Below are 55,301 nucleotides of genomic sequence, written 5' to 3' on the forward strand. Positions count from 1 at the left end.
GGTGAAGGTCCGAGGCCAGTGCTCATGCGATGCGGGGGAGCATCGGGGTACTGCGCGCTGCGGCTCGGGGGCGGGAGATGCGTACGCGCCGTACGCGCCGCCAAGCTCAGGCTGTCAGCAGGGGTGGGTTGTCAGGCGGAGGCCTGACGGGCCCGGTTGCGGGCGGCACGGCGCTTCATCGCGCGACGCTCGTCCTCGCTGAGACCACCCCAGACGCCGCTGTCCTGACCGGACTCGAGCGCCCACTGCAGGCAGCTCTCGATCACCGGGCAACGACGGCAGACGGCCTTGGCTTCCTCGATCTGCAGCAGCGCAGGACCGGTGTTGCCGATGGGGAAGAAGAGCTCGGGGTCTTCCTCGCGGCAAACGGCGTTGTGACGCCAGTCCATGGCTGCTACCTCTCATGGTATGTAAATGCGATTGCTTGTGAATGTGAACGCTTTCACGAATCCCTCAACAAGGGAAGGGCCGAGCGCCAGGTTCGCTGGCGTGGTCCTTGGGTTTGAAGAGGGGTTCCGGTGATCTGTGGAGGCCGGTGTTGCGGGCCGTCCCGATCGCCATGTAGAGACTCGCAAACCTCGGCGGCGGATACAACCCCTTCCGAAAAGTTTTTTTTGATTCTTCGGTGTCGACTAGGTCACAGCCGTACTTCCATGGGGTGGATCCTGGTCTAAACGTTCGACTGAAAGGACTTTGGCCCTTTCTGCTCACACAATCACACGCAGTGCACGGCGTACGCCTGTGAACGTCACGCTGGTTCGCAGCCCCAGGTGGTCACCGTCCATCTGGAGGGGCAGTGGCACCTTCGAATGCAAGGTGAAGCGTGTCAGATCGTGCCGGGAGACCGCATGCCTGCCACGGGGTCCGCGCTCCGGGGACGAAGTGAGCAACTGGGTGCCATACCGGGCAACCGCGGCGGTGGACATCCGGCTCAGACCGAAGAGATCGAGGCCCGTATCGAACGAGGCCTTAGGTGACGCGTAGATCGGGCGATTGCCGAGAAACGTCCACGGCGAGGTGTTCGAGACTATGGAGAGCACCAGATCGGTGACCGGCTCCTCGCCCGGATGCTCCAGGGTGATCACACCGTGCCGCCGGTGCGGGTCGCCGAGCAGTTGACGGACCACCTGGCGCATGTACAGCGCGTGGGTCGACTTCCTGCCGCGTTCCCGCTGCTGCTCCACCCGGCCGACCACACCGGCGTCGAAGCCCAGCCCCGCGTTGAAGGTGAACCAGCGGGCCGGCACGGCCTCGTCCTCCGAGCCCGGCGTGCCCGAGGTCAGACCCAGGCCGACGGTGCGCTCGCGGCCCTCGCGCAGTGCGTCCAGCAGGACGCCGGTGGCCTCCACGGGCTGGTTGGGCAGGCCCAGGGCACGGGCGAAGACATTGGTGGAGCCGCCGGGGACCACGGCGAGACCGGGCAGGTGCTCCGGGTCGGGCCCCGCGTGCAGCAGACCGTTGACGACCTCGTTGACCGTGCCGTCCCCACCGAGGGCCACCACCATGTCGATGTCGTCGCTCTCCGCGGCCTGCCGGCCCAGGTCGCGCGCGTGTCCGCGGTACTCGGTGGTGACCGCCTCCAGCTTCATCTCGCTGGCGAGCGCGTGGATCAGCACATCGCGCGTGCGCGCACTGGTGGTGGTTGCCGCCGGGTTGACCACGAGAAGTGCACGCATGACGTGCAGGGTACCTACTGAGTGGTACCGGGCCCAGACCGAGGCGGGGGCGGAAGGAGAGACGGGGCGTGAACCTCGGCACGGGGCGCGCACGGCGAGGGCTACCCTTCAGGGGTGAGCAGTGAGCAGACCCCCACCACCGCCCCGGACGCCACCGGCCCCCGCCCGCGCCGTCTGACGTACGCCGCGGCGCTGGCCGCCCTGGAAGGACTCGCGCTGGTGGCCGGCGGAGTGTGGATGTCGGTCCTCGCCCTCACCGGCGAACCGGACGACCGCCGCCAGGCCGTCACCGGCGGGGCGACACTGATCGTGCTCGCGCTGCTCCCGCTGCTCGCCGCGCGGGGACTGTTCGCCCGGCGGAGCTGGAGCCGCGGCCCCGCCGTCATCACACAGATCATCGCGCTGCCGGTGGCCTACAACCTGCTGGTGTCCGACGGTGTGGCCATCCCCGCCGGGATCGCGCTCGCCGTCGTGGCCGTCACCGCGCTCGTCCTGCTGATCAACCCCGAGACGACCCGGGCCCTCGGCATCCGGGGGCCCGGGAACGCCGAGTAGCAGCGTCCCGGCGGCCACGCCGGGTCACTCCTCCACGAGCAGCTTCTCCCGCAGCTGAGCCAGGGTGCGGGCCAGCAGCCGGGAGACGTGCATCTGCGAGATGCCGACCTCCTGGGCGATCTGCGACTGGGTCATGTTGCCGAAGAAGCGCAGCAGCAGGATCCGCTTCTCGCGCGGTGGCAGGTCCTCCAGCAGCGGCTTGAGCGACTCCCGGTACTCCACGCCCTCCAGCGCCTCGTCCTCGGCGCCGAGGGTGTCGGCGACCGCCGGGGACTCGTCGTCGGTGTCGGGGACGTCCAGGGACAGCGTGGAGTACGCGTTCGCGGACTCCAGACCCTCCAGGACCTCCTCCTCGGAGATGGCCAGCTTCTCGGCCAGCTCGTGCACCGTGGGGGAGCGGCCGTGCAGCTGGGACAGCTCCGCCGTGGCCGTGGTGAGGGCCAGCCGCAGCTCCTGCAGCCGGCGCGGCACCCGCACCGCCCAGCCCTTGTCGCGGAAGTGCCGCTTGATCTCGCCGACGACCGTCGGGGTCGCGTACGTCGAGAACTCCACGCCCCGGTCGGGGTCGAAGCGGTCGACCGACTTGATCAGCCCGATGGTGGCGACCTGGGTGAGGTCGTCCAGCGGCTCCCCGCGGTTGCGGAAGCGGCGCGCGAGGTGCTCGACGAGCGGCAGATGCATGCGCACCAGGCGGTTGCGCAGCTCCGCGTACTCGGGAGTGCCGTCCTGCAGCGTGCGGAGCTCGAGGAACATGGCGCGCGCCCCGCTGCGGTCCCGCGGATCGTGGTGCGCGTGCCCGCCCTGGGTGCCCGGAGCACCGGGGGTGCTCCGCGCGCCCCGGGCGGCGGGCGCCCGGGGCGCCTCGTCCTCGGAGTGTCGCTCGTGCTCGCTCATCGTCCCGCCCGTCGCCCTTCCCCGAGCGCTCGCCTCTTCCCCCGCCGCCGGGTTGGCCCTGGCGGGGGCGCCCCCTCGGCCCGGAGCGGCCCCGGCCGGCCCGGCCGCGGGCGCGGGTCGCGCGGCACCGCCGGGCTGCCCGCCGCCCGGGGTGACGGCCTTTGTGGAGTCGTCCTCCGGGTGCGGCCGGGCCTGCTCGGGGATGCCGTCGATGCCCTCCGGCACGCGCTCGTCCGGCAGCTCCCGTGTGCCGCGTTCTTCGTCCCGCACCGGCCCGTCCTCGCTCCTCACGCCGGCCCGGGTCCCGCGCCGCGCTGTTTGTAGAGGCTGATCGACACGGTCTTGTCCTCGTCCACGGCGGAGGAGACCTTGCCCGCGAGCGCGGACAGCACGGTCCAGGCGAAGGTGTCCCGCGAAGGGGCGTGACCGTCCGTGGTCGGCGCCGAGACGGTCACCTCGAGTGAGTCGTCGACGAGCCGGAAGACACAGCTGAGCACCGAACCCGGCACGGCCTGCTGGAGCAGGATCGCGCAGGCCTCGTCGACCGCGATGCGCAGGTCCTCGATCTCGTCGAGGGTGAAGTCCAAACGGGCCGCGAGGCCGGCCGTGGCCGTACGCAGCACCGACAGGTAGGCCCCCGCGGCCGGCAGCCGGACTTCCACGAAGTCCTGGGTCGCGGGCTCGCCTGCGATCTGGGACACCCTCACCTCCAAGGTGGTACAAGCGTTTCAGGGCCTGGTTCGCCCCCGGGTAACGCGCTACGTGGTTCAGCGGTGACGCTATCGCGCTCTCGACGGTCCTGTCCCCGGGACCCCGACCCGCATGCCGTCACTCATAGTAAAACTATGAATACGCTCCGTGGCTAGGGGTCTGCGGCTCCCAAATGGGAAGAGCGTGCGCCGCATTGACGTACCCAGACGTCAGACGGTCGAACCGTCCGGCACCGGGGTCACGCCGGGTCACACGAGTACGTGGTCGACGAAGCACCAGCGCCAGTCCTCGCCGGGCTCGTGGGTCCGCATCACGGGGTGGCCGGTCTCGTTGTGGTGCTCCGTGGCGTGCCGTTTCGGCGAGGAGTCGCAGCACCCGACGTGACCGCAGGTGAGGCAGAGGCGCAGCTGCACCGGATCGGTGCCGTCCCGCAGACACTCCGGACACGTCTCACCGAGCGGGACGGGTTCCGGGTGCGGCAGCGCGTCGGCGTGCGTGCACTGTTTCATGATTGCCAGATTACGACGCCCGCGCGGAAGACCGCGCGGAAAAACGAGGGTGGGCCGGACATGGATGTGATGCCGCTGCTGTTGCTGGTGGCGGGCAGTGCCGCGATCGCCGCGGCCGCCCGGCGTACGTCGGTGCCGCCGCCGCTGCTGCTGGTCGCCGCCGGGCTGGCGGTCAGCTACGTCCCCGGCGTGCCCGAGTACACGCTCGACCCGCACATCGTCCTGCCGCTCATCCTGCCCCCGCTGCTGCACACGGCGGCCACCGACAGCTCCTACCTCGACCTCCGGGCGCAACTGCGTCCGGTGGCGCTGCTGTCGGTGGGGTACGTACTGTTCGCGACGTTCGCCGTCGGCTGGGTCCTGTACCTGATCGTGCCGGGCCTGCCGTTGACCGCGGCGCTGGTGTTCGGCGCCGTGGTGGCCCCGCCGGACGCGGTCGCGGCGACGGCGGTGGCACGCCGGGTGGGGCTGCCGTCCCGGATCACCACCATCCTCCAGGGCGAGTCCCTGCTGAACGACGCCACCGCGATCACCGCGTTCCGGGTGGCCGTGGCGGCCGCGGTCGGCGAGGGCGCGACCTGGGCCGGGGGAGTCGGCGAGTTCCTGCTCGCGGCGGTCGGCGGCCTGGTGGTCGGCCTGGTGCTGATGGCGCCGCTGCACTGGCTGCGCACCCATGTGAAGGAGGCGCTGCCGCAGAACACGCTCTCCCTGCTGATCCCGTTCGTCGCGTACGCCGCCGCAGAGCAGGTGCACGCCTCCGGCGTCATCGCCGTGGTGGTCGTCGCCCTCTACCTGGGGCACCGCGCGTGGGAGGTCGATTTCGCCACCCGCCTCCAGGAGGACGCGGTGTGGAAGATGGTCGCGTTCGTCCTGGAGTCCGCGGTGTTCGCGCTGATCGGACTGCAGCTGCCCGTCGTCCTGAGAGAACTCGGCGAGTACGAGGGCATCGACGCCGCCTGGTACGCGGTCGCCGTCTTCGCGGTGGTCGTCGTCATGCGGTTCGTCTGGGTGTACCCGGCGACCTGGCTGCCGCCGATGCTGTCGGCCAAGATCAGGGAACGCGAGGGCAGACCCGGCTGGAAGGCGCCGTTCGTCATCGCGTGGGCCGGGATGCGAGGCGTGGTCTCGCTGGCCATCGCCTTCTCGATCCCGGTCACCGCCGAGGGCGAGGACTTCCCGCAGCGCAACCTGCTGCTCTTCCTGACCTTCACCACCGTCATCGGCACCCTGGTCGTGCAAGGGCTGACGCTGCCCCCGCTGATCCGGGTGCTCAAGCTCCCCGGACGCGACGTACAGGCCGAGACCCTGGCCGAGGCCAACGCCCAGGCGCAGGCCTCCCGGGTCGCCGAGCAGCGCCTGGACGAGCTGCTGGCCGACGAGCGCAACACCCTGCCCGCGCCGCTCGCCGAGCGTCTGCGCACCGTCCTGGAGCGCCGCCGCAACGCCGTCTGGGAACGGCTCGGGCAGGCCAACCCGGTCACCGGGGAGTCGGTGGACGACACCTACCGGCGGCTGTCACGGGAGATGATCGGCGCGGAGCGCGAGATGTTCGTCCGGCTGCGCGACGGCCGCTACATCGACGACGAGATGCTGCGCACGCTGCTGCGCCGGCTGGACCTGGAGGAGGCGGCGGCGTTCCGGGAGGCGACCTGACCGCTCACGGGAAGGGCCGGCCGGTGATCACCGCGGCGACCTCGCTCCCGCGCGGGAACGCGTTCTCCTCCGCCAGGGAGACAAGGGCGTAAAGCAACTTGGCGACATAGAGACGTTCGACCGGGATGCCGTGGCGGTGCTCGAAGTCCTCGGCGAACGCTTCGAGTTCCGGGGTGGCGCGGGCGTAGCCACCGAAGTGGAAGCGGTCGTCGAGGCTCCAGTCGCCGCGCGGGCCGCCGAACGCCTCGCTCTGCAGGACCCGTATGTCCTCGGCCAGGAAGCCGCCCTTGAGTACGGGTATGCCCAGCGCGCGCGTCCCGCCGCCGAGCCCGGCGGCCAGTCCGGCCAGCGTGCCACCGGTGCCGCAGGCCACCGCCACCACGTCCGCCCGGCCGGCCAGCTCCTCTCCGAGCGCCCGGCAGCCGCGCACGGCGACGGGGTTGCTGCCGCCCTCGGGCACGACGTACGCGTCCCCGGCGCCCGCCGCGCGCAGCACGGCCGCCAGGGTTCGCGGCTCGGCCTTGCGGCGGTACGTCGACCGGTCGACGAAGTGCAGTCGCATCCCGTCGGCCGCGCACCGGGCCAGCGAGGGATTGAGCGGGCGGTCGGCGAGTTCCTGCCCGCGCACCACGCCCACCGTGCGCAGGCCGAGCAGCCGGCCGGCGGCGGCCGTGGCCCGCAGATGGTTGGAGTACGCGCCGCCGAAGGTGAGCACGGTCCGCCCGGCCGCCTCGTCGAGGTTCGGCGCGAGCTTGCGCCACTTGTTGCCGACCAGTTCGGGGTGGATCAGGTCGTCCCGCTTCAGCAGCAGCCGCACCCCGTGCCGCTCGAACCGCCCGTCCGCGACCTCACGCAGCGGGGAGGGCAGCCGTGGGCGCAGGCCCGCGAGGGAGTCGCGGGGGCCGGAGGTGTCGGAACCGGTCACAGGGCCATTGTCGCCCGCGGCTTCTCACGGCTTCGGCGGCGGTCGCGGAACAGGTCGATCAGGGAGGGACCGCCCCGCAGACACCACAGCGCGATCACCGGGTCGCAGATGGCGCAGCCCAGGGACGACGTGTGGGCGAACGGGATGATGGGGTTGCCCTTGAGATGGTGGACGACGTCCCACGCGGTGTGCAGCAGCCAGCCGACGCCGATGAACGTCCAGGAGTCCAGGCCGCGGAACGCCACACAGGTGACCAGCGCCGTGAAGGCGAACTCCCAGCCGCCCAGCCCGCCGCCGCTGAGGTAGGCGGCGCCCGCACCGGCGACCATGAGGGCGTTCAGGCGCCGCCGGTGCGGTTCACGGACGAGGGACATCAGCAGGGCGTAGAGGACACCGATGCCGACCGGGGCGACGTACTGCATGGCGAGACCTTTTCCTGGGACCGTCAGGGACGGTTCACCACGCTAGGAGCGGGCCGTCGCGGGCCCCAGGAGAGCGAGCGACACGTTCCGACGGGTTGTCGCCAGGCAGGCCGTGCGCCATCGCGCCCGCTCGTCAGTTCAGCCGGTCGCCGATCCGTTTCCTCATCGAGCTCATCGTGAACCCGCGCGGGTCCACCTTCCCCGGCTGCCACTCCTTGTGCCCGATCACCGACCGCTCGTTCCAGCCGTGGTGGCGGCACACGGCCGCCGCGGCTCTCTCGATGGCCTCCAGCTGGGCCGACGGCCAGGGGTCCTCGCCGTCGCCGAGGTTCTCGCACTCGAAGCCGTAGAAGTGCCGGTTGCCGTCGGTGTTCGCCTCGTTGTCCTTCGGCAGCCCTCTCTCGGCGATCACCGCGCGGAGCACGTCGTCGTCGCCGAGCCCGGCGTGGTTGGCCCTGCCGTAGCCGACGAGGTGGACCCGGCCGTCCTTGGTGATGACGCCGTGGCACAGGGGCCCGGGCAGACCCGCGTAACCCTTGCGGCAGATGTCGACCGTACGGGCGCTGCCCTTGGTCACCGTGTGGTGGATCATCACGCCGTGGACCGGGCCCCAGGGGCCCTTGTGGTTGCGGTTGTGGTCGCGCCAGTCACCGACCTCGACGACCGTGAGTCCTTCCGCCTTCAGAGCGCGCAGGAACGCGCTCGCGGACATGGGTGGGGCCATGACCGCCCTCCTTCGTGCCGGGCGACGGCCGCCCTTCGCAACCGCTCGCTACCGGGCCTATACCTGAAAGGAGCGAGTTCAACTACTCGTTCGCCTCCTGTACGAGCCGATCCGGACAATTTCCCTCCGGTACGACACCATCGGACGGGTGCCCATGTGTGCCCAGCCCTCCCAAGATCCAACCCCGCTCGATCGGGTAATGGCGTGCGCACGCTGCGTGAGGAAGGCTTGATCGCGCAATGCCATGCCCGGCACGGCCGGGTGCGGTATCACCATTGGGGAGGGCAATTCTCTATGTCGGTAGGCGAAGAGGTCCGTCCGGAGCAGGCCGGGCAGCAGCAGAGCCTCGGTACGGCGGCCGCGCGGAACCTGGCCACCACGACCAAGTCCGTGCCGCAGATGCAGGAGATCAGCTCACGCTGGCTGCCGCGCATGCTGCCCTGGGTCGATGTGCAGGGCGGTACATACCGTGTCAACAGGCGGCTGACATACGCCGTGGGTGATGGCCGGATGACGTTCGTGAAGACCGGCGACCGCGTCGAGATCATCCCCGCGGAACTGGGCGAGCTCCCGGTGCTGCGGTCGTACGAGGACGAGGAGGTGCTGACCGAGCTGGCCGCCCGCTGCCGGCAGCGGGAGATCGGGGCCGGTCAGGTCATCGCCTCCTTCGGCAGCCCGGCCGACGAGGTGTACCTGCTGGCGCACGGCAGGGTGGAGCGGGTCGGCACCGGCCCCTACGGCGAGGACGAGTCCCTCGGAGTCCTCGCCGACGGCGCCTACTTCGGCGAACAGGCGCTGCTGGGCGAGGACGCCGTCTGGGAGTACACCGCCCGCACCCTCACCGCCTGCACCGTGCTCGTGCTGCCGCGCGAGGCGGTCGAACAGGTCGCCGAGCGGTCGGACACCCTGCGCGAACACCTCCGTCGGCGGCTCACGGTCCCGGGGCAGCGCACCAACACATACGGCGAGAAGGAGATCGACCTCGCGGCCGGTCACAGCGGAGAGCCGGACATCCCGCACACCTTCGTCGACTACGAGGCCAGGCCTCGCGAGTACGAACTCAGCGTCGCCCAGACCGTGCTGCGCATCCACACCCGCGTGGCCGACCTCTACAACCAGCCCATGAACCAGACGGAACAGCAGCTCCGGCTGACCGTCGAGGCGCTGAAGGAGCGCCAGGAGCACGAACTCGTCAACAACCGCGACTTCGGCCTGCTCCACAACTGCGAGTACGACCAGCGGATCCAGCCCCACAACGGCGTGCCGAGCCCCGACGACATGGACGAACTGCTCAGCAGGCGGCGCGGAACCAGGCTGCTCCTCGCCCACCCGCGCGCGATCGCCGCGTTCGGCCGCGAGCTCAACAAGCGGGGACTCGTCCCCGAGACCATCGACATGGGCGGCAACCGCATCCCCACCTGGCGGGGAGTGCCGATCTTCCCGTGCAACAAGATCCCGGTGACCGAGGCCCGGACGACCTCCGTCATCGCCCTGCGCACCGGTGAGGAGGACCAGGGCGTCATCGGACTGCGGGCCGCCGGCATCCCCGACGAGATCGAGCCGAGTCTGTCCGTGCGGTTCATGGGCATCAACGAACAGGCCATCATCAAGTACCTGGTCACGGCCTACTATTCGGCCGCGGTCCTGGTACCGGACGCGCTCGGGATCCTGGAGAACGTCGAGATCGGCCGTTGGCGATGACCTGCGGCCTGCTCCCGCCCCGCACACCGTGTCCCCGCCCGTCCGGGCGGGTACACCTCGGAGGTATGCGCTCGACGGGCGCGGAAGCGCCATCCTTCCGCTCCTTCACCGAGTCGGTCCCAGGGGGAAGTCGATGACGGAGTCCATCACGGAGCCGAAGACGGGGCTTGCGGCGGAGAGCACGACCAGGATGCCGGCCGTGCCGGAGCAGCGGCCCGGTGACGGGCACGAGGCGACGATGCTGCTGGAGCGGGCGCGGGCCGCGGTCGACCCGGTGCTGCGGGCCGCCATCGGATCGCTGCCCGGCCCGATGCGCCGCATCGCGCTCCACCACTTCGGCTGGGAGCAGGCGGACGGCGCCCCGGCCGGGGGCGGTTCGGGCAAGGCGATCCGCCCCGCCCTGGTGCTCGCCGCGGCCTCCGCCCTGGGCGGGCCCGCGGCCCGGGCGGCTGCCGTACGGGCGGCGGCCGCCGTGGAACTGGTCCACAACTTCACGCTGCTGCACGACGACGTGATGGACCGGGACACCACCCGCCGCCACCGGCCCACCGCCTGGACGGTGTTCGGGGACGCCGACGCGATCCTCGCCGGGGACGCCCTCCAGGCGCTCGCCCTGCGGCTGCTCGCCGAGGACCCCCATCCGGCGGCCTCGGCGGCGGCGGCCCGGCTCGCGGACTGCGTGATCGAGCTGTGTGCGGGGCAGCACGCCGACACGGCCATGGAGCAGCGGGCCCCCGACGAGGTCACCCTCGCCGAGACGCTCGCCATGGCCGAGTCCAAGACCGGCGCGCTGCTCGGCTGTGCCTGCGCGATCGGGGCGCTGTACGCGGACGTCGGGGACGCGGACGTGGCGGCACTGGACGGGTTCGGCCGGGAGGCGGGGCTGGCCTTCCAGCTCATCGACGACGTCATCGGCATATGGGGCGATCCACGTCGCACCGGCAAGCCGGCCGGCGCGGATCTGGCCGCCCGCAAGAAGTCGCTGCCGGTGGTCGCCGCGCTCACCTCCGGCACCCCGGAGGCAGCGCGACTCGCCGCCGTGTACGCGACCCCGCATCACAAGGAGGACGACCTGGAGGAGATCGCGCTGGCCGTGGAACGGGCGGGCGGCCGGGACTGGGCGCAGACCCAGGCGGCCGACCGGATGGCCCGGGCGATGCAGGAGGTGGCCCGTGCGGTGCCCGACCCGGAGGCGGCGGGCGGGTTGCTGGCTCTGGCCGAGTTCGTGACACGGCGCACCACCTGACGGCCCGCCGGCCGTCTCCCCGGCCCCGGAGCCACAGGATGCCGTGCGGCTCCTGACCCCGCACGGCACCGTGGCTCCGGTCCGGCGGGTCCCGCACTTCCCCACGATGTGCGGGGCCCGCCCTCCCCGCGCCGGTGGTCCCACTACGCTCAACGTCCGTATGCGCAGCGTCGGTTGAGAGGAAGGGACGGACATGGGCGTGGCGATCCGGACGGCTGGGGACGGGGACCGGGAACTGGTCGTCCGGCTCCTGGACGAGGCGTTCCAGGACGACCCGGTCAGTGGCTGGGTCTTCCCCGGCGACGAGTACCGCCGTACGACGCACCACAGGCTCATGGCCGCCTTCACCGATGCCGTGCTCGCCGAGGGGCGCGTCGACCTCACCGAGGACGGCTCGGCGTGCGCGCTGTGGATGTCCGTACCGGCGGACGAGCCCGGGCGCGGCGAGGAGCAGTCGGACGACGACGGTTTCGCGCGGATGCGCCAGGCCGTCGACCCGGACAACGAGCGCGTGGAACTGATCGGCCGGCTCACCGCGGACATCCACCCCTCGGGGCGGGCCCACGAGTACCTGTGGATGATCGGCGTGGCACCCGGCCGCCAGGGCGAAGGGCTCGGCACCGCGCTGATCGGGTCCGTCCTCGACCGCTGCGACCGGGAAGGGCTGGCGGCGTACCTGGAGGCGAGCAGCGAGCGCAGCGCCCGGTTGTACCGGCGCCTCGGCTTCGAGGCGTCCGGTGAGCCCTTGACGCTCCCGGACGGTCCGCGCATGTGGCCCATGTGGCGCGAACCCCGGACCGTCGGCTGACGGACCGGCCGGGAGGGACGGCCGTCGTCCCCCGACGGCCGGTCCGGTGCCCGCGCTGGTCGTGGGCCTGTTCCTCGTGATCGCCGTACGGCACACCCGCATGGTCCGCCGCACGGCGGGGAGCCGCGGCCACCGCCCGGGACAGCGGGCGGTCGCCCGGGGGCTCCAGGCACCGGCACATGCGGAATCCCCGTCCTCACTTGCCCCGGGTTTCACCTGCCTTCTTGCACCACTACAGTTGAAGTACTACAACTGGAGTTGTTCAGACGAGGGCAGTCCACGGAAAGAGGCCGCGTTGCGCAAGCTCACGTACTACATCGCCTGTTCCATCGACGGCTTCATCGGGGATCCGGAGGGTGACGCGTCGGCGATGTTCGCCTTCGTGGACGAGGAGTTCTTCGGATTCCTCGCGGCGGAGTACCCGGAGACCATTCCGACCCACGGCCGCAGGCAGACGAACATCGACCACCTGCCGAACAAGCGGTTCGACACGATCGTCCAGGGCAGGGCCAGCTACGACCTGGCCCTGAAGGAGGGCATCACCAGCCCCTACGCCCACCTGCGCGAATTCGTCGCCTCCCGCACGCTGGGGGAGTCGCCCGACCCCAACGTCGAGATCATCGCGGACGACCTGGTCGGCCGGGTGCGCACGCTGAAGGCGGAGGACAGCGCGTACGACATCTACCTGTGCGGCGGGGCCGGGATCGCCGGTGAACTGGTCGACGAGATCGACGAGCTGATCATCAAGACGTACCCCATCGTGCAGGGCTCCGGCATGCCGATGTTCGGCTCCGGCTTCTCGATCACGGAGTTCACGCTGGAGTCGGTGCGCTCGTTCGGCAACGGTGTGCTGGTCCGGACGTACGGCAGGAAGCGCTGAACCCGCTGCGGGCCTACTCTGGGGGCATGGACAGCGAACAACCCGTCTGTCCCGCCTGCGGACAGCCTGTGGAGACGGTGGTCCGGCGCCACAAGACGCTGGGCGCGTGGGTTCCGGTGTGGGTGCACGGCCCGTGCCGCAACCCGAGATGCAAGGAATCCCACGAGGCCGGGGAACCCGGACAAACTGAACAACCCGGACAAGCCGAACAACCCGGTGACGCCGAGGCGGGACCGGCGCGGAAGGACGCCGTGCGCCAGGCCTCCACCCGGCACTAGCGTTACGGCATGGGCGCGGTGTGGCGGTGGGGCGTGGGCATCTGGACGGCCGTCGTGATCGTCGGGGGCGGACTGACCCTGTGGTTGCGGGGCGAGGCGGAACCGCCGCCCCCGGCCGGCTGGGAAAGGGCAGAACCGAGCCCGACCCCCCGTCTCGCGGAGTGCCCGGCTCCCGAGCCGCCGCCCGGCGTCGAGGACGGCGTGGTGGCCACCGCCTGCCTCGTCACCACCGACTAGGCGGACCGGCGAGCCAGTCCGCCCGTCTCCGGATCACGGCCGGTCAGGCAGTACGTACCGCCCGCCGGGTCCCGCATCACCGTCCAGTGGCCGAATGTGGCCACGCGCACGGCACCGAGCTCCTCGTGCCGCACCCGGGTCGCGTCGATGTCGGCGCAGGCGAGGTCCAGATGGGCGGAGACCGGCCGTTCCTCCTCCAGCCGCTGGAGCAGGATGCGCACGGGCAGTCCGTCCGGCGGCCTGACCACGTGGAACTCCGGGAGCGAACCGGGCACCGCGTCCCAGTCGGGCAACAGCCCGCTCCAGAAGGCGACCTCCGCGTCATAGCGAGACGGCGGGAGATCGAGGCACACCTGGTCCAGACGGCTGCCGTGCACGACGGGCGGCCGCACCGACTCCCCGTGCCAGGGCACCGCGCAGAACAACTGTCCCGCGGGCGACCGCAGTACGGCCCACCCCTCGTGCTCACCGACCGTCTCCGCGCCCAGCCGCAGTGCGTCCGCGACGAACCCGGGCAGGTCATCCACGGAGAAGTCGAGATGAGCGCCACCCCGGCCCGAAACGATCCTCTGCAACCCCACGCAGGCATCGGCACCGTCCGCCGACAGGGTCACGAACTCCCCGTTGTCGCCGCTGGGTCCGGACAGCCGCGTCCCGGTGACGGCCGTCCAGAACCCACCGGTCCGGCCGGCCCCGGAGGCGGGCCGGTCGATGAAGGCGTACGTCCAGCGGACGCTCACCGCTCGGGACGTTCCATGAAGCGCAGCATGTTCCCCGCCGGGTCACGGAACGCGCAGTCACGCACCCCGTACGGCTGGTCCACCGGCTCCTGGAGCACGTCCACGCCGGCGGCGCGGACGCGCGCGAAGAGGGCGTCGCAGTCGGTGGTGGTGAAGTTGACCCCGCGCAGCATGCCCTTGGCCAACAGCTCGGCCATCGCCTGCTTGTCACCGGGGGAGGCGTCCGGGTTCGCGGCGGGCGGCTCCAGCACGATCTCCACGTCCGGCTGCTCCGGCGAGGCGACCGTCACCCAGCGCATCCCCTCGAACCCCACGTCGTTGCGGACCTCGAGCCCCAGCACGTCACGGTAGAAGGCCAGCGCCTTGTCGTGGTCGTCGACGGCGATGAAGCACTGGGCGAGCCGTACGTCGTTTCCTGTGTCCATGCGCCCACGTTAGAAGGTTCCGCTCGGGTCGACCCGGGTCCGGCCCCGGACCGGCCGGGTGTACATCCGGGCCACGCACGGCGGAATCACCGCGCTCTCCTCGTGCGACCGGGCCCGGTACGCGCTCGGCGTCTCCCCGACCAGCTCGGTGAACCGGGAGCTGAACGAACCGAGCGAGGTGCAGCCGACCGCGAGACACACCTCCGTCACCGTGAGGTCGCCCCGCCGCAGCAGCGCCTTGGCACGCTCGATGCGCCGGGTCATGAGATAGGCGTACGGCGTCTGCCCGTACGCCGCGCGGAAGCTGCGCTGGAAGTGACCGGGCGACATCAGCGCGGTCCGCGCCAGCTGCGTGACGTCGAGCGGCTCGGCGTACTCCCGGTCCATCCGGTCCCGGGCCCGTCGCAGCCGCACCAGATCCTCCAGCTCCATCCGCTCAGCATGTCACGCGCCGCGGGACCATGACAGCGGTTCCGCAGACGCCGAAGGGCCCTGCCGCACGCAGCGGCAGGGCCCTTGGCGACACCCGCGACCCGCGATGGTGCACCGATCGCCGTCACGGGAAGGAGGCCGGGTCAGGCCTTCTTGGTCTCCCAGAAGATCTTGTCGATCTGGGCGATGTAGTCCAGGGCCTTCTGGCCGGTCGCCGGGTCCGTCGACGCCTTGGCGGCCGACAGGGCCTTCAGGGTGTCGTTGACCAGCTGGTGCAGCTCCGGGTACTTCTCGAAGTGCGGAGGCTTGAAGTAGTCGCTCCACAGCACGGAGACGTGGTGCTTCGCCAGCTCGGCGCGCTGCTCCTTGATGACCGTGGCGCGGGCCTGGAAGTGCGGGTCGTCGTTGCCGGCCATCTTCTCCTGGACGGCCTTCACCGACTCCGCCTCGATGCGGGCCTGGGCCGGGTCGTACACGCCGCAGGGCAGGTCGCAGTGGGCGCTGACCTTGACCTTGGGGGCAAACAGGCGGGAAAGCATGGAGCGTTTCCTTCCTCGTGATCGTCTTCTCACACTGGACATTACTCCGTGGCGGACGGCTTTTCGCGGGTGCCCCCGCGGGCTTAGGACAAAAGTCCGGGGTGAGACTGGGACTGGTGGAGGACGAACCGGGGAGGTGCCGGGTGATGCCGGAGTTGTCGCAGGACACCGAGCGGGCGAGGGCGCCGCTGCCCTTCGGGGTGGCCGAGGTGACCGGGCCGTCCATGGTGCCCACGCTGCACCACGGGGACCGGCTTCTGGTGCACTACGGTGCCCGGGTCAAACGCGGGGACGTGATCGTGCTGCGCCACCCGTTCCAGCAGGACCTGCTCGTCGTCAAGCGGGCCGCCGAGCGACGGGAGGGCGGCTGGTGGGTGCTCGGGGACAACGCGTACGCCGGTGGTGACAGCACCGACTACGGCGTCGTCCCCGACGAACTGGTACTCGGCCGGGTCCGGTTCCGTTACCGGCCGCGCGGCTCCGAACGGCGTTCGCCGCTGGCCGTGGTGGGCTGGGCGCTGTCGTCGGCCCGGCCCGTGTTCTCCGGCCGGTCGGCCTCCAGGCGTTTGCGGGCGCGGTAGGCGGCCACGTTGGCGCGGGTGGCGCAGCGGTCGGAGCAGTAGCGGCGGGAACGGTTGGTGGAGGTGTCCAGATAGGCGTTGCGGCAGGGCGACGCCTCGCACAGGCCGAGGCGGTCCACGCCGTACTCGGTGAGGTGGAAGGCCAGGCCCATCGCGGCGGTGGCGGCGTAGCCGGCGGTGGCGTTGGACGGGTGGTCGGCCAGGTGCATGTGCCACAGCGGGCGGCCGTCGTCGTCGCGGAAGTCGTGGCCGGAGATCTGCGGGCTGACCGGGAACTCCAGCAGCAGTGAGTTCAGCAGGTCGACGGCGAGGGTCTCGTCGCCGCCGTCGGCCGCCTCGAAGACCGAGCGGAGCCTGGCCCGGACCGAGCGGAACCGCGTCACGTCGGCGTCGGTGGCGCGCCGGGCGGCCGAGTGGTTCCCGCCGAACAGATCGCGGACGGCCTCGACGGAGGTGAGCGTGTCCTTGCCCCGGACCGGTTCCTCGGTGTTGACGAGGCGCACGGCGTAATCCGAGTAATAGGCCAGTTCCACTTGTAGTCCTTACGCAGGAGATCTATCGTCAGGAGCGCGGTCTTGTAACAGACGATTCCGCACCCAGGGTATTACGGGACGTATGTGAGGGAGGCGCTCGATGACGGACGCGGACACCACCACGGCCGCCGCCGACTGGCGGGCCTGGCAGGAGAGCTGGGACCGGCAGCAGGAGTGGTACATGCCGGACCGGGAGGAACGCTTCAGGGTCATGCTCGACATGGTGGAGGCCCTCGTCGGCACCGCCCCGCGGGTGCTGGACCTCGCCTGCGGCACGGGCAGCATCACCGCCCGGCTGTTCGACCGGTTCCCGGACGCCACCAGCACCGGCGTCGACCTCGACCCGGCGCTGCTCGCCATCGCGGAGGGCACGTTCGAGGGGGACGGGCGGGTCTCCTTCGTGACGGCCGACCTCAAGGACCCCGAGTGGCCGGCGAAGCTGCCGTACGACTCCTACGACGCCGTACTGACCGCGACCGCCCTCCACTGGCTGCACCGGGAACCCCTCGCGGACCTCTACGGGCACATCGCGGGGCTCGTCCGCGACGGCGGTGTCTTCATGAACGCGGACCACATGATCGACGACACCACGCCCCGGATCAACGCGGCCGAGCGCGCCCAGCGGCACGCCCGCATGGATCAGGCCAAGGCGGACGGTGCCCTCGACTGGGCCGAGTGGTGGCAGCTCGCCGCGAAGGACCCGGTCCTCGCCGGACCGACGGCCCGTCGGTTCGAGATCTACGGCGAGCACGCCGACGGTGACATGCCGCCGGCCGCCTGGCACGCGCGCGTGCTGCGCGAGAAGGGGTTCGGCGAGGCGCGGCCGGTGTGGTGCTCGCCGTCGGACACCCTGCTGCTGGCGCTGAAGTAGCCGGAGGGGAACGCGAAGGGGCGGTACGGGATCCGTACCGCCCCTTCGCGTGTCCGCTCAGAGCACCTTGGACAGGAACGCCTTCGTGCGCTCGTGCTGCGGGTCGGTCAGGACGTCGCGCGGGTTGCCCGACTCGACCACCACGCCGCCGTCCATGAAGACCAGGCTGTCGCCCACCTCGCGGGCGAAGCCCATCTCGTGGGTGACGACGATCATCGTCATACCGGACTCGGCGAGGTCGCGCATGACGTCGAGGACGTCACCGACCAGCTCCGGGTCGAGCGCCGAGGTCGGCTCGTCGAAGAGCATCAGCTTGGGGTCCATGGCGAGCGCGCGGGCGATCGCCACGCGCTGCTGCTGGCCGCCGGAGAGCTGCGAGGGGTAGTTCCCGGCCTTGTCGCCGAGGCCCACGCGCTCCAGGAGCTGCGTCGCGCGCTCCCTGGCCTGCGCCCTGCTCACGCCCTTGACCTGGACCGGTGCCTCCATGACGTTCTCTACGGCCGTCATGTGCGGGAACAGGTTGAAGCGCTGGAAGACCATGCCGATGTCCCGGCGCTTCAGGGCGACCTCGTTGTCCTTGAGCTCGTAGAGCTTGTCGCCCTTCTGGCGGTAGCCGACCAGCTCGCCGTCGACGTACAGACGTCCGGCGTTGACCTTCTCGAGGTGGTTGATACACCTGAGGAAGGTGGACTTGCCGGAGCCGGAGGGACCGATGAGGCAGAACACCTCGCCGGACTTCACCTCCAGGTCGATGCCCTTGAGGACTTCCACGGAGCCGAAGGACTTGTGGACGCCCTCCGCCTTGACCATCGCGTTCGTCATGCTGTGACCCCCTTGCGGCTGGAGAAGGACGTCAGGTGGGCGCGGACCTTCTGCCAGGGGGTGGGCGGCAACTGGCGGCTCGATCCGCGGGCGTAGTACCGCTCGACGTAGTACTGGCCGACGCTGAGCACGGAGGTGAGGATCAGGTACCAGGCCGCGGCGAGGAACAGCATCTCGACCGTGGCGCCCGAGGTCGTACCGATGTCCTGGGCGTAGCGCAGGAGCTCGTAGTACTGGACCGCCGCGACGAGCGAGGTGGTCTTCAACATGTTGATGACCTCGTTGCCCGTGGGCGGCACGATCACGCGCATCGCCTGCGGGACCACGATCCGGCGCAGCGTCTTGGAGTGGCTCATGCCGAGCGCGTGGGCCGCCTCGGTCTGGCCCTCGTCGACGGCCAGCAGACCGGCGCGGCAGATTTCCGCCATGTACGCGGCCTCGTTCAGTCCGAGGCCGAGCAGCGCCGTCAGGAACGGCGTCATGAACTGGGACCACTCGTCCTTGTAGACCGGTCCGAGATTCACGTACTCGAAGACGAAGCCCAGGTTGAACCAGACGAACAGCTGGACCAGCACCGGGGTGCCGCGGAAGAACCAGATGTAGAACCAGGCGATCGACGAGGTCACCGGGTTCTTGGACAGCCGCATCACGGCGAGCAGGAGACCGCCGACGATGCCGATGACCATCGACAGGAAGGTCAGCCAGAGCGTCTCGCGGACGCCGGTGAGGATGCGGTCGTTGAAGAAGTAGTCGGGGATCGCGCCCCAGTTGATGTCGCCGTTCGCGAAGGCCCAGACGAGCGCGAAGAAGATGCCCAGGGCGAGCACGGCTGAGACGTAACGGCCGTAGTGCCGGACCGGAACGGCCTTGATGGCCTCCGGGCCGGCCGGCGGGGTGTCCGCCGGCCCGTCCGTCTTGTTGATGTCAGCAGTCACGGGTGTTGCCTTTCAGCGCCGCCGGTGCGCGGTCACTTGCCACCGTTGACGGCGGCTTCCTCGACGGCGCCCTCCGTGACGCCCCACTTCTCCAGGACCTTCTGGTACTCGCCGTTCTCGATGACCGCGTCGAGCGCGGCCTTGAGGGCGTCCCGCAGATCGGTGTCGCCCTTGGCGACCGCGATGCCGTACGGGGCGGCGTCGACCTGCTCACCGACCAGCTGGAAGTCCTTGCCGCCGCCGGAGGTCTTCACGGCGTACGCGGCGACCGGGAAGTCGGAGGATCCGGCGTCGGCGCCGCCCGCGCGCAGGCGGGTCTGGGCCTGCTGGTCGTTGTCGAAGGCCTCGATGGTGATGGTCTTGCCCGCCGGGCACTTCTCCGCCTCGGCCTTGGCCAGGTCGTGCGAGACCGTGCCGCGCTGGACGACCAGCTTCTTGCCGCACAGGTCCGCCCAGGTCTTGATGCCCTGGTCGTCGCCCTTCTTGGTGTAGATCGAGACACCGGCGGTGAAGTAGTCGACGAAGTCGACGCCCTCGCCGACCTTCTTGCCGGTGTCGGAGTCGATACCCTCCTGGCGGGCCTTGGTGTCGGTCATGGCGGACATGGCGATGTCGTACCGGTCCGAGCGCAGGCCACCGAGCAGGGTGTCGAAGGTGCCGTTCTCGAACTCGAACTTCACGCCGAGCTGCTTGCCCATGGCGTCCGCGAGGTCCGGGTCGATGCCGACCGTCTTGCCGGAACCGTCCTTGAACTCGACCGGGGCGTACGCGATGTCCGAGCCCACCTTGATGACGCCCGCCTTGCGGATGTCGGCCGGGAGCTTGTCGGCGAGGGGGGCGGCGGACGTCTCGGAGGTGCCGCTGTCGTTGCCCTCCTCCGTCTGGTCACCGCAGCCGGTGAGAAGCAGTGCGCCTGCGACCGCGATCGCGCCGACCGCCGCAAGACGGGAGCGCGCGGCGGTGGTACGACGGGTGGTGCTTGCGGTCATGGTGGGTTCCTCCGGCGGATGGGTGGAGATGCCGATGGGTGGGCCACTGCCGACGGGTATCGACAGCGCCGCAGGTCGACGAGAACACTCGTCTTCGAGTGTCGCGACCTCGTGCGATTACGGCATCTTGCCATTTGGACGGAGCCATTCAGGGGGACCGCGATGTCAAAATCGGATAACGGGTGACACCCGAACCGCACCACTCCGGGACATCTGACCGGACGGTCTGCGGGAATCATTCGTTCCGGCCGGAAGATCTCCGGCGTATCCCAGGATGTGGACCCGTCCGTCGCAGTTTTTGCCGTGGTTGTGGGTTTGCTCCTACTTCATCTCGGCCTTGTCCTGATATCGAGCGACAATGCGAGGCTCCGGTATGTGACCTTCGCGTTATGGACTCGTCGCCGACGGCGTCCGTCCGGTAAGAAGGTTCTTTACACCCCTCATCCGGGGCTCAGGGCGCGTGTGCGGCGCGCCCGTCGTGTTCGGCCCGTACGCATCAACCCTCCGGGCCTTGCGCGGTCCCGCCCACCCCTCACCAGGAGTGGCAACCCTCAAACCGTGAACTCTTAAGGGGTAAAACCAAGTGGCAGCGGAGATTGTCAATCCTCGCAGCGACAGCGAAAGCCGGAACGGTCGTACGGAGCAGGGCAACGGGGCCGAGCCCCTTGACTCCTTCGACCCGGCGTTCGCGCTGCACCGCGGCGGCAAGATGGCCGTGCAGGCCACCGTGCCGATCCGCGACAAGGACGATCTGTCCCTGGCTTACACGCCCGGCGTCGCGAAGGTGTGCAGCGCGATCGCCGAGCAGCCGGACCTCGTCCACGACTACACGTGGAAGTCGCAGGTCGTCGCCGTCGTGACGGACGGTACGGCCGTGCTGGGGCTCGGTGACATCGGGCCCGAGGCCTCCCTCCCGGTGATGGAGGGCAAGGCCATCCTCTTCAAGCAGTTCGGTGGCGTGGACGCGGTCCCGATCGCCCTGAACTGCACCGACGTGGACGAGATCGTCGAGACCGTGGTCCGGCTCGCCCCGTCCTTCGGCGGGGTGAACCTGGAGGACATCTCCGCGCCCCGCTGCTTCGAGATCGAGAAGCGGCTGCAGGAGCGGCTGGACATCCCGGTCTTCCACGACGACCAGCACGGCACGGCGGTCGTGACGCTGGCCGCGCTGCGCAACGCCGCGCGGCTGAGCGGACGGGCCCTCGGTGATCTGCGGGCCGTGATCTCGGGCGCGGGCGCCGCGGGTGTCGCGATCGCCAGGATGCTGATCGAGGCCGGTATCGGCGATGTCGCCGTGGCCGACCGCAAGGGCGTCGTGTCGCGGGACCGCGAGGACCTCACGCCGGTCAAGGCGGAGCTGGCGTCCTTCACCAACAAGGCCGGCCTCTCCGGATCGCTGGAGTCGGCGCTGGCCGGCGCCGACGTCTTCATCGGTGTCTCCGGCGGCACGGTGCCGGAGCCGGCGGTGGCGTCGATGGCCGAGGGCGCGTTCGTCTTCGCCATGGCCAACCCCGACCCGGAGGTGCATCCGGAGGTCGCGCACAAGTACGCGGCGGTCGTGGCCACCGGGCGGTCGGACTTCCCGAACCAGATCAACAACGTGCTGGCGTTCCCCGGGATCTTCGCGGGGGCGCTGCAGGTGCGGGCCTCCCGGATCACCGAGGGGATGAAGCTGGCGGCGGCCGAGGCGCTGGCCGCGGTGGTCGGTGACGATCTCGCCGCCGACTACGTCATCCCGTCCCCGTTCGACGAGCGGGTCGCCCCCGCGGTGACGGCGGCGGTGGCCGCGGCCGCCCGGGCGGAGGGCGTCGCCCGCCGCTGAGGCGCGCGGATCGCCGCTTGGCCCCGTCCCCGGGTGGACGGGGCCAACTTTCTTTTCCGGTTTCTTTTCCGGGGGCTTGGGCCGCCCGGGTGGCGGGTCCCGCCGGGTGGCAAGAGGGCGTGTCTCACAGCGGGGCCCGGTTCCTTCGGCGGGGCGGGGAACCTATCGTCAAGGTCATGTTCGCCGTCTACGCCGCCCGAATCGACCGCGACCAGCCGCTCGCGGGTCTGGAACTGGGAGAGCGTCCCGCTCCCGGGTCCCGGCCCGGCTGGAGCACCGTCACGGTCAAGGCCGCCTCCCTCAACCACCATGACCTCTGGTCCCTGCGGGGCGTGGGCCTCGCGGAGGACAAGCTGCCGATGATCCTCGGCTGCGACGCCGCCGGCGTCGACGAGGACGGCAACGAGGTCGTCCTGCACTCCGTGATCGGCCAGAGCGGTCACGGGGTCGGCCCCGAGGAGCCCCGGTCCATCCTGACCGAGCGCTACCAGGGCACGTTCGCCGAGCAGGTCGCCGTGCCCACCTGGAACGTCCTGCCCAAGCCGAAGGAGCTCTCCTTCGAGGAGGCCGCCTGTCTGCCGACCGCCTGGCTGACCGCGTACCGGATGCTGTTCACCAACGCCGGGGTACGGCCCGGGGATTCCGTCCTGGTGCAGGGGGCCGGGGGCGGCGTCGCCACCGCCGCGATCGTGCTCGGCAGGGCCGCGGGGCTGCGGGTCTTCGCCACCAGCCGGGACGAGGCCAAGCGGAAGCGGGCGCTGGAGCTCGGGGCCGTGGAGGCGGTGGAGCCGGGGGCGCGGCTGCCGCAGCGGGTCGACGCCGTGATCGAGACCGTGGGGGCCGCCACCTGGTCCCACTCGGTGAAGTCGCTGCGCCCCGGCGGCACGCTGGTGATCTCCGGTGCCACCAGCGGTGACCGGCCCTCGCACGCCGAGCTGACCCGGATCTTCTTCCTGGAGCTCAAGGTCGTCGGGTCGACGATGGGCACCAAGGACGAGCTGGAGGACCTGCTCTCCTTCTGCGCCGCCACCGGTGTACGGCCCGTCATCGACGAGGCGCTGCCCATGGACCGGGCGCGGGAGGGCTTCGAACGGATGGAGTCCGGCGGGCAGTTCGGCAAGATCGTGCTCACGAATCCCTGAGGGCGAGGCTCGCCCCGACGGCCGGTCCGGGTCTCCGGGCCGGCCGTCGGTGTGTCAACTGAGGTTGACGGCGGGGGAGTGTCAATGTACGTTGACATCATGACTGAGGCAACCGACCTCGCCGAGCGCGCGGGCGATCGCGACCCACGGGTCGGCCTGCGGGCCGTCGCCGCCCTGCGCCGGCTGCTGGAGCAACTGGAGACCGTGCAGGTGCGCAACGCGCGCCAGCAGGGCTGGTCGTGGCAGGAGATCGCCACCGAGCTCGGGGTCAGCAGGCAGGCCGTGCACAAGAAGTACGGGAGGCATTGATGTTCGAGCGGTTCACGAAGGACGCCCGTGATGTGGTGAAGGGGGCGGTCGGGCACGCGGAGGGGACGGGGGCCGAGCGGGTCGGTGCCGAGCATCTGCTGCTGGCCCTGCTCGACCAGGAAGGGAGCCGGGCCTCGTTCGCGCTGGCCGCCCTCGGTGCCGGCGAGCGACGGGAGTCGGTGCGGGCGGCACTGGGGGAGGCCCGGCGGCGGGCCGGGCTGACGCAGGCCGAGACCGACGCCCTCGCCGGGCTCGGCATCGACGTGTCGCAGGTCGTGGCCCGGGTGGAGGAGGTGCACGGGGCCGGGGCGATGTCCGGCGCCCGGAAGGCCGGGAGCCGGTGGTCGGGACACCGCCCCTTCGACCGCGCGGCCAAGGACGTCCTCACGGGCGCCCTGCGCACCGCCACCGCCCTGCGTGACCGCCGCATCGGCGATGAGCACCTTCTGCTCGCCCTGACCGCCCGCCCCGGCGTCCCCGCCGAGGTCCTCGCCGACCACGGCGTGACGTACGAGTCCGTGACCCGGGTCCTCCACGGGGGCGGCGAAGCCAAGGCGGGCTGACGCCGGGACAGGCCCGGTCCGGGGTGAGGTGGCCCGAACCCGGTCCGGCCGGGCCTGGCGAGTCCCCGTCGGGCCTCGTGTGTCCCTGTCGGGCCGGGCTCGTCGGGGTGAGTGGCTCGGAGGGCTTCGGCCCGGTCCGGGCGGGCAGGTCGGTTGTGGGGGGCCGGTCAGGGCCGGCGCGTCCCTGTCGGGCTCGTCAGATGCTCGTCGGGGTGGGTGAGCCCGAGGGCACCGGCCGGTTCGGGTGGGTCGGGTCGGTGCGGGCCCGATCGTGTCCGGTGTGTCCGGCCGGGCCGGGAGGCCTACCGCTCCGGGGTGCGCAGTATCGCCCCGATGTGGGCCGCCGCCGTGGACAGATGGCGGCGGGCGTCGCGGAGCTGGTCCTCCGTGACTCCGTGGTCGCGGGCCGCGTCACGGATGTCGTCCCGGAAGCGGTCCAGCAGGCGGTCCAGGTCGCGGGCCGGGTCACCGGTGGAGTCCGAGGCGTCCTCGTGCGCCCAGGCCGGGGTGCAGTCGGCGGGGAAGTCCTCGGGAGTCCGGGAGTACGACGGCTCCGAGGCCTTGCCCGAGGTCCCCGCGGCGGTGCGGCCGAAGGCGAAGTCCTTGCCGAACTCGCTCATCTCCTTGGCCAGTTCACCGAGGCCCTCACGCAGCCCCGTCGGCCAGTCGCCCCGGGCGAAGTGGTCCTGCACCCGATCCTGGACCTGGCGTGCGATGCGCTGCACCTCCTCCTGTGCCCTGTCCTGGGCCTCCTTGGCCTGACGGCGGGCGCGCTGCGCCTCCTCGCGAGAGCGTCGGCTCTCGTCCTTGGCGCGGCGGGCCTGTTCCTTCCACTCCTGCTTGGCGCGACGCATCTCCTCCTTGGCGGCGTGCCAGGCGTCCTTGTTGCCGAAGACCCCGAAGTCGCCGAAAACGCCTTCCTCCTCGGTGGACGCCCCGCCGGTACGGCTCTGGCGGGCCTTGCCGGCCGCGGCCCGCATCTCGCGGCGCAGATCGCCCGCCGCGCCGCTGACGTCGGCCCGGATCTCGGCGGCCAGCTCGGCGACCGACTCCCGGATCTCCAGCTCCAGGTCGGCCAGCTCGCCGCTGCGGTCGGCCAGTTCGGCGCGGCCGGCGTCCGTGATGGAGTACACCTTGCGGCCGCCCTCGGTGGTGTGGGTGACCAGACCCTCCGCCTCCAGCTTGGCCAGGCGCGGGTAGACCGTGCCCGCCGACGGTGCGTACAGCCCCTGGAAGCGCTCCTCGAGGAGGCGGATCACCTCGTAGCCGTGACGCGGGGCCTCGTCCAGCAGCTTCAGCAGGTAGAGGCGGAGGCGTCCGTGGGCGAAGACGGGAGGCATGTCAGAGCACCTTCTTGTCGGTCGTGCCGGCATTGTCCCCCGAGTCGTCCCGCGGTCCGTGCTCGCCCTCCCCGGCCGGGCGGCGCAGCAGGGCGATGGAGCCGGAGACTGTGGTGGCGCGCAGTTTGCCGCTGCCGGCGCCCAGACGGCCGGTGAGCTTGTGGGCGCCCCACATGCCCTGTACCCGGAGGTCGTCGAAGGCGTTGGAGATCGCGCCGCTCGCGGTGTTGGCCTCCACCTCGGCGTCCGCCGGATACGGCAGCCGGATGGCGATCTCGCCCGAGACGCTGGTCAGTCCGACGTCGGTGGGGCCGTCGGGGTCAAGGTCCACGATCATGGATCCGCTGACCGTGTCCGCCCGCACGGAGGAGCCGGAGCCCTCGACGACGGTGAGGTCTCCGGAGACGGAGGCGAAGCGGAGGTCACCGGTGACGGACTGGGCCTCCACGCTCCCGGACACGGTCTCCGCGCGGACCGGGCCGGACAGGGCGACCAGAGTGGTGTCGCCGGCGACGCCCTTCATCACGGCGGGGCCCCGGATGCCGGAGACCACGGCGCCGGCGCCGACCACACCCACCTCGACCCGGGCCCCGGCCGGGACGGCCAGGGAGACCACCGCGCTGCGGTGCCAGCCCTTGCGGTCCAGCCACTTGAGGAAGCCCTTCCAGGGGAGGTCGTCGTAGGCCACCGTGAGGGTGCCGCCCTTCTGGGTGACCACCAGGGGCGGGCCCTTGATCTCGGAGACCTGGAGGTGGGCGGGGCCTTCGTCGGTGCCCACGATGTTCACGGTGCCGTTGACGACGCGGACGTGCAGGTCGCTCACGGGGGTGTCGAAGGTGAGTTTCGTGGGTTCCGCGACGGACCATTCGGGCATGGGTGGACCTCCTGGGAACGAAGCGGTCGACGACTACGCGGCATATCGCGTCTTACGTGATTCACGATATATCGCGGCAGGGGAAAGTCAAGACACTCGTTCTGGTGATCCGTCGGCTTATGAGGTGTGACCGTGCCGAGGGTGATGTGCGCCGGTGCCGGTGCGGGGCGGGGGCGTTCGCGCAGCCCGGCGTTTGCGGGGTGCCGTCGCGCCCACCCGTGCCGCCCTGCGGCACGACTGCCCGCGGGTGCGTGGGCGTGCAGGTACGTGGGTGCCGCGGGTATCGCGAGTACCGCCGGTATCGCGAGTACCGCGGTTACTCCTCGTCCTCGTCGTCCAGGCGGGCCAGCCAGGTGGCCAGGCGTTCCACCGGGACCTCGAAGTCGGGGTTGAGGTCGACGAAGGCGCGCAGCTGCTCGGCCAGCCACTCGAAGGTGACCTCCTCCTCCCCGCGCCGCTTCTCCAGTTCCTCGATGCCACGGTCCGTGAAGTACATGAGGACAAGGATATGTGCAGGAAAACGGGCGGGCCGCACCCCTTCGGAAGGGATGCGGCCCGCCCGCGTACGGCCTCCGGTTACGCCTCGAAGACCTCGCGCACCAGCTGCTCCTGCTCGGCCTGGTGGCGCTTCGCGGAACCGACCGCCGGGGACGAGCCGTGCGGCCGCGAGATGCGGCGCAGACGCTCGTCGTGCGGGAGGTCGGCGCCGACCGCCAGGTCGAGGTGGTCGATCAGGTTGAGCGCGATGAACGGCCAGGCACCCTGGTTCGCCGGCTCCTCCTGGGCCCACAGGTACTTCTCGGCGTTCGGGTACTTCTTGATCTCCGCCTGGAGCTCCGCACCCGGCAGCGGGTACAGGCGCTCGATGCGGATGATCGCCGTGTCCGTCGCGCCGCGCTTCTGCCGCTCGGCCTCCAGGTCGTAGTAGACCTTGCCGGTCGTGAAGACGACCTTCTTCACCGCGGCCGGGTCGACCGAGGCGTCGCCGATGACCGGGCGGAACTGGCCCGTGGTGAACTCCTCCGCCTTCGAGGCCGCGGCCTTCAGGCGCAGCATCGACTTCGGGGTGAAGACGACCAGCGGCTTGTGGTGCGGGTTGTGCGCCTGCCACCGCAGGAGGTGGAAGTAGTTCGACGGCGAGGTCGGCATCGCGACCGTCATGTTGTTCTGGGCGCAGAGCTGCAGGAACCGCTCCGGGCGGGCCGAGGAGTGGTCCGGGCCCTGGCCCTCGTAGCCGTGCGGGAGGAGCAGGACCACACCGGAGGTCTGGGCCCACTTCTGCTCGGCCGACGAGATGAACTCGTCCACGACCGTCTGCGCGCCGTTGACGAAGTCGCCGAACTGCGCCTCCCACAGCACGAGCGCGTCGGGGCGGGCCAGCGAGTAGCCGTACTCGAAGCCCATCGCCGCGTACTCGGACAGCAGGGAGTTGTAGACGTTCAGCCGCGACTGGTCCTCGGAGAGGTACTGCAGCGGCGTGTACTCCTCGCCCGTGCTGCGGTCGATGATGACCGCGTGGCGCTGGCCGAAGGTGCCGCGCTGGGAGTCCTGGCCGGCGAGCCGGACCGGGACGCCTTCCAGGAGCAGCGAGCCGAGGGCGAGGGTCTCGCCCATGCCCCAGTCGATGGTGCCGTCCTCGACCATCGCCGCCCGGCGCTGCAGCTGCGGCAGCAGGCGCGGGTGGACGGTGATGTGGTCGGGGATGTTGACCTGGGACTCGGCGATCCGCTTGACGACCTCCGTGGTCACCGCGGTGTTCACGGCGACCGGGAACTCGGCCTGCGGGTCCGAGGGCTCGGCCGTCGTCGGCTGCGAGGTGGCCTCGCGGACCTCCGTGAAGACCTTCTCCAGCTGGCCCTGGTAGTCCTGCAGCGCCTGCTCGGCCTCTTCCAGGGTGATGTCGCCGCGACCGATGAGGGACTCGGTGTACAGCTTGCGCACCGAGCGCTTCTTGTCGATCAGGTCGTACATCAGCGGCTGGGTGAAGGCCGGGTTGTCCGACTCGTTGTGACCGCGGCGGCGGTAGCAGATGAGGTCGATCACCACGTCCTTGTTGAACGCCTGGCGGAACTCGAAGGCCAGGCGCGCGACGCGGACCACGGCCTCCGGGTCGTCGCCGTTCACGTGGAAGATCGGGGCCTCGATCATGCGGGCCACGTCCGTGGCGTACATGGAGGAACGCGAGGACTCGGGGGCCGCGGTGAAGCCGACCTGGTTGTTGATGACGACGTGGACCGTGCCGCCGGTGCGGTAGCCGCGCAGCTGCGACATGTTCAGGGTCTCGGCCACCACGCCCTGGCCCGCGAAGGCCGCGTCGCCGTGGATCGCCACCGGCAGGACGGTGAAGTCCGTGCCGCCCTTGTTGATGATGTCCTGCTTGGCGCGGGCGACGCCCTCCAGGACCGGGTCCACCGCCTCCAGGTGCGAGGGGTTGGCGACCAGGGAGACCTTGATCTGCTCGCCGTCCAGGCCGGTGAAGGTGCCCTCGGCGCCCAGGTGGTACTTCACGTCGCCGGAGCCGTGCATCGACTTCGGGTCGAGGTTGCCCTCGAACTCGCGGAAGATCTGCGCGTACGACTTGCCGACGATGTTCGCGAGCACGTTCAGCCGGCCGCGGTGGGCCATGCCGATGACGACCTCGTCCAGGCGGGACTCGGCGGCCGAGTCCAGCACCGCGTCGAGCAGCGGGATGACGGACTCGCCGCCCTCCAGGGAGAAGCGCTTCTGGCCGACGTACTTCGTCTGCAGGAAGGTCTCGAAGGCCTCCGCCGCGTTCAGCCGGCGCAGGATGCGCAGCTGCTCCTCGCGCTCCGGCTTGGTGTGCGAGCGCTCGATGCGGTCCTGGATCCACTTGCGCTGCTTGGGGTCCTGGATGTGCATGAACTCGACGCCGGTGGTGCGGCAGTACGAGTCGCGCAGCACGCCGAGGATGTCGCGCAGCTTCATCAGGGACTTGCCGGCGAAGCCGCCGACGGCGAACTCGCGCTCCAGGTCCCACAGGGTGAGGCCGTGCTCGACGATGTCCAGGTCGGGGTGCTTGCGCTGGCGGTACTCCAGCGGGTCGGTGTCGGCCATGACGTGGCCGCGGACCCGGTAGGAGTGGATCAGCTCGAAGACCCGGGCGGCCTTGGTGACGTCGTCGTCGTGGGAGGTGTCGATGTCCTTGAGCCAGCGGACCGGCTCGTAGGGGATGCGCAGCGCCTCGAAGATCTCGTCGTAGAAGTTGTTCTCGCCGAGGAGGAGGTTCGCGACCGAGCGGAGGAACTCGCCGGAGGCGGCGCCCTGGATCACCCGGTGGTCGTAGGTCGACGTGAGCGTCATGACCTTGGAGATGCCGAGCTTGTTCAGGGTGTCCTGGCTGGTGCCCTGGAACTCCGCCGGGTAGTCCATCGAGCCGACGCCCAGGATCACCGACTGGCCGGGCATCAGGCGCGGCACGGAGTGGACGGTGCCGAGGCCGCCGGGGTTGGTCAGGGAGACCGTGACACCGGTGAAGTCGTCCATCGTCAGCTTGTTGTCGCGGGCGCGACGGACGATGTCCTCGTAGGCCTGCCAGAACTCGAAGAAGTTCAGCGTCTCGGCCTTCTTGATGGCTGCGACGACCAGCTGGCGGTCGCCGTTGGGCTTCACCAGGTCGATGGCCAGACCGAGGTTGACGTGTTCCGGCTTCACCAGGGTCGGCTTGCCGTCCACCCGCGCGAACGAGTGGTTCATCGCCGGCATGGCCTTGATGGCCTGCACCATCGCGTAGCCGATGAGGTGCGTGAAGGAGATCTTCCCGCCCCGGGCCCGCTTGAGGTGGTTGTTGATGACGATGCGGTTGTCGAACAGCAGCTTCACCGGGACCGCGCGCACGGACGTGGCCGTGGGCAGCTCCAGCGAGGCGTCCATGTTCTTCGCCACGGCGGCGGACGGACCGCGCAGGGTGACCTGCTCGGGGCCGGTCCCGGCCCCGCTCGCGGGCTCCGCCTTCGGCTTCGCGGCGGCCGGCTTGGCGGCGGGCGCGGCGGCCTGCGCCGGAGCGGCGGGAGCCTGGGCGGCCGGCTGAGCGGCGGCAGCGGCCTGCGCGGGCGCGGCGGCCTTCGCAGGAGCGGGAGCCTGGGCCGGGGCGGCCGGCTGCGCCGTACTGGTGGAGGTTCCCGCGGCCCCCGCGGCCGCGGTACCCGCCGGAGCCGAGGTCGCAGGCGCGCCCGGCTTGTAGTCGGCGAAGAAGTCCCACCAGGCTCGGTCCACCGAGTTCGGGTCCTGGAGGTACTGCTGGTAGATCTCGTCGACGAGCCATTCGTTGGCACCGAAGGCCGCAGCGGGGTTCTTACCCGCTTGGTCGGTGTCGGTCGAGATGCTCGAGTTACTGGGGGACTGTGGCGACACGGCGTCAACCGCCCTCTTCCGCTTCGCAAGATGATGGACAGCGGAAATAAAGGCTACGCCCCTAAGAGCGAGAAGGTCAGGCCGGGCCCGTCCATCGTCGCGTAAGTCACATCGCGGCAGGTGTTTCGACGCGGGAAATGGCGGGAAACAACCCTGGTTTTGATTCTTCGGGCCGCTTCGGAGATCGCTCGGACGGGCCCGGACGCGCAGCTCGCGCGGGCCTCTGCCTGATCACGCGTGTCCGTCAGCGCGAACATGGATGGATCTTGCGGCTCCGCTTCGAACTTTACGTCAACTTGGTACGGATGACGCTCCCGGAAGAGTGATGAGAATCCGGCAGCCCCGCTCGGATTCGGCCACTCCGATCCGGCCGCCGTGCAGATCGACGGCCCAGCGGGCGATCGCCAGGCCGAGACCGGTGCCGCCGTCGCTGCCCGGACCGTGCGGCCGGTTGACGTTGCCCCGGTTGAACCGCTCGAAGACGCGGTGCCACTCGGTGCGCGGAATGCCGGGCCCCTCGTCCAGTACCTCCAGCTCCAGCGAGTCCGGCCGGTCCCCGCGCCGCGCCCGGACCGTCACCCGGCCGTGCGGCGGGCTGTGCTTGACCGCGTTGTCGATGAGGTTGGCGACGACCTGGTGGATGCGCTCGGGGTCGGCGTGCGCGACGAGCTCCGGCGGCGACACGTCGAGGTGCAGATGGACGTCCGTACGGGTGTGGCTGCCCGATCCGGAGGCCATGCCCGCGCGGGCCGAGGCGACCATGTTGGCCTCCTTCAGCACGCCGGACAGGTACGGCCACACCTCGAACCGCCGCTTCTTCAGCGGCACCACGCCGTTGTCCAGGCGGGACAGGTCGAGGAGCGTCTCCACGAGGCGTCCCAGCCGCTCGGTCTGCTTCAGGGCCGTGCGCATCGTCTCGGGATCGGCCTGCGTGACGCCGTCGACGATGTTCTCCAGCACCGCGCGCAGGCCCGCGATGGGCGTGCGCAGCTCGTGCGAGACGTTGGCGACCAGTTCCTTGCGCTGGCGGTCCTGGGCCTCCAGCTCGTCGGCCATGACGTTGATCGTCCGGGCCAGGTCGCCCAGCTCGTCCCAGCGGTTCTCGCGCACCCGGCGGGTGTAGTCGCCGTGCGAGATGGAACGGGCCACGGCGTTCATGTCGTCCAGCGGCGCGGTGAGCGAGTGCGCCACGAACTGCGTGATCAGCAGCGTGGCGATCATCGAGAAGACCGTGATGAAGCGCAGCTCCGTCTTGGTGTGCACGGCGATCACCGACAGACCGGTGGTGATCAGGACCGACACGACGACCAGCGCACCCAGCTTGGTCTTGATCGAGAACGGGCGTACACCGCCCCAGGGCTGCCGCGCCCCGGGGTTTCTGCGTCCGGCCGGACCGTCGCTCATGGCGTCGGCGTCTCCAGGGCGTAGCCCACGCCGTGCACGGTGCGGATGCGCTCGGCGCCGATCTTCCGGCGCAGCGCCTTGATGTGGCTGTCGACCGTGCGGGTGCCGGAGGCGTCCGCCCAGTCCCACACCTCGGCCAGCAGCTGCTCACGGGAGAGCACCGCGCGGGGGGTGTTCGCCAGGCACACCAGGAGGTCGAACTCGGTGGGCGTCAGGTGGACGTCCTCGCTGCGCACCCGCACCCTGCGCTGCGCGTGGTCGATCTCCAGTTCGCCCAGGCGCAGGATGCCGCTGCGCGGGGTCGTCGCCGCGAGGGCCGCCCGCTCCATGCGGCGCAGCAGTACGTGCACGCGCGCCGCCAGCTCCCGCATGGAGAAGGGCTTCGTCATGTAGTCGTCGGCGCCGACGCCCAGCCCGACCAGCATGTCGGTCTCGTCGTCACGCGCGGTGAGCATCATCACCGGCACCGGCCGCTGGGCCTGCACGCGCCGGCAGACCTCCAGACCGTCGAAGCCCGGCAGCATGATGTCGAGGATCAGCAGGTCGGGCTGCCAGGCCTCCGCCGTGTCCACCGCGGACGGGCCGTCGCCCGCCGTTTGCACCAGGAATCCCTCGGCGCGCAGGCGCGTCGCGATGGCGTCCACGATCGTCGCGTCGTCCTCGACCACCAGGACCCGGCGCTGGGCGCCGGGGGTGGTCGTGGCCGTGCCGTTGTGGGAGGTGTGTGTCTGCTCCATCGCCCGCCCCTGAGGTGTGCTTTTTCCGGAATCCGTGGGGTGATCCGTCGTCTGCGCATCACTGCGATTGACGCTTGAATGATCCGCGTCAGGGCAGCAGCGTACGGGGAGTCACCGTGCCTTTGCTATCCAGGGCGGACGCCGATGTGCACGACGTCCGGAACGCCCCGGGCAACGGGGATCTCTTCGGTACGCACCTGTCGGAACCCGGCATTCCGCAAGGTTCCCTCGAATTCCGGGGACGGCTTCGCCGACCACACGGCGAGTACCCCGCCCGCCCTCAACACCCTTGCGCAGGCAGCCAGTCCGGCCGCCGAGTAGAGCCCGTCGTTGTCCTCGGTGACGGTCCAGCCGGGGCCGTTGTCGATGTCGAGGCAGAGCGCGTCGAACGTGTCCGATGTCTCATTGACGTAACGGACGAGGTCCGTCTCGACGATCTCCGTGCGCGGGTCGGCGAGGGCCTTTACGGAGAGCCGGGACAGCGGCCCCGCGCGGTGCCACTCGATGATCGCCGGTTCGCGTTCCACCACGGCGATCCGGCCCCAGCGGGGCTGCCCGGCGGCGTGTGCGAGCGAGAAGCCGACCCCGAGGCCGCCGATCAGGACGTGCGGGTCCGCCGTGCGCGCGTCGAGGGCGGTCAGGGCGGCGTCGACGAGGCGCCGCTCCGAACGGCCGTCGGAGGTGTCCATCAGGAAGCAGCCGTTGGCGATGATCTGCAGCAGGTCACCGTGCCTGCGCAGCACGACCTCGCCGTACGGGCCCTCGCGGCGGTCCAGGACTTCGGGGGGTTCGGGAATGTCGTACGGGGTGGACATGCGTTCATCCTGGCAGCTTCGTTTTCGCGGCGGTCAGGGGCTTCGGGGCCCCGGGGCGGTGATCGCTCAGAGCGAACGCGGCTTCGGGAACATTCGGTGGCTCACAAGCATTGAGTCGGCATAACTCAACTTGACTGCCGAAGGGGAGATCATGGCTGCTGAGTCCACACCGCTCGCCCTGCCCGTGCTGCCGCTCGACGACGAGGTCGTGCTGCCCGGGATGGTGGTTCCGCTGGACCTGAGCGATTCCGAGGTGCGCGCCGCGGTGGAGGCCGCCCAGGCCGCCGCCGGAACGGCGTCGGGAAAGCCCAAGGTGCTGCTGGTGCCACGCGTCGACGGGACCTACGCCGCCACCGGCGTGCTGGGCACGATCGAGCAGGTCGGCAGGCTGGCCGACGGCGATCCGGGCGCCCTGATCCGCGGCCGGGGCCGCGTGCGGATCGGCGCCGGGACCACCGGGCCGGGCGCGGCGCTGTGGGTGGAGGGCACCCGCATCGACGAGACGGTGCCGGAACCGCTGCCGGGGCAGGTCACCGAACTGGTCAAGGAGTACAAGGCGCTCGCCACCGCCTGGCTGCGCAAGCGCGGCGCCTGGCAGGTCGTCGACCGGGTCCAGGCCATCGACGACGTCTCCGCGCTCGCCGACAACTCCGGCTACTCGCCGTTCCTGACCACCGAGCAGAAGGTCGCCCTGCTGGAGACCACCGACCCGGTGGCCCGGCTGAAGCTCGCCACCCAGCAGCTGCGCGACCACCTCGCCGAGCAGGACGTCGCCGAGACCATCGCCAAGGACGTCCAGGAGGGCGTCGACAAGCAGCAGCGCGAGTTCCTGCTGCGCCGCCAGCTCGAAGCCGTCCGCAAGGAACTGCGGGAACTCAACGGCGAGCAGGGGGGTGAGGAGTCCGACGACTACCGGGCCCGCGTCGAGGGCGCCGACCTGCCGGAGAAGGTCCGCGAGGCCGCGCTCAAGGAGGTCGACAAGCTGGAGCGCTCCTCCGACCAGTCGCCCGAGGGCTCCTGGATCCGCACCTGGCTCGACACGGTCCTGGAGATGCCGTGGAACGAGCGCACCGAGGACGCCTACGACATCCAGGGCGCCCAGGCCGTGCTGGACGCCGAGCACGCGGGCCTGGCGGACGTGAAGGAGCGGATCACCGAGTACCTGGCGGTGCGCAAGCGGCGCAGCGACCGGGGTCTGGGCGTCGTCGGCGGACGACGCGGGGGTGCCGTACTGGCCCTCGTGGGCCCGCCCGGCGTCGGCAAGACCAGCCTCGGTGAGTCCGTCGCCCACGCGATGGGCCGGAAGTTCGTCCGCGTCGCCCTCGGTGGCGTCCGCGACGAGGCCGAGATCCGCGGCCACCGCCGTACGTACGTCGGCGCGCTGCCCGGCCGGATCGTGCGGGCGATCAAGGAGGCCGGGTCGATGAACCCGGTCGTGCTCCTCGACGAGATCGACAAGGTGGGGTCGGACTTCCGCGGCGACCCGGCCGCGGCCCTGCTCGAAGTCCTCGACCCGGCGCAGAACCACACCTTCCGGGACCACTACCTGGAGGTCGAGCTCGACCTGTCCGACGTCGTGTTCCTCGCCACGGCCAACGTCCTCGAAGCCATCCCGGAGGCCCTGCTCGACCGCATGGAGCTGGTCCGTCTCGACGGCTACACCGAGGACGAGAAGGTCGTCATCGCCCGCGACCACCTGCTCCCGCGCCAGCTCGAGCGCGCCGGGCTGGACAAGGACGAGGTCACGATCGACGAGGGCGCCCTGCGCAAGCTGGCCGGCGAGTACACGCGCGAGGCCGGCGTGCGCACCCTGGAGCGGTCCGTCGCGCGGCTGCTGCGCAAGATCGCGGCCCAGCACGAACTGGGGGAGCGGGAGCTTCCGCTCACCGTGACGGATGCCGACCTGCGGGACCTGATCGGCCGGCCGCACCACGTGCCCGAGTCCGCCCAGGACCCGGCCGAGCGCCGCACCGCCGTCCCCGGTGTCGCCACCGGGCTCGCGGTGACCGGCGCCGGCGGGGACGTCCTCTACGTGGAGGCGTCCCTGGCCGACCCGGAGACGGGCGCGGCGGGGCTGACCCTGACCGGCCAGCTGGGCGACGTGATGAAGGAGTCCGCGCAGATCGCGCTGAGCTTCCTGCGCAGCCACGGGGCCGAGCTGGAGCTGCCGGTGGGCGACCTGAAGGACCGGGGCGCGCACATCCACTTCCCGGCGGGCGCGGTGCCCAAGGACGGCCCGAGCGCGGGCGTCACGATGACCACCGCGCTGGCCTCGCTGCTCTCCGGCCGGCTGGTCCGCACGGACGTGGCGATGACCGGTGAGGTCTCGCTGACCGGGCGGGTGCTGCCGATCGGCGGGGTGAAGCAGAAGCTGCTCGCCGCGCACCGCGCGGGGATCACCACCGTGATCATCCCCAAGCGCAACGAGCCCGACCTGGACGACGTCCCGGCGGAGGTGCTGGACAAGCTCGACGTCCACGCCGTCACCGACGTCCGCCAGGTCCTGGAACTGGCGCTGTCGCCGGCCACCCACGGCGCGGCGTCCGAGGTTCCGGTCGCCGCGTGACGGAGGTGATCGGATGAGGGAGGGCCCGGGTCCCGTGAGGGCCCGGGCCTTCACCTCGTTCGGGGCCGGTCAGCCCAGCGCGAAGGTCCGCACCCGGTCCAGGGTGCCGTTGAAGAGGTCGTGGTCGCCGACGGTCGGCCCGGTCGAGGTGTACTGCCACATCGTGTACGTGCCCCAGCCGGCGGGCAGTTCGCCCACGGTGGAGGCGTACCGGGCGATCCACAGCGGAGTGGTGGCGGCGAAACCGGCGTAGTTGCCGGTGCACTGCTTCCACCAGCTGGTGGCCGTGTAGAGGACGGCGTTCCGGCCGGTGCGGTACCGGTACTGGTCCAGGAAGTCGCGGATCCAGCTCACCATCGCGCTCTGCGACTTGCCGTAGCAGGCGTCGCCGTACGGGTTCCACTCGATGTCGAGCACGCCCGGCAGGGTCCGTCCGTCCGCGGACCAGCCGCCGCCGCGGTCGACGAAGTAGTCGGCCTGGGCGGCGCCGCTCGCCGTGTCGGGCGTGCCGAAGTGGTAGGCGCCGCGGACCATGCCGACGTCGTAGGAGCCGTCGTACTGCTGGGGGTGGTACGGGTTGGTGTAGTACGTCCCCTCCGTGGCCTTGGCGTAGGCCCAGCGGACGCCGCTGTTCCACAGGGTCGTCCAGGCGACGTCACCCTGGTGGCTGGAGACGTCCACGCCCTCCGTCCGGGTGGTGCGGACGGTGGGGAGTCCGCCGCGGCCGTCGTGGGCGAGCACGCCCATGCCCATGTGGGCGGAGCCGCGCGGAGGGGCACTGGGAGCGGATTCGGCCGCGACGGCCGGGCGGGGGAGGGAGAGCACCGCGAGCAGGACCGCGCCGGCGGTCGCGAGCGCGCGTATGCGGGGGAGGCCGGATCTGTGCACAGGCATGACGCATCTCCGAAAGGTCGGTGTGGGGCGAACCCGGAACGTGACCCACGTCCCATGTGGTGGGCATGCCACGCAATCGCCCGGTAAGGAAATTGCGCACGTGGACCACGGCGGGGGCGGGACGTCCTCCCCACTGTCCGAAAGACGTGGGAGGTGTCCCCGGCCGCCGTTGGTCTACGCCTGCGAAATACTGGTGGAGCTGCGGCGACGTCGCCACTTGGCGGGAAACGTGCCGGACCGGAAAACCGAAGCAGGGGCAGACGTGCACGAAGACGGACCCGGCGGCGAAGAGCACGCCGCCTCCCCAGAACCCGCGCCGGGTGTGGACCAGCCCGGATTCCTCGCGCTGGAACGCGAGTTGACGGTGCTGCTGCGGCGCGCCCGGGCCAGCCAGGGGGAGATGGCCCGCGCGGTCCATCCCGACCTGGAGCCGTCCGCGTACGGGCTGCTGGTCCGTCTGGATGAGTGCGGCCGGCAGCGGGCCACCGAGCTCGCCGCCTACATCGGCGTCGGCAAGGCCACGATGTCGCGCCAGCTGCGCGCGCTGGAGGAGCTCGGCCTCGTCGCCCGTGAGCCGGACCCGGCCGACGGCCGCGCCTGGCTGATCGCCCTCACGCAGGAGGGCCACGCACGGGTCCGCCGGGTCCGCGAGGCCCGCCGCGCGCGCTACGCCGGCCGGCTCGCCGACTGGGACCCCGCCGAGGTCACGGAACTCGCCCGGCTGCTGAACCAGCTGAACCGGAGCGCGGAGAAGTGACCCCGTACGGAGTACCGCTAACGGGGTGACAGCTCGGCGTACACCACCGTCGCGTCGTCGTGCGTCTTGCCGCGACGCGGCGGTACCCGGTCCGTGTCCGCCCGTTCCAGGGACCGCACCCGGTCCACCAGGGACCGGGCGCCCTCCTCGCGGACCAGCGTGAGGCAGTCCGCCCAGTCGCCCTCGTGGAACCTCTCCACCCAGCGCGCCGCACCGTCCGTCAGGGCGGCCAGGGCGCGCACCTCGCCGCGCGGCAGTGAACCGGTGACCGCGCGGGAGGCCACCGAGGGATCCGCCGCCGCCGTGAAGAAGCCGCCCTCCTTGTTGCGCAGCGTGGTGTCCACCAGGACGTGACTGGCCAGGGCCGAGCGGGGCAGCCGGTCCAGCCGGTCGTCCAGCAGCGGGGTGACCGTGCCGCCGGGGGACTCGACGAGCAGGGCCGAGTCGGACAGCACCAGGTAGTCCACCGAGGCCGGTGACCAGCGGGCCAGCGCCACCGTTGCCTGAGGCGTGCGGGGGTGAGAAAGGTCACAGGTCGCCGCGTGGCTCGCGGCGGTACGCGCGAGGGCCCGGGACAGCAGCTCGACCAGGGGAACATCCGGGAGGGAAACGGTCAGTTCGGTCAGCGCCCCGCCCAGCCGCGCGGTGAACCAGGGCACGGAATGAAGGCATCCGCCGCCGTCCCCCGGCGGCGTGACCCCGTCCAGCACCACGAGCGAACCACCCTGCCCGGAGGCCGGAAGCCCGACGCCCGCGAAGTCCTCGTTGGGGCGGCCGGGATCACCGGGCTCCGAAACAAGCTCCGTACGCATCCCGCCAGTCTGCACGAGCTCTCCACGAGGGCCGCGAAAGGCCTTCGCCGATCACCGGATCCCCGCAGCCGCGCAGGTCAGACGCCTGTTTTGGGAGGGAATGCAGTGCTCCGGGAAGACGTGGCGGCGAATATTGCCACCGCCCGCCGCAGACGTCCAACCGGCGTGCCGCGCGGGGCCGCTGCGCGAGGCGACGGAACTTGCCCCCCAACTCACCTCCGGGGTTCACTCCTTCGAGTGGCGGGTCAGGCGATGCGCATCCACTGTCCACGGTCACTGGGAGGGTCGGGGAGCGATGGGGGCGCCTCGCTGTCCGAGCACGGTCAAGAGCTCGGGGTGAACGCCCGCACCCGTTGACGGAGCGTCACCCGGATCCACGGGTACACGAGTCAGGAATGCGAGCACCGGTGCAGAAGTCGCGGCCTCGTCGCAAAGGCAAGCAGACGACCCCCACGGGGGACGCTGAGCAGACGCCCACCGTCGGCAGGGGTCGCCCCACCCACGTACGCAACCGGCTCATCGTCGCCGTGGCCGTGGTGGCCGCCGCGATCGCCGCGGCCGGGGCGCCCTCCGTACTCACGGCCTCCGGGCAGCTCAAGGACGCGCAGGACCTGGTGACGCTCGCCGAGCAGACCCAGGACGCCCTCACCCTGGCGCACTCCCTCGCTGACGAGCGCGACGAAGTCGTCCCCTACATCGCGGCCGGCCGCCCCAAGTCCAAGGCGCCCTCCGAGGAGCACAGCGCCCGCGTCGACCGGCAGGTCGAGGAACTGCGGGCCGACACGGACATCACGCAGGAGCTGCACGAGGGCCTCGACGCCGTCGCCGCCGTGCGCAGAGCGGCGCTCACGGGCAAGAGCAGCGCTCTCGAAGCGCATCAGGCGTACTCCACCGCCATCACGCGACTGCACCGGCTCGCCGAACAGCTGGCGGAGCGGACCCCGCCCCGCGCCGGCTCCGGCGCCCACGCGCTCACCGAGCTGGACTCCGCCGTCCAGCAGGCCGCCGCCACCCGCGGACTGCTGCTCGCCGCGCTGAACGTGCCGAGCACCACCCGGACCGTGATCGACCCGGTCACCGGCCTGCCGTCCACCACCACCAGCTCCTCGGACGCCGACACCGAGCGGCGCGACGCGCTGACCGCCGCCGCGCTCCAGGCCCGGCTCCGCTCCGACGCGGCCCTCGCCGACTTCCGCGAGACCGCGCCCAAGACCGCCCGCACCTCCTACGACTCCACGGTCACCGGCGCCGAGGTCGAGACCGCGGAGAAGTACCTGGCACGCCTCACCGACGAGCCGACGCTCTCCGACGACGACCTCGACACCGGTGTCAAGAAGCTGCAGGCCGCGCTCACCGCGCGGATCGAGACGATGCGCGGGGTGGAGTCCGCCCTCTTCGACAAGCGCACCAAGGACCTCGCCCAGCTGCGCAACGACGACGTCACCGCGCTGGAGATCCGGATCGCGCTCCTCGGCGCCCTGATGCTGCTCGCGATCGGCATCGCCACGGCGATGGCCCGCACCCTGACGCGTCCGCTGTCGGTGCTGCGCCGGGGCTCCGCCCGTCTCGCCGAGGCGGAGGACCCCACCGGCCAGGAGCCGGTCGCCTTCACCGGCCGCAACGACGAGTTCGCCCAGGTCGTCCGCTCCGTCAACGCCCTGCACGCGCACGCCGCCGCCCTCGCCGGGCGGATCGCCACGCTGGAGGCCGACCGCAAGCATCTCGTCGGCCAGCGCCAGAAGATGGCCGACGCCCGCGAGGAGCTGCGCACCGAGCTCGCCGAGACCGCCGCCCATCTGGAACGGCTGCGCACCGGCATCGGCGGTACGTTCGTCAGCCTGGCCCTGCGCACCCTCGGACTGGTCGAGCGCCAGCTCGGCGTCATCGAGGGGCTGGAGGAGCGGGAGGACGACCCGGACCGGCTGGCCACCCTGTTCAAGCTCGACCACTTCGCCACGGTGATGCGCCGGCACAGCGAGAACCTCCTGGTCCTCGCCGGCACCGAGCACGTGCAGCACACGGCGGGCCCGGTTCCGCTGGTGGACGTCGTACGGGCCGCGGTCAGCGAGATCGAGCGGTACGAGCGGGTCCGTATCGCCGCGCTGCCGCCGCACGCGCACATCGCCGGGTTCGCCGCGGACGACCTGTCCCACCTGCTGGCCGAGCTCATGGAGAACGCCACCTCGTTCTCCCCGCCCGACCTGCCCGTCGAGGTCTCCGGCTGGCTGCTGGAGAACGGCGAGGTCATGCTCTCCGTCCAGGACGAGGGCATCGGCATGACCGGGGAGCGGCTGGAGCGGCTCAACTCCCGGCTGTCCGACTTCGACCCGGAGGCCACGTACGACGCGGAGGCCGAGGACGGCCTCGGTCTCGGCCTGTACGTCGTGGCCCGGCTCGCCCACCGGCACGGGGTGCGGGTCCGGCTGCGCGAGCAGAAGCAGGGCGGCATCGCCGCGGTCGTCGTCCTCCCCGATCCCCTCCTGGCGCCCGCCGCCCCCGGCGCGGTGCCCGCCTCCGTCGCCGGCGGCGCCCCCACGTACTCCCTGCCGGGCGCCGACGCCGAGGCCAACTCCAACGTCCTCCACGGCCGCGAGGAGTCGGACGACCCGCTGGTCGCCCTGGCGGAGAAGGCGGTACGCCGGCAGGAGACGGACGGTGGGGAGACACCGGGCGAACCGACCGGGACGGAGGGTTCTGCCGGAGAGGTGGAGGATCCCGCGCCCGGTGACGCGGACGAGTCCTCGACTGCCCTCGCGGAGGAACCGGCGGAGAGCCCCGTCGGGCGGCCTGGGGAGACCCGTGCCGGGGAGATCCGTGCCGAGGACGCCGGCGAGTCGGCGGCGAGTGGTGCCGGCCGGCCGGTGGAGGCGGAGACCCCTGCCGGAGAGGTGAGGGATTCCGCGCGGGAGCGCGCGGGGCACGAGGACGCGGAGGGCGCCGACGCGCCGTCCGAGCGGCCCGCCGAGATCACGATGGAGCTGCTGATCCCGGCCCAGCCGGAGGCGGCCGACGAGCCGGAAACCGCCCGGGACCACGGGACCGACGCCGACCACACCGAACGCACGGCCGTTCCCGGCGCCCGGGGAGCCGGGACCGGCGACACCGCCGGTTCCGACGCCGTACCCCCTGCCGAGCCCGGTACCGACGCCTCCGGCCGGCCGGAGGGCGAGAGCGTTCGCCCGGGAGCGGGTCACGCGGGCGGAAACGACGCCTCGTCCGGGGGCGCGGGCACCACTCCGCAGCCGTTCGGCGTGGGTGCGGACGACGCCGTCCGCCCGGGCGCCGGTCACGCGGCCGGAGACGAGGAGGCCCCTTCCGGTGCCGCGAGCGGGCCGGTCGGCGAGGACACGGAGGGCGCCGCCCACCCGGCCGCGGCCCACAGGGACGTACCCGGAGCGGACGCCGGGTCCGAGGAGAACGCCGGAACGGATGCCGGGCCCGAGAGCCGGCCCACAGCGGCCACCGCCCCCGGGGGCGGCCCCGCAGCCGAAGCCGGGAACCCGGCAGGGCTCCCGCGACGGCCGGACGCCGCGTCCGAGGGCGGCACCGGCGCGGAGCACACGCGCGTCGCCGACGGGGACGAGGACGGGGCCGGGGAACCGGTCACGGCCAAGGGGCTGCCCAAGCGCACGCCGAGGATCACCGCGCCCACCGCGGCCCCGCGCCCGCGTGCCGGAGCCGTGGACGCCGAGGCCCTGCGCCGCCGGCTCGGCGGTTTCCGCCGGGGGGCGGACGCCGGGCGCCGGGACGTCGAGGCGGAACTCGCCGAACGGGCCGGTGGCCACCAGGCGCCGTCCGGCCCGGCCGCCACATCCGAAGAGACCACGGGGGGCACAGTCGAGGAGGCAAGCAGTTGACCGCGACCGGTACTGTCGGACTGAGCAGTGAGGCCCGCAACCTGCACTGGCTGTTGAGCAACCTCGTCGAGGAGGTGCCCGGCATCCTCTCCGTCGCGGTGGTCTCCTCCGACGGTCTGCTCCTGCTCTCCTCCGACGACTCCAGGAACACCTCCGCCCGTGACGCGCGGAGCACGAGGCGCACCGGTCCCCGCGGCTCCGCCGCCGACCTGGCCACCGTCGTCTCCGGCATCGGCAGCCTCACCGTCGGCGCCTCGAAGCTGATGGACTTCGGTCCGGTCAAGCACACGATGGTGGCGATGGACGAGGGCAGCCTGTTCGTGATGGCCATCAGCGACGGCTCCCTGCTCGGCGTGCACGGCTCCGCGGACTGCGACATGAGCGTGGTGGCCTACCACATGGCCCTGTTCGTCGGCCGCGCCGGCCATGTCCTGACGCCGGAACTCCGCAGCGAGCTGCGCCAGTCCCTGGAGAACGAGTCCACCGGGAGTCGCCGATGAGCAAGCCCAGGAAACACCTCCCGGTCCGCGGCGGCGACCGCAAACCCGCCCGGGTCCGCCCCTACTCGCTCACCGGCGGCCGCACCCGCTTCGGCCACGTCCTGCTCGTCGAGACGTTCGTCGGCGCCACCGCCGCGCTCGAAGCCGCCGAGGAGCGCAAGGAGCTGACGAACGGCAACCTCACCTCCCGCGTGATGCCGGAGATGCGGGCCATCGTCGAACTGTGCCGCCGCATGCGAACGGTGGCCGAGATCGCCGCGCTGCTGAGGATGCCGCTCGGCGTGGTCCGCGTCCTCCTGAGCGACCTCGCGGACCAGGGAAAGATCCGTGTCTACGGAACGGGAACCGGCCACGGCACGGGCCGCCCGGACCGCGCGCTGCTGGAAAGGGTGCTGAGTGGACTCCGCCGTCTCTGACGCCGCTCGCGGTGTCTCCCCGCTCGTCGAGGACGACGAGCCCCTGCTGCCCTGGCAGAAGGACCGCACCCGCGCACCCGTCGCCACGAAGATAGTGGTGGCGGGCGGTTTCGGCGTCGGCAAGACCACGCTGGTCACCACGGTCTCGGAGATCACGCCCCTGGAGACCGAGGCGCTGATGACCGAGGCGAGCGTGGAGCACGACGACCTCACCGCCACGCCGGACAAGCTCACCACCACCGTGGCCATGGACTTCGGCCGCATCACGCTCGACGACGACCTGGTGCTCTACGTCTTCGGCACCCCCGGTCAGCAGCGGTTCTGGTTCATGTGGGACGACCTGGTGCGCGGCGCGATCGGCGCCGTCGTGCTGGCCGACACCCGCCGTCTGAAGGACTGCTGGCCGGCCCTGGACTACTTCGAGAGCTGCGGACTGCCGTACGTCGTCGCGGTCAACCACTTCGACGGCAGCGAGCGGTTCGCCCCCGAGGACGTGCGGGAGGCGTTGACGATCCCCGCGCACATACCTGTCATGATCATGGATGCGCGCCGCCGGATCTCGGTCATCGAGACCCTCCTGTCCCTCGTGGGCCACGCGCTCGACGAAACCCCCGAGTAGTCCCCCGAGCAGTCCCCGAGCAGCCCTCTTAGGAGCGTCCCCCGTATGCGGAAGATACTCGTCGTCGGAGCCGGCCAGTCCGGTCTCCAGTTGGCCCTCGGCCTCCAGTCGCACGGGTACGAGGTCACCCTGATGTCCAACCGGACCGCGGACGAGATCCGCAGCGGACGGGTGATGTCGACGCAGTGCATGTTCCACACCGCCCTGCAGCACGAACGCGACCTCCAGCTGAACTTCTGGGAGTCCCAGGCCCCGAAGATCGAGGGACTCGGCGTCTCGGTCGCGGCTCCCGGCTCCTTCGACCCGGGCCCGTCGCAGCGCGCGATCGACTGGCTGGGCCGGCTCGACGGGTTCGCGCAGTCGGTGGACCAGCGCGTGAAGATGGCCGGCTGGATGGAGACCTTCGCCCAGCGCGGCGGCCAATTGGTCATCCACGGCGCGGCGGTCGGCGACCTCGACTACTTCTCCCGCACGTACGACCTCGTGCTCGTCTCGGCGGGCAAGGGCGAGCTCGTCCAGATGTTCGCCCGCGACCCGGAGCGCTCCCCGTACAGCGAGCCGCAGCGCGCCCTCGCCGTGGCCTACGTCCACGGCCTCGGCCCGCGTCCGGAGCACCCGGACACGGAGGCGGTCCGCTGCAACCTGGTCCCCGGGGTCGGCGAGATGTTCGTCATGCCGACCCTCACCACCTCGGGCCGCGCCGACATCCTGTTCTGGGAGGGCATACCCGGCGGCCCGCTGGACGCCTTCAAGGACGTCAAGGACCCGGCGGAGCACCTCTCCCTGACCCTGGAACTCATGGAGAGGTTCCTCCCCTGGGAGTACGCGCGGGCCACCAAGGTCGAACTGACCGACGCCGGCGCCACCCTCGCCGGCCGCTACGCCCCCACCGTCCGCACCCCGATCGGCCGGCTGCCCTCCGGCGGCCTCGTCCTCGGCGTCGCCGACGTGGTCGTCGCCAACGACCCGATCACAGGACAGGGCTCCAACTCCGCCTCCAAGTGCGCCGCCTCCTACCTCGCCTCGATCCTGGAGCACGGGGAGAAGGAGTTCGACGAGACCTGGATGCAGGGCACCTTCGACCGCTACTGGGAGACGGCCCGGCACGTCACCAAGTGGACGAACGCCATGCTCGCCCCGCCGCCGGAGCACGTCCTGAACCTGATCGGCGCGGCCGGGCAGCTCCAGCCGGTCGCCGACCGCTTCGCCAACGGCTTCGACGACCCCGCCGACTTCGAGAACTTCTTCTACGACCCGAAGAAGACCGAGGGCTACCTGATGGAGGTCTCGGGCGCGTCCGGCGCGTGAGCGGAGCCGTACCCCTCGTCGGACCCCTCCGTCGTCCCCTCGGGGAGCTCCGGCGGCACGTACCGCCGCAGCGGCTCCCCGGCCGGGTCGGGGCGTACGGCGCCCAGCACCGGGTTGGCCGCGATCGGGGAGACCTTGATCCGCGCGCCGGGCCGGGGCGCCTGCACCACCATGCCGTCGCCGAGGTAGAGGGCGACGTGCGTGGCCTCCGGGAAGTACACGACGAGGTCCCCCGGCCGCAGCTCCGCCAGCGGCACCCGCTCCAGCCGGACCCACTGCTCCTGGCTGGTCCGGGGGATCGGCGTCCCGGCGGCGCCCCACGCCTTCGACGTCAGCCCCGAGCAGTCGTACGCGGCGGGCCCCTCCGCGCCCCACTGGTACGGCTTCCCGAGCTGCGCCACGGCGTGGCGCACGGCCCGTTCACCGGCAGCCGAGGGAGGAGCGCCGCCGCCGCCCAGCGCGCCGGAGGTCACCAGCTCCTCCTGTGCCTCGGCCACCGTGTCCCGTTCCAGCTCGGCCAGCGCGGTGAGCTGCTCGGCGGTGAGCGAGGCGAGGAGTTCCTCGACCGCGCGGAGCCGTTCGAGGACCTCGTCCCGCTCCTCCTTGCGCCGCTCGGTGAGGGCGAGCCGGGCGTCGAGGGCCTTGCGTGCCCGGCGGGCCAGCGCGTCGGCCTCCTTCTCGGCGCCGGTCAGCCGACCCACCGTCTCCGCCCGCTCCCGCGCCAGCTGCCCGATCACGTGTCCCTGGTCGAGCGCGCGCTGCGGATCGCGCGCGAGCAGCAGCCGTACGTACGGGGAGAGACCGGTGACGCTCTGGTACTGCTGGCGGGCCAGCCGTCCGGCGGCGCCCCGGCTGTCGTGCAGGGAGAGCCGGGTGCGGGCGAGGGCCCGGTCCAGCCGCCCGGCCTCGGCGCGCTGCCTCCGCAGCCGTTCCTCGGTGGCGTTGTAGGTCTCGGTGGCCTTCCCGGCCTCCCGGTACAGGGTCCGAAGCTCCGTCAGCAGCTCGGCGACGGAACGCTCGCCGGTGCCGCCGCCCGGTTCCGGGACGGCCGCCGCGGGCGCGGGCGCGAGGGCGGCCCCGGCCGCCAGCGCCGCCGTGCACACCAGGCGCAGAAGCTTTCCTGACACACCATCACCTCCGACGCGGGGCGGCTCGTCCGCTCCGCATCGCGAGCATCGGGCGGGTACGCGCGGTCCGCTCGCCGAGTGTGCGCGGTTCGGCGCAACCCGGTCACCCGTCGGCGTCGTCCGGCTTGCCCTTCGGCGTGGCGTCCGGACCGGGCGCGGCCTTCGACCACGGCCACCTCCGGCGGTCGCCGGCCCGCCCCGTGGGGTCGTACAGGTACTTCCAGCCCCGGGTCAGCCCGGTCCGTGCGCTCTGCGCCCGGGGCACCCGCCGGTAGACCAGCACGGTGGGCGGGCCGCCGTCCGGGGCCGGGACGGGGATGCGGTACGTCTTCGGCGGGTGCCCGGTGATGCCCAGCAGCACGGGCAGGACGCGCCCGTCCATGGGTCCGCCCTCGAACGGGGTGTCTTCGCTCTTCACACCCTCAGTGTCGGCGATGCGCGGGCCGTCAGAGGTCCGCGGCCAGCGCCTGTACCAGCTCATCGGTCTGCGCGTCGCGCCGCGCGGTCACCGTGAGCACCGCCACGAACTGCTCCACGAGCCAGTCCCGCAGTTCGTCCACGGGCGGCTGCTTGTCCTCGTCGAGCCAGATCAGGGAGGCCGCCTCCACGGCGGTGATCCACATCCGGATCGTCATCCGCAGCCGGGGTCCGGGCCCGGCGACCCCGAGGTGGCTGAGGATGTGCTCGGCGGCGGCCCGCCGCACGCCGTCCACGATCGCGGTCGTACGGGAGGTCTCCACGACGCTCCCGCCCTGGAGCAGCGCGCTGAACCCGGCGTCGTGCCGGCCGACGAAGGCGAGGTAGCGGTCGAGGGCCCGGGACAGCCGGAGCAGCAGCGGGCCCTCGTGCGGCTCGTCGAAGCAGTGCCGCAGCTCGTCGGCGGCGGACATCAGGGCGGCCTCGTACAGCTGCTGCTTGCCGCCCGGGAAGTACCGGTACACCAGGGGACGTGACACGCCGGCCGCCTCCGCCACGTCGTCCAGGGAGACGTCCTCCGGGACGCGGTGGGCGAAGAGGGAGAGCGCGGCTTCGAGCAGTTGGCTGCGGCGTTCCTCGACGCTGAGCCGCCGGTAGGCGGGGGTGGAGGCCTGCGGGGTCATGCCCGCAGGGTATCCGCCCGCCCGTCTACGCGAGCAGTCCCGACGACTTCCACAGCCGTCGTCCGGCCCCGCGCAGCACGCCGATGTCGTCGAGGAAGTCGGTGAGCTTCCTCGCCCCCTGCCGCATCACGTCCCGCCGGTGTCCGCTCGCCCTGACCTGGGCGACGGCCGCACGCCTGTCGAGACCGACGTTCGTGTACACCTCGGGGTTCACGAAGGCCCCGGAGAACACCCGGGCGAACTCTCCGGAGGTGACCCGGGTGAACTCCTGAGACCACTTCGGGGCGGTCACCATCTGGCGGCGCAGCTCCTCACGGGCGTAGCGCACGTGCCGCGCCTCCTCGACGACGTGGATGCGCGTGACGCCCCGGATCAGCGGCTGGACCCGCTCGTCCGGGAAGGTCAGCCGCTGCATCCAGTCCAGGACCTCCTCGCCGAGCAGGGTCGCGGTGAAGGAGCCGGGAGTGGTGGAGATCGTCTTGAAGAGGCGGCCGAGGTTCTGGTGGACGCGGCTCACCGGGTACCAGGGGGTGCCGCCGCGGGTGACCAGCCGGGCGAACATCTTCGAGTGCCGGCACTCGTCCTCGATCTCGGTGAGGGCGTAGCGCACGTGCGCGCTCGTGGCGGCCTTGTCGTAGACGTGCCGGACCAGCAACTGCATCAGGATCAGCTCGAACCAGATGCCCAGCGAGGCGAGCGCGGCGGCCTCGTGCCGCGAGAGCAGGAGGCGCTGCTCCTCGCTCATCCGCTTCCACATCGGGGTGCCGTACAGCGACACCAGCTCCGGTGGCCAGAACCACTTGCCCTCTTCGAAGGGCGCGTCCCAGTCCAGCTCCTCGTCCGGGTCGAAGGAGTGCCTGGCGGAGGCGTCGAGCAGCCGCTGGGCCACCTGCTCCCGGTCCTTGAGCAGCCCGAGCGCGTCCCGCAGGCCATCGAGGGCGTCGGCTTCCGACAGGGTCGTCATGGCGGTTCCACCTCGGGGCGTCTCGGGTTACCGGCGGGTCACCCATTTATGAGACTGCCTGTCAGCAAGGTCGTCAATCCCTCGGGCACGACTTGTCGACGACCGGTCCACCGGGTGGACGCGTCAATGGCGCGCCCCGGATCACCTCTTGGAGCGTCGTCTCGGCGTTCGTCCTGGGTACGCTGACGGTACCGGTCAGACTGCAGCACATGGGAGCGATCATGAGCGCCGCACGCGACTACGGGCTGGACGACGACTACGAGTGGCCTCGTCCGCCGGTGGGTGGCTGGACGGCGGACGACCTCGACGAGCTTCCCAACCTGCCTCCGCACACGGAGCTGATCGACGGGAGCCTCGTCTTCGTGAGTCCGCAGACCAACTTCCACTCGCGCGTCATCCGCCTCCTGGACAACGCTCTGCTGGCTCAAGCGCCGGACGAGCTTGATGTCCAGCGTGAGATGACCATCAAGCTCAACCAGCGCAACCGCCCGGAACCCGACATTCTGGTCTTCAAGGCGGACGCCGATACCGGCCCGGGCCAGACCTGGTACCGGCCGGAGGACGTCGTGCTCGCCGTCGAGGTCGTTTCCAAGGACTCGGAGGAGCGAGACCGTGAAGCGAAGCCGCGGAAGTACGCGACCGCGGGCATCCCGCACTACTGGCGCGTCGAGCAGAACGACGGACTCCCCGTGGTCTACGTCTACGAACTGGACCCCATGACCAAGTCGTACGTACCGATGGGCATCTTCCACAACCGGCTCAAGCTCACCGTCCCGTTCCCGATCGACATCGACCTCACCGCCGTCGACCGCCGCCGCTGATCGAACAGGCTGCCCCGCCTACGACTTCAGCACCGCCTCCATCACCGCCCGCGCGATCGGCGCCGCCGTCCCGCCGCCGCTGATCTCCCGCCGGTTCGCCGCCGCGTCCTCGACCACCACCGCGACCGCCACCTTCGCCTCCATGTCCGCACCGCCCTGCGCCCAGGAGATGAACCAGGCGTACGGCGTACCGGAGTTGCCCAGCCCGTGCTGGGCGGTGCCGGTCTTGCCGCCGACGATCGCGCCGGGGATCGCGGCCTTCGTGCCGGTGCCGTCCTCCACCACGCCCCGCATCAGCTCCCGCATCCGTGTCGCCGTCGTCGGATGCATGGCCCACCGCACCGGACGCGAACCCGCCGTCGACATCGTGCCGCCGCCCGCCCGCGTGGTCCGCTCCACCAGATACGGCTCCCGTACCTGCCCGCCGCCCGCCACGGCCGCCGCGACCGTCGCCATCTGCAGCGGTGTCGCCCGGGTGTTGTACTGCCCGATCGACGACAGCGCGAGCTGCGCCCGGTCCACCGTGGTGTCGAAGGTGCTGCGCGCCACCCGGAACGGGACCCGCACGTCCGGGGCGTTGAAACCGAAGCTCTCCGCCGAGGTCTTCATCCTGTCCACCCCCGTGGTCACCCCCAGCCTGGCGAACACCGTGTTGCAGGACCGGACGAACGCCTCCCGCACCGAGGCGTCCTCGCAGCCCTCGGACCCGTTGGTCAGCCGGGTCCTCGTCCCCGGCAGGGTGTACGGGTCGGGGGAGTCGGTCGGCTTGTCCAGGTTCTTGACCACGCCCGCGTCCAGCGCCGCCGCCGCGGTGACCACCTTGAACGTCGAACCCGGCGGATACGTCCGCTGCACCGCCCGGTTCAGCATCGGCCGGTCCGGATCGGCGTTCAGCCGCGCCCAGGCGTCCCGCGCCGCCGCGCCGTTCCCGGACAGCAGCGCGGGATCGTACGACGGGACCGACACCAGCGCCAGGATCCGGCCGGTCGACGGCTCCACCGCCGCCACCGCGCCCTTCCGTGAGCGCAGCCCCTCGTACGCCGCCCGCTGCGCCGCCGGATCGATCGTCGTCACCACATGGCCGCCCGCGTTGCGGGAGCGCGTGAACTCGTTCCACAGCGGCAGCGGCGCGAGTGCCGGGGTGGCCCCGGACAGCAGCCCGTCCTCCGTGTGCTCCAGCAGCGTCGTGCCGTACTCCTGCGAGGCGAAGCCGGTCACCGGGGCGTACAACGGACCGTCGCGGTACGTCCGTTCGTAGCGCAGATGCTCCCCGGTGTCCCGCGAGCCGGTGACCGGCCGCCCGTCGACCAGGATGTCGCCGCGCGGCTGCTGGTAGCGGGCGATGGCGGCCCGGCGGTTGGCCGGGTTGCTCTCGTAGGCGTCGGCCCGCAGGACCTGCACGCGGGCGGCGTTCACCAGCAGCGCCACCAGCAGCAGGGCGCAGAACATCGCGGCGTGCCGGATGTGCCGGGTCACCGGAGCACACCCCCGCCGCCGCGCCGGATACGACGGCTCACCGGACGGCACCCCCGCCGCCCTGCCGCCGCGCGGAGTCGCTCAGCCGGACCAGCAACGCCACGATCGCCCAGTTGGTCACCACCGACGAGCCGCCCTGCGCCAGGAAGGGCATCGCCATCCCGGTCAGCGGGATCAGCCCGGTCACCCCGCCCGCGATCACGAACACCTGGAGCGCCACGAGCGAGGCGAGGCCCACCGCGAGCAGCCGTCCGAAGGGGTCGCGCAGGGCCAGCCCCGCCCGGTAGCCGCGCTCCACCAGCAGCCCGTAGAGCAGGAAGATCGCGGACAGTCCGGCCAGCCCCAGCTCCTCACCGGCCGTCGCCAGGATGAAGTCGGACTTGACCGCGAAGCCGATGAGCACCGAGTGCCCGAGCCCGAGCCCGGTGCCGAGCGTCCCGCCCTCCGCGAAGGCGAACAGGGACTGGGCGATCTGGTTCGGGCCCTCGCCCGCCTCGATGGAGCCGAACGGATGCAGCCAGGTCTCGATCCTGTGGTGCACGTGCGGCTCCAGCCGGCCCACCGCCACCGCCCCCAGCGAGGCCAGCAGGAGCCCCACCGCGATCCAGCCCGTGCGGCCGGTGGCGACGTACAGCAGGACCACGAACAGGCCGAAGAACAGCAGCGAGGTACCGAGATCCCGCTCCAGCACCAGCACGCCCACACTGACCAGCCAGACGGCGACGATCGGGCCGAGCACCCGCCCGGTGGGCAGCCGCAGCCACCGCACGCGGCAGCCGGCGTAGGTGAGGGCACCCCGGTTCGCGGCGAGGTACGCGGCGAAGAAGACCGCCAGCAGCACCTTCGCGAACTCGCCCGGCTGGATGGAGAACCCGGCGACCCGGATCCAGATCCGGGCCCCGTTCACCGCCGGGAAGAGGATCGGGACCGTCAGCAGGACCAGTGCGGTGGTGACACAGACGTAGGTGTAGTCCTGGAGCACCCGGTGGTCGCGCAGCACCAGGACGACCGTGATGAACAGTGCCACGCCCAGCGTCGACCAGACCAGCTGGGTCGGGGCCGCCGGATCGCCCGGCGTCTCCAGGTCGAGCCGGTAGATCAGCACCAGGCCGAGGCCGTTGAGCAGCACTCCGATGGGGAGCAGCACCGGGTCGGCGAGCGGGGCGCGCCAGCGCACCGCCAGATGGGCGACCAGCGCGAGCACGCCGAGCCCGGCGCCGTAACCGGCGGCGCCGGGCGGGACGGTGCCGTTCCTGGCGAGGCCGACGGCGCAGTAGCCGTACACCGACAGCAGGACGGCCAGGACGATCAGGGCGAGTTCGACGCCACGGCGCCCGGTGACGCGGACGGTGGGCGTGGGCGGATCCGCCGTCGCCAGGGTGATACCGGCCTTGCTCATGTCCGGAACTTACCCATACGGGGCACCTTGTGTGCTTCGCTCGTCAGCACCAGCGTGGCGCGGGACCGATGTTGTCGATGTGGGCGGCGGGGCCCCACGCCCAGGTGCCGTCCGTGAGGAGGTACCAGAGGGGGTTGCCCTCCACCTTGTCGCCCGGGACCTTGCAGAAGATCGAGACGACGTCGCCCTTGTGGGCGTACCGGATGACCTGCGAACCCCGGTTCGGGGCGCTGCGCAGGGCCAGGGACGGCGCCGTGACGACACCCTTGTACTCGCCCTGGTCGCCGTGGTTGCCGCCGGCCTGGTTGTTGAAGTCGCCGTTGCCGCCTTGCTGGTTGCCGCCGCCCTGCTGGTCGGCGTTGCCGTTGCCGCCCTGCTGGTGGCCGTTGCCGCCCTGCTGGTTGCCGCCGGCCTGGTTGTCGAAGTCGCCGTTGCCGCCCTGCTGATGTCCGTTGCCGTTGCCGTTGCCGCCTTGCTGGTTGGCGTTGCCTTGCTGGTGGCCGTTTCCGTTGCCGCCTTGCTGGTTGCCGCCGCCCTGCTGGTTTCCGTTGCCGTTGCCTTGCTGGTTTCCGTTGCCGCCCTGCTGGTGGCCGTTTCCGTTGCCGCCTTGCTGGTTGCCGCCGCCCTGCTGGTTTCCGTTGCCGTTGCCTTGCTGGTTTCCGTTGCCACCCTGCTGGCTCCAGTTCCCCTGGCCGCCGCCCTGGTTCGGGTCGTCGGCGGCGACGGCGGGGGTGACGGCGGTCGCGACCGCGAGGGCTCCGGCGGCGAGAGCTATGGGCAGACGGCGGGTGAGCGGGGGACGCAGGGACATGACAGTACCTCCACATGCGGGGAAACGGGTCGAAGGAGACTTATCGCCACACTAGGAGTGGCCCTCCGCGTCCGCCCGCCCTACTGCGCCATCGGGGATGGCGCCACCCGCTCCGCCTACTCCGTCAGCTCCTCCAGCAGCCGCGCCGTGGGCAGCCCGGCGCGGAGGTAGTCGACGAACAGGTCGTTGTGCAGGGCCCAGGACGAGCGGCGGGAGCGGATCAGCCGGATCGCCGCCTCGGCGGTCCGGCCCTGCCGTATCAGCGCGTGCGCGACCACCAGGCCCGAGCGGTTGTACCCGTGGTAACAGCGCACGAGGACCGTACGGCCGCCGTCCAGTGCCTCGCACGCCGCCTCGGCCAGCCGGATCACGCCCGCGAGCTGCGTCCCGTCCAGCGGCCCGTCGGGTATCGGCCACACATGGTGCTCGACCCCGGGATCCGGCCCGTGCCCGGGCAGCCGCAGCAGCGTCTGTACAAGATCGAACTGCCGGTTCACCACGGCGAACTCCAGCCGGCCGGAAAGGCCCCGGAACTCGTGCCCGCCCATCCACAGGCCGGGCACGATCTCGTTCCACGGACTGTCCGGAGCCGGTACGTCGGGTTGCCTCCTGCGGGTACGCAACGGCGCCTCCCCACCCTCACCGCCCAACTCCTCTCAAAGGTAAACGGCTTCTTGCCCCTGGAGCACCCCGCCTGTTCCCATGGAGGTGAGGCAGGAACGGTGGTGCCGCATGAACGGACTGCGCGTCGTACCGACCTGGCGGCACGGCCGGGAAAGGCTGTACGTCTGCCTCCCGGACGGCAGGAGCATCGCCTGGTACGACCGTGAGACGGCCAGGGTGAACCTGCTCGGCGGGGATCACGAGGAGGACGTGCTCGCCGCACTGGGCCCCTTCCTCACCGGCCCGGTCTCGGTCGGCCCGCCCCCGGTTCCCACCCCCGCCGAGCTGGCGCGTCTGGCCCTGCACCCCGACGACGACCTCGCGCCGAACCGCCCCGGCGAGGCACTGCTGATCGACCTCGACCGCAACCCCGGCCCGGACCGCCGCCTCCGCCCCGACCCGCGCCGCAGGGCGCTCACGGCGGAGCGGACGGTGGGCGAGGCCCTGGACCGCATGGACGGCGCCGGCTGGCACGCCCTGCACTCGATCCCGCTCCCCGGCGGCGACCGCATCCACCACCTGCTGATCGGCCCCGGCGGTCTGTACGCCGTCCACACCCTGTACGCCCACCGGCAGCGGGTGACGGTCGCCGACCCCCGGGTCGGCCTGGGCCGCCACGAAACGCTCCCTCTGCTGCGCCGGGTCCGGGCCGGCGCCGACCGTGCCTCCTACGCCCTGACGGCCGAGGTCCGCCCGGTGCTCGTCCTGGTCGGCGCGTCGGCCGTGACGATCCCGGCCCCGCCCCGCGAGGTGCGCGTCCTGACGGACGCCGACGTGGAGGCCCTGACCCGCACGGGCGGGGTCCTGAAACCGGCCGACGTGGAGGCCCTGCACGCGATGGCCCGGGACCGGAACACCTGGGCCCGACTGTGACGCCGTGACCTGCCGTGACCTGCCGGGGTCACGGGGCGGTCCCCCATGGCGTCACGACGTGACCGGGGACGCGGACCCCGGGCCGGCCGGCCGGTACGGCACGTCCTCCGGATCGCCGGGTGCGAGCCGTCGCCCTCGTCCCAGCGGGAAGCATCATAAGATGGGAATCTCGCGCAAAATATGACACATGCCCCGACGGTGATCGGCGGGCGACCGGAAAGGTGCCGCACATGAGATCCATCTGGAACGGCGTGATCTCGTTCGGCCTGGTCAGAATCCCGATCAAGCTCGTGAACGCCACCGAGAGCCACGCGGTCCCCTTCCGCGAGATCCACATGGAGGACGGTGGCCGGATCCGCCACCGCAAGTTCTGCGAACTGGAGGACCGCGAGGTCACCGCTCAGGAGATCAGCAGGGGCTACGAGGAGGCGGACGGCACGATCATCCCGATCACCGACGAGGACCTGGCCCACCTGCCGATCCCCACCGCCAGGACGATCGAGATCGTCACCTTCGTCCCCGAGGACCGGATCGATCCGCTCCAGCTGGGCGCCGCGTACTACCTGGCGGCGGGCAGGGCGCCGGCCGCCAGACCGTACACGCTCCTGCGGGAGGCCCTGAAGCGCGGCAACAGGGTGGCCATCGCGAAGTTCGCGCTGCGGGGCAGGGAGCGCCTGGGCATGCTCCGCGTGGTCGGCGAGGCGATCGCCCTGCACGGTCTGCTCTGGCCGGACGAGGTCCGCGCCCCCGAAGGGATCGCCCCCGACGCGGACGTCACCCTCCGTGACAAGGAGCTGAACCTCGCGGACGCCCTGGTGGACGCCCTCGGTGAGGTCGGCATGGAGGACCTGCGCGACGAGTACCGCGAGGCGGTG

General features: G+C 71.4%; 56 protein-coding genes (1 of these 56 running past the window's edge). 23 read left to right on the top strand and 33 right to left on the bottom strand.

Features of this window, described 5'->3' with window-relative positions; genetic code table 11:
• Positions 1-131 precede the first annotated feature (131 nt).
• Both ACFXAE_RS08705 and ACFXAE_RS08710 read right to left on the bottom strand, forming a co-directional pair.
• A complete protein-coding gene (locus tag ACFXAE_RS08705) occupies positions 132-389 on the bottom strand; it encodes a WhiB family transcriptional regulator (protein WP_030219886.1) in 258 nt (85 codons plus the stop codon).
• A 318-nt stretch (positions 390-707) separates the two neighbouring features.
• Positions 708-1,676 carry a diacylglycerol/lipid kinase family protein gene (locus tag ACFXAE_RS08710; RefSeq protein ID WP_384710141.1) on the bottom strand — a complete coding sequence of 323 codons (969 nt, stop codon included), beginning with the start codon at positions 1,674-1,676 and terminating at the stop codon, positions 708-710.
• 114 nt (positions 1,677-1,790) lie between these two features.
• Here ACFXAE_RS08710 and ACFXAE_RS08715 point away from each other — a divergent pair, with 114 nt between their 5' ends.
• Positions 1,791-2,231: a hypothetical protein gene (locus ACFXAE_RS08715; protein WP_384710144.1), complete on the top strand. Its 441-nt coding sequence runs from the start codon at positions 1,791-1,793 to the stop codon at positions 2,229-2,231.
• A 24-nt stretch (positions 2,232-2,255) separates the two neighbouring features.
• On the opposite strand, the gene ACFXAE_RS08720 is transcribed toward ACFXAE_RS08715, so the two are convergent.
• The 3 genes from ACFXAE_RS08720 to ACFXAE_RS08730 form a co-directional block, all read right to left on the bottom strand.
• Positions 2,256-3,395, bottom strand: a complete 1,140-nt coding sequence (locus ACFXAE_RS08720) for an RNA polymerase sigma factor SigF (protein ID WP_384710147.1) — start codon at positions 3,393-3,395, stop codon at positions 2,256-2,258.
• A 17-nt stretch (positions 3,396-3,412) separates the two neighbouring features.
• A complete protein-coding gene (locus ACFXAE_RS08725; RefSeq protein WP_004925829.1) occupies positions 3,413-3,826 on the bottom strand; it encodes an anti-sigma regulatory factor in 414 nt (137 codons plus the stop codon).
• 258 nt (positions 3,827-4,084) lie between these two features.
• Positions 4,085-4,345 (bottom strand): UBP-type zinc finger domain-containing protein, encoded by a 261-nt coding sequence (locus tag ACFXAE_RS08730; RefSeq protein WP_384710150.1) that lies wholly within the window; start codon positions 4,343-4,345, stop codon positions 4,085-4,087.
• Between the two features lie 60 nt (positions 4,346-4,405).
• Between ACFXAE_RS08730 and ACFXAE_RS08735 the strand changes: the two genes are divergently transcribed.
• Entirely contained in the window at positions 4,406-5,998 is a 1,593-nt protein-coding gene (locus ACFXAE_RS08735) for a Na+/H+ antiporter (protein WP_384710153.1), read from the top strand.
• Positions 5,999-6,002: 4 nt separating this feature from the next.
• Here ACFXAE_RS08735 and ACFXAE_RS08740 read toward each other — a convergent pair whose 3' ends face one another.
• The 3 genes from ACFXAE_RS08740 to ACFXAE_RS08750 all read right to left on the bottom strand — a co-directional run bounded on the left by ACFXAE_RS08740 (position 6,003) and on the right by ACFXAE_RS08750 (position 8,069).
• Entirely contained in the window at positions 6,003-6,923 is a 921-nt protein-coding gene (locus ACFXAE_RS08740) for a 1-aminocyclopropane-1-carboxylate deaminase/D-cysteine desulfhydrase (RefSeq protein WP_384710156.1), read from the bottom strand.
• Positions 6,920-7,345 carry a DUF6010 family protein gene (locus ACFXAE_RS08745; protein WP_384710159.1) on the bottom strand — a complete coding sequence of 142 codons (426 nt, stop codon included), beginning with the start codon at positions 7,343-7,345 and terminating at the stop codon, positions 6,920-6,922. Before ACFXAE_RS08745 ends, ACFXAE_RS08740 begins: the two co-directional genes overlap by 4 nt.
• A 133-nt stretch (positions 7,346-7,478) precedes the next feature.
• Positions 7,479-8,069, bottom strand: a complete 591-nt coding sequence (locus ACFXAE_RS08750) for an N-acetylmuramoyl-L-alanine amidase (protein ID WP_384710162.1) — start codon at positions 8,067-8,069, stop codon at positions 7,479-7,481.
• A gap of 294 nt (positions 8,070-8,363) precedes the next feature.
• Here ACFXAE_RS08750 and ACFXAE_RS08755 point away from each other — a divergent pair, with 294 nt between their 5' ends.
• The 5 genes from ACFXAE_RS08755 to ACFXAE_RS08775 all read left to right on the top strand — a co-directional run bounded on the left by ACFXAE_RS08755 (position 8,364) and on the right by ACFXAE_RS08775 (position 13,219).
• Positions 8,364-9,770 (top strand): family 2B encapsulin nanocompartment shell protein, encoded by a 1,407-nt coding sequence (locus ACFXAE_RS08755; protein ID WP_384710165.1) that lies wholly within the window; start codon positions 8,364-8,366, stop codon positions 9,768-9,770.
• A gap of 133 nt (positions 9,771-9,903) precedes the next feature.
• The gene (locus ACFXAE_RS08760; protein ID WP_384710168.1) at positions 9,904-11,016 is read left to right on the top strand and encodes a family 2 encapsulin nanocompartment cargo protein polyprenyl transferase; all 1,113 of its coding nucleotides are present in this window, start codon (positions 9,904-9,906) and stop codon (positions 11,014-11,016) included.
• Between the two features lie 193 nt (positions 11,017-11,209).
• Positions 11,210-11,824 (top strand): GNAT family N-acetyltransferase, encoded by a 615-nt coding sequence (locus ACFXAE_RS08765; RefSeq protein WP_384710171.1) that lies wholly within the window; start codon positions 11,210-11,212, stop codon positions 11,822-11,824.
• A 295-nt stretch (positions 11,825-12,119) separates the two neighbouring features.
• The gene (locus ACFXAE_RS08770; RefSeq protein ID WP_384710174.1) at positions 12,120-12,704 is read left to right on the top strand and encodes a dihydrofolate reductase family protein; all 585 of its coding nucleotides are present in this window, start codon (positions 12,120-12,122) and stop codon (positions 12,702-12,704) included.
• Between the two features lie 287 nt (positions 12,705-12,991).
• Entirely contained in the window at positions 12,992-13,219 is a 228-nt protein-coding gene (locus tag ACFXAE_RS08775; protein WP_384710177.1) for a hypothetical protein, read from the top strand.
• Here ACFXAE_RS08775 and ACFXAE_RS08780 read toward each other — a convergent pair.
• From ACFXAE_RS08780 to sodN, 4 genes are all read right to left on the bottom strand, one after another.
• A complete protein-coding gene (locus tag ACFXAE_RS08780) occupies positions 13,216-13,959 on the bottom strand; it encodes a VOC family protein (RefSeq protein WP_384710180.1) in 744 nt (247 codons plus the stop codon). The genes ACFXAE_RS08775 and ACFXAE_RS08780 overlap by 4 nt on opposite strands.
• The gene (locus ACFXAE_RS08785; RefSeq protein WP_384710183.1) at positions 13,956-14,384 is read right to left on the bottom strand and encodes a VOC family protein; all 429 of its coding nucleotides are present in this window, start codon (positions 14,382-14,384) and stop codon (positions 13,956-13,958) included. The genes ACFXAE_RS08780 and ACFXAE_RS08785 overlap by 4 nt, the downstream gene beginning before the upstream one ends.
• A 9-nt stretch (positions 14,385-14,393) precedes the next feature.
• Positions 14,394-14,816: a helix-turn-helix transcriptional regulator gene (locus ACFXAE_RS08790; protein WP_384710186.1), complete on the bottom strand. Its 423-nt coding sequence runs from the start codon at positions 14,814-14,816 to the stop codon at positions 14,394-14,396.
• A 143-nt stretch (positions 14,817-14,959) separates the two neighbouring features.
• Positions 14,960-15,355 carry a superoxide dismutase, Ni gene (gene sodN / locus ACFXAE_RS08795; protein ID WP_004983535.1) on the bottom strand — a complete coding sequence of 132 codons (396 nt, stop codon included), beginning with the start codon at positions 15,353-15,355 and terminating at the stop codon, positions 14,960-14,962.
• 146 nt (positions 15,356-15,501) lie between these two features.
• On the opposite strand from sodN, the gene sodX reads away from it, so the two are divergent.
• Entirely contained in the window at positions 15,502-15,936 is a 435-nt protein-coding gene (gene sodX, locus ACFXAE_RS08800; RefSeq protein WP_384710189.1) for a nickel-type superoxide dismutase maturation protease, read from the top strand.
• Here sodX and ACFXAE_RS08805 read toward each other — a convergent pair.
• A complete protein-coding gene (locus tag ACFXAE_RS08805) occupies positions 15,819-16,469 on the bottom strand; it encodes a CGNR zinc finger domain-containing protein (protein ID WP_384710192.1) in 651 nt (216 codons plus the stop codon). The genes sodX and ACFXAE_RS08805 overlap by 118 nt on opposite strands.
• Before the next feature lie 100 nt (positions 16,470-16,569).
• Here ACFXAE_RS08805 and ACFXAE_RS08810 point away from each other — a divergent pair, with 100 nt between their 5' ends.
• Positions 16,570-17,340: a class I SAM-dependent methyltransferase gene (locus tag ACFXAE_RS08810; protein ID WP_384710195.1), complete on the top strand. Its 771-nt coding sequence runs from the start codon at positions 16,570-16,572 to the stop codon at positions 17,338-17,340.
• 57 nt (positions 17,341-17,397) lie between these two features.
• Here the strand turns inward: ACFXAE_RS08810 and ACFXAE_RS08815 are convergent, their stop codons facing one another.
• The 3 genes from ACFXAE_RS08815 to ACFXAE_RS08825 are packed head-to-tail and all read right to left on the bottom strand — an operon-like array spanning position 17,398 to position 20,086.
• Entirely contained in the window at positions 17,398-18,162 is a 765-nt protein-coding gene (locus tag ACFXAE_RS08815; protein WP_384710198.1) for an amino acid ABC transporter ATP-binding protein, read from the bottom strand.
• Positions 18,159-19,097 carry an amino acid ABC transporter permease gene (locus tag ACFXAE_RS08820; protein ID WP_384710201.1) on the bottom strand — a complete coding sequence of 313 codons (939 nt, stop codon included), beginning with the start codon at positions 19,095-19,097 and terminating at the stop codon, positions 18,159-18,161. The genes ACFXAE_RS08815 and ACFXAE_RS08820 overlap by 4 nt, the downstream gene beginning before the upstream one ends.
• A gap of 32 nt (positions 19,098-19,129) precedes the next feature.
• Positions 19,130-20,086, bottom strand: a complete 957-nt coding sequence (locus tag ACFXAE_RS08825; RefSeq protein ID WP_384710204.1) for an ABC transporter substrate-binding protein — start codon at positions 20,084-20,086, stop codon at positions 19,130-19,132.
• Between the two features lie 583 nt (positions 20,087-20,669).
• Here ACFXAE_RS08825 and ACFXAE_RS08830 point away from each other — a divergent pair.
• The 4 genes from ACFXAE_RS08830 to ACFXAE_RS08845 all read left to right on the top strand — a co-directional run bounded on the left by ACFXAE_RS08830 (position 20,670) and on the right by ACFXAE_RS08845 (position 23,922).
• Positions 20,670-21,908: an NADP-dependent malic enzyme gene (locus ACFXAE_RS08830; RefSeq protein WP_384710207.1), complete on the top strand. Its 1,239-nt coding sequence runs from the start codon at positions 20,670-20,672 to the stop codon at positions 21,906-21,908.
• Positions 21,909-22,084: 176 nt separating this feature from the next.
• The gene (locus ACFXAE_RS08835) at positions 22,085-23,050 is read left to right on the top strand and encodes a zinc-binding dehydrogenase (protein ID WP_384710210.1); all 966 of its coding nucleotides are present in this window, start codon (positions 22,085-22,087) and stop codon (positions 23,048-23,050) included.
• 99 nt (positions 23,051-23,149) lie between these two features.
• Complete coding sequence (locus ACFXAE_RS08840) at positions 23,150-23,359, top strand: helix-turn-helix domain-containing protein (RefSeq protein WP_361745123.1); 210 nt, start codon at positions 23,150-23,152, stop codon at positions 23,357-23,359.
• Positions 23,359-23,922 carry a Clp protease N-terminal domain-containing protein gene (locus ACFXAE_RS08845; protein WP_384710213.1) on the top strand — a complete coding sequence of 188 codons (564 nt, stop codon included), beginning with the start codon at positions 23,359-23,361 and terminating at the stop codon, positions 23,920-23,922. The genes ACFXAE_RS08840 and ACFXAE_RS08845 overlap by 1 nt, the downstream gene beginning before the upstream one ends.
• 302 nt (positions 23,923-24,224) lie before the next feature.
• On the opposite strand, the gene ACFXAE_RS08850 is transcribed toward ACFXAE_RS08845, so the two are convergent.
• From ACFXAE_RS08850 to ACFXAE_RS08880, 7 genes are all read right to left on the bottom strand, one after another.
• Complete coding sequence (locus ACFXAE_RS08850) at positions 24,225-25,262, bottom strand: helix-turn-helix transcriptional regulator (RefSeq protein ID WP_384710216.1); 1,038 nt, start codon at positions 25,260-25,262, stop codon at positions 24,225-24,227.
• A gap of 1 nt (position 25,263) precedes the next feature.
• On the bottom strand, positions 25,264-26,136 hold the full coding sequence (locus tag ACFXAE_RS08855; RefSeq protein ID WP_384710219.1) for a DUF4097 domain-containing protein: 873 nt from the start codon (positions 26,134-26,136) through the stop codon (positions 25,264-25,266).
• Positions 26,137-26,452: 316 nt separating this feature from the next.
• Positions 26,453-26,632, bottom strand: coding sequence for a DUF6104 family protein (locus ACFXAE_RS08860; RefSeq protein WP_384710222.1), 180 nt, complete (start codon positions 26,630-26,632; stop codon positions 26,453-26,455).
• Between the two features lie 80 nt (positions 26,633-26,712).
• On the bottom strand, positions 26,713-30,507 hold the full coding sequence (locus tag ACFXAE_RS08865; protein ID WP_384710225.1) for a multifunctional oxoglutarate decarboxylase/oxoglutarate dehydrogenase thiamine pyrophosphate-binding subunit/dihydrolipoyllysine-residue succinyltransferase subunit: 3,795 nt from the start codon (positions 30,505-30,507) through the stop codon (positions 26,713-26,715).
• A gap of 291 nt (positions 30,508-30,798) precedes the next feature.
• Positions 30,799-31,911 (bottom strand): ATP-binding protein, encoded by a 1,113-nt coding sequence (locus ACFXAE_RS08870; protein WP_384710228.1) that lies wholly within the window; start codon positions 31,909-31,911, stop codon positions 30,799-30,801.
• Positions 31,908-32,648 carry a response regulator transcription factor gene (locus tag ACFXAE_RS08875; protein WP_030223674.1) on the bottom strand — a complete coding sequence of 247 codons (741 nt, stop codon included), beginning with the start codon at positions 32,646-32,648 and terminating at the stop codon, positions 31,908-31,910. The genes ACFXAE_RS08870 and ACFXAE_RS08875 overlap by 4 nt, the downstream gene beginning before the upstream one ends.
• Positions 32,649-32,773: 125 nt before the next feature.
• Entirely contained in the window at positions 32,774-33,463 is a 690-nt protein-coding gene (locus tag ACFXAE_RS08880) for a spermidine synthase (protein WP_384710231.1), read from the bottom strand.
• 151 nt (positions 33,464-33,614) lie between these two features.
• On the opposite strand from ACFXAE_RS08880, the gene lon reads away from it, so the two are divergent.
• Complete coding sequence (gene lon, locus ACFXAE_RS08885; RefSeq protein WP_384710234.1) at positions 33,615-36,029, top strand: endopeptidase La; 2,415 nt, start codon at positions 33,615-33,617, stop codon at positions 36,027-36,029.
• Positions 36,030-36,098: 69 nt separating this feature from the next.
• Here the strand turns inward: lon and ACFXAE_RS08890 are convergent, their stop codons facing one another.
• Complete coding sequence (locus ACFXAE_RS08890; protein ID WP_384710237.1) at positions 36,099-36,923, bottom strand: lysozyme; 825 nt, start codon at positions 36,921-36,923, stop codon at positions 36,099-36,101.
• Positions 36,924-37,185: 262 nt separating this feature from the next.
• Between ACFXAE_RS08890 and ACFXAE_RS08895 the strand changes: the two genes are divergently transcribed.
• On the top strand, positions 37,186-37,680 hold the full coding sequence (locus ACFXAE_RS08895; RefSeq protein WP_384710240.1) for a MarR family winged helix-turn-helix transcriptional regulator: 495 nt from the start codon (positions 37,186-37,188) through the stop codon (positions 37,678-37,680).
• Positions 37,681-37,697: 17 nt separating this feature from the next.
• Here ACFXAE_RS08895 and ACFXAE_RS08900 read toward each other — a convergent pair whose 3' ends face one another.
• The gene (locus tag ACFXAE_RS08900) at positions 37,698-38,492 is read right to left on the bottom strand and encodes a protein phosphatase 2C domain-containing protein (RefSeq protein ID WP_384710243.1); all 795 of its coding nucleotides are present in this window, start codon (positions 38,490-38,492) and stop codon (positions 37,698-37,700) included.
• 395 nt (positions 38,493-38,887) lie between these two features.
• On the opposite strand from ACFXAE_RS08900, the gene ACFXAE_RS08905 reads away from it, so the two are divergent.
• From ACFXAE_RS08905 to ACFXAE_RS08925, 5 genes are read left to right on the top strand one after another with little or no spacing between them, the layout of a single operon-like run.
• Positions 38,888-42,349: a nitrate- and nitrite sensing domain-containing protein gene (locus ACFXAE_RS08905; RefSeq protein WP_384710245.1), complete on the top strand. Its 3,462-nt coding sequence runs from the start codon at positions 38,888-38,890 to the stop codon at positions 42,347-42,349.
• Positions 42,346-42,849: a roadblock/LC7 domain-containing protein gene (locus ACFXAE_RS08910; protein ID WP_384710248.1), complete on the top strand. Its 504-nt coding sequence runs from the start codon at positions 42,346-42,348 to the stop codon at positions 42,847-42,849. Before ACFXAE_RS08905 ends, ACFXAE_RS08910 begins: the two co-directional genes overlap by 4 nt.
• Positions 42,846-43,265, top strand: a complete 420-nt coding sequence (locus tag ACFXAE_RS08915; RefSeq protein ID WP_384710251.1) for a DUF742 domain-containing protein — start codon at positions 42,846-42,848, stop codon at positions 43,263-43,265. Before ACFXAE_RS08910 ends, ACFXAE_RS08915 begins: the two co-directional genes overlap by 4 nt.
• On the top strand, positions 43,246-43,884 hold the full coding sequence (locus ACFXAE_RS08920) for an ATP/GTP-binding protein (RefSeq protein WP_384710254.1): 639 nt from the start codon (positions 43,246-43,248) through the stop codon (positions 43,882-43,884). The genes ACFXAE_RS08915 and ACFXAE_RS08920 overlap by 20 nt, the downstream gene beginning before the upstream one ends.
• Positions 43,885-43,929: 45 nt before the next feature.
• A complete protein-coding gene (locus tag ACFXAE_RS08925) occupies positions 43,930-45,192 on the top strand; it encodes a styrene monooxygenase/indole monooxygenase family protein (RefSeq protein WP_384710256.1) in 1,263 nt (420 codons plus the stop codon).
• Here ACFXAE_RS08925 and ACFXAE_RS08930 read toward each other — a convergent pair.
• From ACFXAE_RS08930 to ACFXAE_RS08945, 4 genes are all read right to left on the bottom strand, one after another.
• Positions 45,156-46,319: an NlpC/P60 family protein gene (locus tag ACFXAE_RS08930; RefSeq protein ID WP_384710259.1), complete on the bottom strand. Its 1,164-nt coding sequence runs from the start codon at positions 46,317-46,319 to the stop codon at positions 45,156-45,158. The genes ACFXAE_RS08925 and ACFXAE_RS08930 overlap by 37 nt on opposite strands.
• Before the next feature lie 103 nt (positions 46,320-46,422).
• Positions 46,423-46,737, bottom strand: coding sequence for a hypothetical protein (locus ACFXAE_RS08935; protein ID WP_384710262.1), 315 nt, complete (start codon positions 46,735-46,737; stop codon positions 46,423-46,425).
• A gap of 28 nt (positions 46,738-46,765) precedes the next feature.
• The gene (locus ACFXAE_RS08940) at positions 46,766-47,419 is read right to left on the bottom strand and encodes a TetR/AcrR family transcriptional regulator (protein WP_384710265.1); all 654 of its coding nucleotides are present in this window, start codon (positions 47,417-47,419) and stop codon (positions 46,766-46,768) included.
• Positions 47,420-47,444: 25 nt separating this feature from the next.
• Positions 47,445-48,383, bottom strand: coding sequence for a diiron oxygenase (locus ACFXAE_RS08945; RefSeq protein ID WP_384710268.1), 939 nt, complete (start codon positions 48,381-48,383; stop codon positions 47,445-47,447).
• Positions 48,384-48,604: 221 nt separating this feature from the next.
• Here ACFXAE_RS08945 and ACFXAE_RS08950 point away from each other — a divergent pair, with 221 nt between their 5' ends.
• On the top strand, positions 48,605-49,204 hold the full coding sequence (locus ACFXAE_RS08950; RefSeq protein WP_384710271.1) for a Uma2 family endonuclease: 600 nt from the start codon (positions 48,605-48,607) through the stop codon (positions 49,202-49,204).
• A gap of 18 nt (positions 49,205-49,222) precedes the next feature.
• Here the strand turns inward: ACFXAE_RS08950 and ACFXAE_RS08955 are convergent, their stop codons facing one another.
• From ACFXAE_RS08955 to ACFXAE_RS08970, 4 genes are all read right to left on the bottom strand, one after another.
• Positions 49,223-50,680: a penicillin-binding transpeptidase domain-containing protein gene (locus ACFXAE_RS08955; RefSeq protein ID WP_384710274.1), complete on the bottom strand. Its 1,458-nt coding sequence runs from the start codon at positions 50,678-50,680 to the stop codon at positions 49,223-49,225.
• 37 nt (positions 50,681-50,717) lie between these two features.
• Positions 50,718-52,079 carry an FtsW/RodA/SpoVE family cell cycle protein gene (locus ACFXAE_RS08960; RefSeq protein ID WP_384710277.1) on the bottom strand — a complete coding sequence of 454 codons (1,362 nt, stop codon included), beginning with the start codon at positions 52,077-52,079 and terminating at the stop codon, positions 50,718-50,720.
• A 43-nt stretch (positions 52,080-52,122) separates the two neighbouring features.
• Positions 52,123-52,890: an SH3 domain-containing protein gene (locus ACFXAE_RS08965; protein WP_384710279.1), complete on the bottom strand. Its 768-nt coding sequence runs from the start codon at positions 52,888-52,890 to the stop codon at positions 52,123-52,125.
• Between the two features lie 116 nt (positions 52,891-53,006).
• A complete protein-coding gene (locus ACFXAE_RS08970; RefSeq protein WP_384710282.1) occupies positions 53,007-53,513 on the bottom strand; it encodes a protein phosphatase in 507 nt (168 codons plus the stop codon).
• Positions 53,514-53,622: 109 nt separating this feature from the next.
• Between ACFXAE_RS08970 and ACFXAE_RS08975 the strand changes: the two genes are divergently transcribed.
• A complete protein-coding gene (locus tag ACFXAE_RS08975) occupies positions 53,623-54,426 on the top strand; it encodes a nuclease-related domain-containing protein (protein ID WP_384710285.1) in 804 nt (267 codons plus the stop codon).
• 230 nt (positions 54,427-54,656) lie between these two features.
• On the top strand, positions 54,657-55,301 hold the 5' portion of the coding sequence (locus tag ACFXAE_RS08980) for a Ku protein (protein ID WP_384710288.1). The gene runs 399 nt beyond the window's last position; only the first 645 of its 1,044 coding nucleotides appear in the window; it begins with the start codon at positions 54,657-54,659; its stop codon lies off the right edge, out of view.

The sequence above is a fragment of the Streptomyces sp. NPDC059454 genome, from assembly GCF_042749965.1.
Taxonomy (GTDB): Bacteria; Actinomycetota; Actinomycetes; order Streptomycetales; family Streptomycetaceae; genus Streptomyces.

Coding starts and splice junctions, on each gene's coding strand:
- ACFXAE_RS08940 (WP_384710265.1), bottom strand. CDS start 47,419: ATGACCCCGCAGGCCTCCACCCCCGCCTACCGGCGGCTCAGCGTCGAG.
- ACFXAE_RS08745 (WP_384710159.1), bottom strand. CDS start 7,345: ATGCAGTACGTCGCCCCGGTCGGCATCGGTGTCCTCTACGCCCTGCTG.
- ACFXAE_RS08840 (WP_361745123.1), top strand. CDS start 23,150: ATGACTGAGGCAACCGACCTCGCCGAGCGCGCGGGCGATCGCGACCCA.
- sodN (WP_004983535.1), bottom strand. CDS start 15,355: ATGCTTTCCCGCCTGTTTGCCCCCAAGGTCAAGGTCAGCGCCCACTGC.
- ACFXAE_RS08860 (WP_384710222.1), bottom strand. CDS start 26,632: ATGTACTTCACGGACCGTGGCATCGAGGAACTGGAGAAGCGGCGCGGG.
- ACFXAE_RS08775 (WP_384710177.1), top strand. CDS start 12,992: ATGGGCGCGGTGTGGCGGTGGGGCGTGGGCATCTGGACGGCCGTCGTG.
- ACFXAE_RS08880 (WP_384710231.1), bottom strand. CDS start 33,463: ATGTCCACCCCGTACGACATTCCCGAACCCCCCGAAGTCCTGGACCGC.
- ACFXAE_RS08810 (WP_384710195.1), top strand. CDS start 16,570: ATGACGGACGCGGACACCACCACGGCCGCCGCCGACTGGCGGGCCTGG.
- ACFXAE_RS08710 (WP_384710141.1), bottom strand. CDS start 1,676: ATGCGTGCACTTCTCGTGGTCAACCCGGCGGCAACCACCACCAGTGCG.
- ACFXAE_RS08765 (WP_384710171.1), top strand. CDS start 11,210: ATGGGCGTGGCGATCCGGACGGCTGGGGACGGGGACCGGGAACTGGTC.
- ACFXAE_RS08960 (WP_384710277.1), bottom strand. CDS start 52,079: ATGAGCAAGGCCGGTATCACCCTGGCGACGGCGGATCCGCCCACGCCC.
- ACFXAE_RS08730 (WP_384710150.1), bottom strand. CDS start 4,345: ATGAAACAGTGCACGCACGCCGACGCGCTGCCGCACCCGGAACCCGTC.
- ACFXAE_RS08850 (WP_384710216.1), bottom strand. CDS start 25,262: ATGCCTCCCGTCTTCGCCCACGGACGCCTCCGCCTCTACCTGCTGAAG.
- ACFXAE_RS08945 (WP_384710268.1), bottom strand. CDS start 48,383: ATGACGACCCTGTCGGAAGCCGACGCCCTCGATGGCCTGCGGGACGCG.
- ACFXAE_RS08815 (WP_384710198.1), bottom strand. CDS start 18,162: ATGACGAACGCGATGGTCAAGGCGGAGGGCGTCCACAAGTCCTTCGGC.
- ACFXAE_RS08890 (WP_384710237.1), bottom strand. CDS start 36,923: ATGCCTGTGCACAGATCCGGCCTCCCCCGCATACGCGCGCTCGCGACC.
- ACFXAE_RS08905 (WP_384710245.1), top strand. CDS start 38,888: ATGCGAGCACCGGTGCAGAAGTCGCGGCCTCGTCGCAAAGGCAAGCAG.
- ACFXAE_RS08755 (WP_384710165.1), top strand. CDS start 8,364: ATGTCGGTAGGCGAAGAGGTCCGTCCGGAGCAGGCCGGGCAGCAGCAG.
- ACFXAE_RS08735 (WP_384710153.1), top strand. CDS start 4,406: ATGGATGTGATGCCGCTGCTGTTGCTGGTGGCGGGCAGTGCCGCGATC.
- ACFXAE_RS08915 (WP_384710251.1), top strand. CDS start 42,846: ATGAGCAAGCCCAGGAAACACCTCCCGGTCCGCGGCGGCGACCGCAAA.
- ACFXAE_RS08965 (WP_384710279.1), bottom strand. CDS start 52,890: ATGTCCCTGCGTCCCCCGCTCACCCGCCGTCTGCCCATAGCTCTCGCC.
- ACFXAE_RS08855 (WP_384710219.1), bottom strand. CDS start 26,136: ATGCCCGAATGGTCCGTCGCGGAACCCACGAAACTCACCTTCGACACC.
- ACFXAE_RS08785 (WP_384710183.1), bottom strand. CDS start 14,384: ATGGACACAGGAAACGACGTACGGCTCGCCCAGTGCTTCATCGCCGTC.
- ACFXAE_RS08900 (WP_384710243.1), bottom strand. CDS start 38,492: ATGCGTACGGAGCTTGTTTCGGAGCCCGGTGATCCCGGCCGCCCCAAC.
- ACFXAE_RS08705 (WP_030219886.1), bottom strand. CDS start 389: ATGGACTGGCGTCACAACGCCGTTTGCCGCGAGGAAGACCCCGAGCTC.
- ACFXAE_RS08825 (WP_384710204.1), bottom strand. CDS start 20,086: ATGACCGCAAGCACCACCCGTCGTACCACCGCCGCGCGCTCCCGTCTT.
- ACFXAE_RS08870 (WP_384710228.1), bottom strand. CDS start 31,911: ATGAGCGACGGTCCGGCCGGACGCAGAAACCCCGGGGCGCGGCAGCCC.
- ACFXAE_RS08875 (WP_030223674.1), bottom strand. CDS start 32,648: ATGGAGCAGACACACACCTCCCACAACGGCACGGCCACGACCACCCCC.
- ACFXAE_RS08845 (WP_384710213.1), top strand. CDS start 23,359: ATGTTCGAGCGGTTCACGAAGGACGCCCGTGATGTGGTGAAGGGGGCG.
- lon (WP_384710234.1), top strand. CDS start 33,615: ATGGCTGCTGAGTCCACACCGCTCGCCCTGCCCGTGCTGCCGCTCGAC.
- ACFXAE_RS08790 (WP_384710186.1), bottom strand. CDS start 14,816: ATGGAGCTGGAGGATCTGGTGCGGCTGCGACGGGCCCGGGACCGGATG.
- sodX (WP_384710189.1), top strand. CDS start 15,502: ATGCCGGAGTTGTCGCAGGACACCGAGCGGGCGAGGGCGCCGCTGCCC.
- ACFXAE_RS08925 (WP_384710256.1), top strand. CDS start 43,930: ATGCGGAAGATACTCGTCGTCGGAGCCGGCCAGTCCGGTCTCCAGTTG.
- ACFXAE_RS08950 (WP_384710271.1), top strand. CDS start 48,605: ATGAGCGCCGCACGCGACTACGGGCTGGACGACGACTACGAGTGGCCT.
- ACFXAE_RS08835 (WP_384710210.1), top strand. CDS start 22,085: ATGTTCGCCGTCTACGCCGCCCGAATCGACCGCGACCAGCCGCTCGCG.
- ACFXAE_RS08975 (WP_384710285.1), top strand. CDS start 53,623: ATGAACGGACTGCGCGTCGTACCGACCTGGCGGCACGGCCGGGAAAGG.
- ACFXAE_RS08750 (WP_384710162.1), bottom strand. CDS start 8,069: ATGGCCCCACCCATGTCCGCGAGCGCGTTCCTGCGCGCTCTGAAGGCG.
- ACFXAE_RS08760 (WP_384710168.1), top strand. CDS start 9,904: ATGACGGAGTCCATCACGGAGCCGAAGACGGGGCTTGCGGCGGAGAGC.